The organism is Myroides sp. LJL115 (genome assembly GCF_054871665.1).
The window spans coordinates 1-57,671 of record NZ_JBTXLS010000003.1; the positions used below are offsets into that span (position 1 = coordinate 1).

A 57,671-nucleotide genomic window follows, 5' to 3' on the forward strand; every position below is an offset into this window, starting at 1 on the left:
TTAAAGAATGTACATGGTTATAACCGTGCGGATTCTTATGGCCTTTCTTGTATGGAAATGCAAGGAGCTATCACGATTTTTACCGTAAATATTAAAAGAATACTCAAAATAGTGGATAATGAGTAGCTAATGGAGCTACTTCGTATAAAAGATAGTATAAGGCCTTTTTTTAGGCTGTTTAAGCCACCCAATAGTACAGCTAGAAAACAAATAACGCTTACAAAGAGACTTAAAAAAGTCCTTTATAAGCGTTATTTTTTGTCTTTAAAAAAGCCGTTTCCTAAAAAGAGGCTACTTTATCAGTGCCCTCCCGATTTGGAAAGCCTTTTTTTACTTTGCACGGGTGGAGGGATTCGAACCCCCATCAACGGTTTTGGAGACCGCTATTCTACCCTTGAACTACACCCGTATTCCGTTGTAATGCGGTGCAAATATAAAGAACTTTTTTTTAATAAACCTAACTGAATCTATTCTTTTTTATAAAAAATATTTAACCATATTGTTCTTGAAATTCTATAGTTAAAAGTCCATAAAATAAACAAAACAGCTACGATTGCTATAAAGGCTTGAAGCATAGATATGTTAAGGTCAAGAAAATAATTTAATAGGAACCTTAAAACCATAATTGCCACCATTTCTGCCACCGTAATGGCATAGCTCACATACATAGCTCCAAAGTAAAAACCAGTTTCTCTATGGAAATTGTATCCACAATTCTTACAGTTTTTAGTCATCTTTGGCATGCGGAAGGTGATAGGATTTCCTTTGTCGTAAAATAATTTCTCCTTTTGGCAATTAGGACAAGAGCCAGATAAAACTTGTTTTAAGAAAGACATAATGTTATAATTTGATGCAAATGTCGCTAAAATATTACTGTAATAATAGGGGTAATCTACTTGTTTTCTTGTATTATTCGGACATTTTGCTCTTAAGTGTGTTTCTAGTGCTATAAGGACATAAAAAAAGGAGATTAAAAATCTCCCTCTTCATTATATTGTTGGTTTCCTGGAATTTCATCCGGATAAACATCTAGATATTCTTCATTAGCTGGGTACTCTTCTTTTATTTCTAAAAAGTCTAATGGATTACTTTGTTTTTCTTGAGAGTAGTAATCATCATATGCTTTATAGATATTTGAGATTTCTTCTAAAGTCATTACGTAGTTGTCTTGTTCATCCCCTTGGTCTTTACCTAAGTTTTGGAAGAACTCTATAGTAGTTACTCTATTGAACTCGTATCTTTTTTTGGCAAGGTTTCTTTGTGCATAATACACAGACTTGTTGCCTTTGTACTTTCGTTTGATTTCCTTTACTTCTTCTTTGTAGTCTTTGTCAATTTCATGTAATGCTACACGAAGACTGCTTTTATCGTATTCAGGAGTAATAGCGTTTTCTGCTTGTAAGATTTTTAGCTCTTTTTGTTGCTCTGGTTTTAAAATCTTTTGAATGAATAGATCATAAGAGATAGATAAGTCTCTTAATATTATTTCTTTCTCACTTAAAGGCATTAAAGCATTAGCATTAAGTTTTTGCAAATCCCTTTTGATGTACTCATTTTTTATGTTTAAAGCAGAAACTTGGTAAGTTGTAAGTTTTAAGTTATTAGCATTGTCTAATATTTCCTGAATACTTAAATACTCAAGCTTTGGTGCAACGTTTTGTTTTTCTTGCTTAACTTTCTTATTTTTCTTTTTGCCACCTTTCTCAACTTCCTGTAAATCGCTGTTCTGATCTACGCTATTTTGGTCTTGTGCTTTAGCAGTAACTACAGATGCTAACATCAAACACAACATTATAATTTTTTTCATTTCGATTTCTTTTAAATTCTTGTTTTATAGCTGCAAGTTCTAAGGAAGATTACACCTTTTGATTTCACGATAAATGGAAAATTATTTTAAGTGTAATAATCACTAGCAAAAATAGGTATATTTATCGTATTTATATCTACTTGTATAACGTTTTCTATATTTATTTAGTATGCGATTATTGAATTAAAATCAATCCAATTACAATAGAGTTTTTTATTCAATAGACCTGCCGATTGTTTTTGAAACTTTGTTTGTTGCAATATATATGCCAAAGCTTGGAAAACAAAGGTATTTTTAAACTATTTCTTGTTATAACTACACTTCAAAGCTTTTAAGTGAAAACAAAGGTAGTTTAAAAACTTTAGAGCAAAATAAAAGTAAATCCTATTTTTTAAAGTTAGGGTAGAAAAATGAAAAAGGGTAAGTCAATATCGAAGAATAAAAGGAATAATTTTCTTTATTAATACGTATTCTGATATCGATATTGCCTATTGTACTTGATAGAAAATGTTTGCTGCTTTTTATCTTGAATTATAGCAAAAAAAATCCCTCTAACACATTGTGTTGAGGGACTTACTAGTGGTCCAACCTGAACTAGTTTTGTTTTTTAATCCCTTTTTACATAGTTTTATTGATTGATAGTCAGTGTATTATAATTTATTTAAATCTATTTTAACTGGCTTTAATTTGTTTTAATAAAAAATTTAACCCCTAATTTGCCCCTGGGTGTTTTTCATCCTGTTTTAAGCCTTTTTTCTCGTTTTTTGTTGAAAAGAAAAATAAACTGGATTTGGTATGTCTTTTTGTGAAAAAAGTCTGCCCCCTTGGCAAGCCCCCTTTAAATAATTGTAATAAATGAAGTATTATTTCGAGCTGCGAAAAGACAAAATAGACAAAGAAGGTCTGATTCCCATAAGACTGATTATTAGTGCTCCTAGAGTTAGAATTCGAAAGAATTTAAGCGTAAAAACAAAACTGGAGCATTGGGATCCAGAGATAAACCAAATTCGAAATATCAAAAGCAATGGTAATGCCCTTTATAATGACTATAAAGAGTATAATGCTGTTTTAGCAAATACGATTAATAAGGTGGAGCATATTTTCGATTTCTTTAAATTCAATTCGATTGCTTTTAGTGAAATACTCTTTGAAGAGAAATTCAAATTAGACTCTGTAAGTGTTGCTATTCGCTTTTTCGATGCATTTAATGAGTACATCAAGATTTCTGGTGTTTCTAAGGCTAAGAGTACAATTATCAAGTATAATTCTGTGAAGACATTCTTTATGGATTTTGCAAAATCGACTAAGTATGTTTTAAGATTTGACACTATTGATTATAGGTTTGAAGATGCTTTTATGGAGTATTGTTTTGTAGAGCGTAGTACATTAAATAATTACTATGGGAAGTTAATTTCAACCTTAAAGGCATTTATGCAATGGGCTTTCAATAGGGGATATCATAATAGCCTGGAATTTAAAAAGATTAAAAGAATAGATAACGAAATTGAAGTAGTCTTCTTAACTATGGAGGAGTTGATGAAGTTATATCACTATAATTTTACAAGTAAGTCTATGGAAAGAGCTAGAGATATGTTTTGCTTTTTGTGTTTTACCGGACAAAGGCATTCCGATATTTATTCCTTACGCGATTGTAATGTGGTAGGAGACTATTTAAACTATACGGTTGTCAAAACTAAAACGGTGCATCATCAAGTATATTTAATCTCTTATGCCAAGGAGATTTTAGATAAGTACAAAGATTCTATTTACAGTCCAATTCCTCGAATTACTTCCCAAAAATTAAACGAACGCTTAAAGGAATGTTGTGAGGAAGTTGGAATCACTGATAAAATTAGATTAACCAGGTATATCGGATCCAGGAGGATTGATACAGAGGTTAGAAAATGTGATGTTATTACCTCACATGTAGGTAGAAAAACATTTATAACAAATAGTATTATTTTGGGTATTTCAGAGCGTGTTATTAAAAGCACTACCAATCATAAAGATGAAAGAAGTTTTAGGAGGTATGTCCACGTTGGAGAGTCTTTTAAACAAAAGGAGTTAAATAAATGGGAAAGTTTATAATTTTATGAATCAGCGTTTTAAGATATTGACTCCTATGGAGCAATTGTTATTCTACTTAGAGAATACCCCTAAGGAAAAAATCAGATTATTAGACTTGAAAAATGAAATTTCTTCTCATTTAGATCTCTTTAATTTACTAGATTTTCTAGGTAGCTCTAGTGGCGGATTTTTATGGAAATATGGATATGAGTCTTTTGTGAAAGAGATCTTGGAGAATCAAGTAGATAAATTTATAGCTTATTTAGATAAGCTTAGTATGGAGCTATCTTCTACTCATTTTCTTTGTAAGATTCTATATTATAAGAATCAATTAATTAACCGTTTAGATTTCATTGCTCATAGAAGTGGAAGTAATGTTTACAAAATAGTCAATGGTACTTTTTTAATGGACTCTTTAAACGATATGCTTTTTAAAGAGCTCTTTTCATTGAAACAAGTCGTAACTAAGAATGAAATAAGTGTCGGAAATTATTTTGCTCTTCTACTTGAGGAAAACCCCAAAGAAGGCATTAATCGCTTTAGAAACTATATTTATAAGGAAATCTACAACAAACAAAGTTTAAACCATATTGAGCAGCTTATTCTTTCCAAGGATCTGTTTTTTAAGTACCTACAATTAGATTTTATTCCTAGTATTTCTTTTAGTAATTACAAAGAAAATCACTCTTTGTTTCTAAGTGAAAATGCTTTATTAACCAAGAAAGAGGTGGAGCAAATCCTAGGTCAGAATGAATACTTTAAGAAGCATTACCCACTTTTTGAACTATCTCAACAAGATTTGTTCTCTAAGTGTTCTGACTTTAATGCAGAGAAAATAAAGTACACTGAAAATACCTTATATGACTTTTTTCAATTTATAAGCAAGGAGAAGTTTTTTTATAAGAACACGAATATTTACGAATTGTTTCTATCATCTTGCACGGAGAGTTATCCAAGCTTTAGCAAAGATGAATTGTATTATGCTCATCAAACTTTAAATGATCTGGTTAGTTTAGATAAAAGTGTTTTTAACTATATCATAGCCATATTTATTTTTTTAAAAAATAGCGACTCTTTGAAAAACGTAAGTAGCAAGTTACCCTTGATTTTAAATACTTATTTTAAAGGGAACTCTTTGTCTTTAACAACAATTAAGCAGTATATAACTAGGGAAGATAAGAGTTCTAAAACATTTTTAAAGGAATGTAATTATATAAATGACTTAGCAATCTCTTTTGAAAAGAAAAGACAAGATACTGAAAGTTAATGTATTGTTTTGGAAGTGTACTAAGGTGTACTATCTTTTTCTTTTCAATAGGGAATATTTGCACTGTTTAAATACCTTAAAATATGTTCAAATGGATACAAAAAGATTAAATCATAGCATTGAGAATTTTCAAGAAAGCCCTTCTGATGTACTTACAACTAATTTCTTTCCGGAGGGGAGTGATAGGATGACTCAAGTAGAAGTGGCAAGTATGTTTGATAGAACTGTTCAAACTATTATAAACTGGAAGAATAAGGGGAAAATACCTTACTATGAAATTGACGGGAGACCTATTTTTTCTCGTACCCAATTAATTCGAGTAGCATTAAAAAATCAACATTTATTAAACCCATAAAAAAAGCGTTTGCTTTTCCTACAAAGCAAACGCTTAAGATTTTAAAAAGTGTATAATCAAATCTTTATAGTGCAAATATAAGGATTATAATTAATCAATTACAATGAACTTAGATTCTGCTGAATTTATTCGAGTGGGCACAGCATATTATGCCATAATCGAAAAACCAACTATTAATAACGCAACGGAAAAAGTTATGTTATCCTGGAATAAAGAAACAATAGTTAATGACCAGGGAAAAGAGTATATCTCAAGTATAAAAAAATACTATGGCTTCTGTTGTATCCCTGGTCATATAGATTATATAAGGGAAGTGAGTGACTTTTATAACATCTACCACCCAATAGACTATATAGTAACTAAAGAACCAATAGAAAATATCAAATATTTAGAAAGTAAGATAACAAATACGCTCCGTTTTATTCGACACATCTTTGGTGAGCAATATAACTTAGGGCTTGATTATTTAAAGATATTACTACAGGAACCTACCCAAGTACTCCCCGTGCTAGTTCTTGTCTCTAAAGCAAGAGAAACGGGTAAATCGACTATGTTGAAATACCTTCGTAAGATCTTTTCTTTTAATGCAACTTATATCAATGCCGAGTCTTTTGTGAATAATTTTAATTCCGATTTAGATGGAAAGCTACTAGTTCTAGTTGATGAAGTTGTGACCGACAATCAACAAATAACAGAACGTATTAAGTTTTTAAGTACTGCAGATAGAAATAAGATTGAGAGAAAGGGACGCGACAAAGAAGAAGTAGAATCTTTTTATAAATTTATTTTGACAAGTAATTTTGAAGATTCTTTTATGAAAATAGATAAAGAAGAGATTCGTTTTTGGGTAAGACAAATTCCAGAAATTGAAAAAGACCCTAATTTTTTAGACCTACTATTTAGTGAGATTCCCGATTTTTTAAATTACTTATATAGCATTGAGTACTCCACTGAAAAGAAAACACGAATGTGGTTTACCCCAGAACAAATTAGGACAGATGCTTTAGTGAGATTAATGAATTCTGGTGATAATAAAACTAGAGACGAAGTCTTAAATTTATTCCAAGAAATATTTGAGTCATTGGATTTGGAGCAAATTTTTATTGCACCAAAAGATATATGTGCAATCATAAAAACTATGAATCGCAGAAGTAATATAACCCCTAATGAAGTGAGAAAAGTTTTAAAACATCTTGGTTTTTCTCCTTCTGAGAATTCTTTCAAATACGATGGTCTTGATTACACTATTCATGGAGAATTCTACAATATTGAACGCAAAGGAAGATTTTATACCATTGAAAAGGAGAAAATAACCTCTTTTTTTGATGCAAATGATGCTAGCTGATATAATGTATTGATTTATATTTAGTTATGTGGCATCAAACTATGGCATCAAACTCGCATCAAACTAAATTTGATGCGAGTTTTTGTTTTAGTTTGATGTTTGATGCCAGTTTGATGCAGCTGTAACTTTCTTATTATTAGTAAGATATATAGATTTGGCATCAAACATCAAAAGCATCAAACTTTTTGGCAACGTAATTTGATCAAACTGCTTTGTAAAAATGGTGAATGTTTTTTTTTCTTTTCATTAGAATTTTTTTGAAAAACAGAAAAAAAGGGCTGAAAAGGACAAAGCAAGACGTTATCGGACATAATCACGATAATTTTTCGCCCATTCGGGAGGTAATTGATTAAGGGTCAATTAATTGTGAAGTTCTTTTGAAAACAAAAAACGGAAAAAAAGTAGACAAATTAAACTAATCTCCTGATTTGTAATTTATTGCTAGTAGACAATTGAGGTTTTTGGAAAAAAAACCTATTAAAAATGAATTAGGATTTTTTCGTTTTCTCTTTAGGGAATACTAAATTTATTTAGTGGTTGGAATATAATTCCACTAAATAATTTGTGTGTGATTTTACTTTTATTTGGAAGAATTAATCTAATGGAGCTGGTAAATATTCGCACAGATGAGAGCTTTTAATGAGTTGTTTTATTTCCATGTAAGATCGTCTACTGATTGTTGAATCTGGGGTTAAAGTTACATTTGAAAAGCAATACATAAATAGCTCATAAGTAAGACAGATAATAAAAGGATGCACTTTGTTTTCATGAATAAATTCAAATGCATCTGTATTAAAATCAAATTCCCTTTTATTTTTATCACCAGGGAAAAAACCAAACATAAGTTTTATAGTTATGATTTGACAGAGCTCAGAATTTGAAAAAAGGACCTGAAATAAATCAGATCTCTCATCTAAATCAAATTCAGAAATGATTTGTATTAACTTTTGATAAAGAATTAAGTTGACTTTGTTTTTAGAATTATCTTCTAAACATAAGCTAAGGTTTATGGAAGTTTTTTTATTTAAACTGTTTCGGAAGTTAAAGGAATCTTGATTAAATAAAAGGCGATTTAATATTGTAAATATACTCGTGTAGTTCATAGGCCTTATAAAAAAAGGCGCAAGCTCCATAACTATTGTTAACTGAGGTTTGCGACAACCCAACAACCCAATAGACTTCGCCTACGCCAATATAAGGCACAGGCGCAAGTCTATCGTTTTATAGGTTGTTTAATGAAGGTCGCAATTTCAGTTAACCCAAACGATAGCTTACGCGTGTTCGTAATGTTTTCAAGTACAAATGTAGTTATAATACGCTAAATACTCCCAAGAAATATCAAGACTTTTACCGAGTTATGAGATTTAATGGATTTAATGGATTTAATAAATTTTTCAGTTAAGGTCTATTCTATACTAAAATAAACTTTATGGGAAATGGATTATATAGTGTACTTTAGCTTAGTTAAATGAAATTATTTTAAAAGTAGTCATATGAAATTACGTAAATTATATTTAAAAAATATAGGACCCTTTCTTGATGATAGTATTGAGTTTGCAACATTCGATAACTCAAAAAGTCAAGTAACTATTTTGACAGGTGAAAATGGAGCAGGTAAAACTATTGTTTTAGATGCAATAAGAAAACTATTTATTGGATTTAGTCAAAGATATCAGATTAGGCCAATTTTAAGGGATAAGAATTTTCGTTTGGAAATGGATATGAATTTTGAAAATAAAGAAATAGTATTGAAAGCAGAACAAAGAGAGGACGAACCACGAGAGCTTTTTACTCCTACTGTTAATAATCGGTATTTTGATGAAATTTTAAAAAATTTCGTAGACTCAAATAAATCAAAGAAAAATACTCGCTGGATTGTAAATTACTGGACATCTCAGCATGACCATAGTCCTTTTGATATTTCAAATTTGGACTTTATAACTCCAGAAGATTATTTACTAGATGCGTTGGATGGTATTCAGAAGAATATAGAAACTACAAAAGCAATAACTTTTTTCGATTATTATAAATCTTCTGATGATTTAAGTGAAAAAAAGGAAGGTGAGTTTATTTATGATAAATTGAAAGAAATTTTTAGGATCAGTTTATATGACGGAGAGCTACTTCATGTTCAGCGAACAAAATTAATGCCAATTATTAGCCAAAATGGATTTCCTATTACTTTGGAAAAGTTGAGTAGTGGTAATTTATATTTAGCCCAACGTTTAATTTCTGTGTTAGGTCAGATGTATTCTGTTTATAAGTTAAACGATTTTGCTCTTGAAGAATTATGTAATACTCCAGGAGTATTGCTTATTGATGAGGCAGAAAATCATCTTCATCCGAAGTGGCAAAAGACATTTTTAAATTCAATTTTAAAAATATTCCCTAATCTGCAAATAATTGTTGCCACACATTCTCCGTTTATTGTAGGATCTGTAGAGGGGGCAAAAGTTTACGTATGCAAGCCACAAGACGGATATTCAATTATTTCTGACGAAACTGATGTTTACTCTAATAAGCCGATTGAAGAAATTTTATCTACAGATGTATTCGGAGGAATTTCATCATTTGGAAATAGTGAAATTGACAAGCTATTAAAAGAGAGAGAAGATGCAATAAGAAGCAAAAATAAAGAGGAGGAAAATAGAATTGAGGAAAAGCTCCTGAAAATTAATCCACAGTATTTTTCATACTTGGAAATCGATAAAATTATTGCTAAAATTAAAAATGATAAAAGATAATGAGGAGTTTAAATAGATTGGATAAACCTCAAAGGTTGGTATTGAATGAAGTACGATGGACTAGTGTCTTTATTAGCTCGGGTAAACCAAGACCTAGTTCAAAACAATATGGACACTTAGAAATCAAAGAACAATTAGCTAAGATTAGTTTTTATAAATGTTTTTATAGTGAAGTGAAATTCTCACAACTATCAGAAGCTCAGATAGATCATTATGTTGAAGTAGCGGAGGATCCAAATTCCGCATTTAAATGGGAAAATTTATATTTATCACATATTAGTTGTAATAATGGGAAAACTTCTAATATCGTTTTACCTAATGCAAGTTGTTTAGATCCTTTTACACACTCTGATGGAGAAATAGAGAATCATTTAGATTTTGAAGATGAGATGATACAGGGACTAACTCAAAGAGGTTTAAATACAATTCAAAAATACAATTTAGATAAGCCAATATTCAATACTTTAAGAGCAAATGAATTACGAAAGATTCATAATCTTATTTTAGCTGCTTATAAAAATAAGTTGCCAGAAGATGATTTAAAAGTAATTCTTAAAAGATTTGCTAGTATAGACAAACCTTTTTCGTTAATGATTAAGAAAAAGTTGATAAAAAGTGACCTCTGGTAGATTTTAAACAGAGTAAAAGATAGATTTGTCAAACTTATTGTTTGCGAAATTACTTAAAAATAGTTTAATAGTCTTTGAAACACGAGCCCCCTAACGAAGCCCCTAAAAAAAACAAACCCCTTAAACACAGTGTGTTAAGGGGTTTTTTGGTGGTCCAACCTGGGCTCGAACCAGGGACTTGCTGATTATGAGTCAGCTACTCTAACCAGCTGAGTTATTGGACCGGTCTTTATGGCATTATGTGTTTTGGTGGTCTAACCTGGGCTCGAACCAGGGACTTGCTGATTATGAGTCAGCTACTCTAACCAGCTGAGTTATTAGACCCGCTATAAAGACGTTTTAACGACTGCAATATTAGTGCCTTTAATCGGTTTATGCAAATGTTTTTATTAAAATTATTTAATTTCTTGACACAATTCTATTAAAACTCCATTGGTGGTTTTAGGGTGTAAGAAAGCAACTAATTTATTATCAGCACCTTTTTGAGGGATTTCGTTTAAAATGGTAAAACCTTCAAGGGATAATCTTTTTATTTCTTTTTCAATATCCTCTACATCAAAAGCTATATGGTGGATTCCTTCTCCCTTTTTCTCAATAAATTTAGCAATTGGGCTATCCGGATTTGTTGCTTGAAGTAATTCAATTTTATTAGGACCACTAAGGAAAAATGAAGTTTCAACTCCTTGGGATTCTACTAATTCTTGTTTGTACGGTACGCAGTTTAATAATTTTTCAAATAATAAATTGGATTCTTGCAGGCTTTTGACCGCAATTCCAATATGTTCAATCTTTTTCATCATAATTTTTTAGTTAATCTCACAAATATAAAAAAGTTTAGTTGGTAAAAAATTGTATTTTTGCAATATGGAAACAAACAGACAAAAAAAAATGGGTGCACTTTTGCAAAATGATATCGTAGATATTTTGCAAGGTCAAGTGCGTGCAAACGGAATAACTAATCTAGTTATTTCAGTTTCTAAAGTTAGTGTGACTACGGATTTATCAATCTCTAAAGTGTATTTAAGTATTTTCCCTGCAGAGAAAGGGCCTGAGCTATTAAAAGCTATTCAATCTAATGCTCCTTTGATTAAACATGAATTAGCACAAAGAGTGAAACATCAATTAAGAAAAGTACCAAACTTACAATTCTATATCGATGATAGCTTAGATTATATTGAAAAGATTGACAACGCCCTTAAAGGTCAGGAGAATCCAATCGAAAATCGTGATTTATTAGAAACTAGAAAGAATCAATAATTGAATTTTCCATTTTATATAGCCAAACGCTATGCTTTTAGTAAAAGTAAAAGTAAAGCAATTAATGTTATTGCCAGTATTGCAGCTGTAGGTATAGTTGTTAGTGCAATGGCCATGTTCATTGTGTTGTCTGTATTTAGTGGATTGAGAACTTTTAGTCTTTCTTTTGTAAATGATTTAGATCCCGATTTAAAAGTATATAGTGAAAAGGGAAAAAGTTTTGAGGTACTACCAAGTGATCTTGTAGCCTTAGAGCAAACTAATTTATTTGCTGCTATAGCGCCAGTGGTGGAAGATAGGTTACTTTTTTCTTATAAGGAAAAACAAACAGTTGCTTTATTAAAGGGAGTTGATTCAAACTTCCATGCTGTAAGTGGATTTGATCAAAAAGTGGAATATGGTTATTGGTTTGAACCAGGTAGCCATGATGCAGTGGTAGGATTTGGAATTCCTGTGCTGTTCTCTATGAGCCTTTTTGATACGGAGAATCCTTTTGAAGCAATCTCTATTAAGCCTGGAGTTGGGGTGATAGAAAACCCTGAAAAAGCCTTTGTAAGAAAAACTATTTTGCCAATTGGTGTTTACGTTACACAACATGAGGATATTGATAATAAGTATGTTTTTGTAGATATTGATCTTGCAAGAGAATTATTGTCAATTCCTGAAAATCATGTGACTAATCTTGAATTTAGGACCAATCCAGGGGTTTCTAAAACTCAAGTAAATCAAGCTCTTAAAAGAATTTTTACTCAAGGGTTAGTTCTTAAAGATAAAGCTCAATTAAATGATGGTTTATACCGTATGTTGAATACAGAAAATTTGGTTGTATACCTGATTTTTGTTTTAGTAGTTATTATGGCTTTATTTACCCTTGTAGGAGCCTTAATTATGATTATCCTAGAGAAGCAACCAAATATAAAAACCCTATATAACATTGGAGTTCCCGCGAAAGATTTAAAGAAAGTATTTTTATTTCAAGGGATGATAATAAGTAGTGTTGGTGGTTTAATGGGAGTTGTTTTAGGAGTTGTTTTTGTGATTTTACAACAATATTTTTCCTTTATTATGATAAGACCCGATATGGCCTATCCGATAGAATTCGATTGGTTTAATCTTTTTATGGTTTTATTTTCCATATTTATCTTAGGATTTCTAGCTTCCTTTTTGGCTAGTTCTCGTGTGAATAAAGCTTATTTAACACGAAAATAATTCCGTTTTATCTTCTTAATTTGCTTTATTTAGAAAGGTTCAAGTAGTTGTTTTGTTGCGCATTGCTTACATTTGTATTCGTTAGTATTTATTAATATAGATGTAAGTATATGGAGACTTTTGCTAGTATGTATGAGCAAATACAAAAACAAATGGATTCAAGTCCATCAACTTTAAACGATTTAGCAACACAGCTTGTTAAACAAGATGATTTTTCTTTAAGTTCCAACTTATATCAGGCTTTAGCCATTTGTCAAAAGGCTACGTATATACAAGATAATTCATCTATTTATTTAGACCTTTTTTCAAAATTATTCCAAAATTCTAATTTAGCGAAAATTTCTATTTTACTGCCCCAAGATCAATATGTGATTTGGTACGAGATAATGGAAAGTTTAGGGAAGTTTTTCTGTGAAAGAGGATTTACAAAGGCTAATTTTCTTTTATTTTTATTTTATCAAAGCGCTCGAGTAGATCAACAAGGGCAAAGTAAGTCTTTTGTATATTTAGAGAAAGCCTTTTTAGATGGACAAAATAACGCTATGGCTTTTTACGCAAGGGCTCTGTATTATGGTTATTATTCTTTAGAGATAGATAAAGAAAAAGCCATTGAATTGCTAAATCAATGTGTACAAGAGAACAACAAATATGGTATTGCCTTTTTATGTGATATTCAAATTTCAGCATGTACTTCTACAGAGCAAGTTTGGGAGGTTTTTCAAACATTTGGACTAGAAACACTTGAGAATAACTCTTCTCTTTATTATGTTGGTGAGTACTATCTTCAGATAAATGACTATCAAAAAGCAAAAGATATTTTACAAGGTGGGCATCTAAAAGGAATTAGTAGCTGTAGTTATTTATTAGGAGTATTGTCTTGTAATGGGCAATTGCAAGAATTTGGTCTTACCCCACAAGATGGGATGGTTTATTTAGAAACTGCTTTTAGTCAAGGAGAGATTGAAGCAGGATATTTCTTAGGAATGTACCTTTTAGACTCTAGTGCACAGGATAAAGAGCAGTACAAAAGAGGAATTTACTTCTTAAAGCAAAGTAGTTTATATAATTTTCCAAAATCTTTAATCGCCTTAGCCATTGAACATATGGACCAAGAAGAGCATAGTTCTTTAGTCTTAGATTGGTTAGACCAAGCTATTGCATTAGATTCTAGTGATGCTAAAGTACACAAGGCAATTTACCTTGTAAAGCAGCAATCTGGGGATCAAAACATTGCCTTAGCTCAAGATCTTTTGTTAAGTGCGATAGATCAAGGTAATATTCAGGCAATTTACGAATTAGCTTTACTACATCATAATGGGGTTTTAAAAGAGCAATCTAATGCAATTAAAGCTTTAGAACTTTTTGAACAGGCTGCTTCTTCTAACCATCTTTATGCTATGGAATATGTAGGTCAATATTATTTAGAAGGTTTTGCTAGTGGAGTAGATCTTGAAAAAGCTAAATATTGGTTTGAATTGGCAATAGAGAAGTTTAATTCTGTTTTTGCTAAAGTAGAAATGGCTCATCTTTATTTAGATGGAATAGGGGTAGAAAAAGATCAAGAAAAAGCGCTAGAATTATTGAAACAGGCAGTTGATCAGGATTATCCGTATGCTGCATTTCGTCTAGGAGTTTTATATCAAAACCAAAGTTTAGGCTATGTGGATTATGAAAAAGCGAGGTACTATTTAGAAATCGCCGCTCAGTATAATTCTTCTGAAGCAGTTTACCTTTTGGCTTGTTTGAATTTTTACGAAGATCAAGATAACCTAAATCCACAATTGGCCGTACAGCAATTTGAACAAGCTTTAGAAATGGGGCTATTCAAAGCCAGCGTTGATATTGCTTTAGCTTATGAACAAGGATACGATTCGGTAGAGCCTAATATGGATATGGCCTTTAAGTATATGCTAATAGGGGCTGAAAATGGCTTTGATTTCGCTCAATATAAAATAGGATATTATTTACTATACGGCTATAATGAACAAGAGCCAGATATAGAGCAAGCAATTTTCTGGTTAGAAAAGGCTATTGAGCAAGGAAATGGATATGCTATGTTGACTCTAGGGGATTATTACCTATATGGAGGACAAGATCAAGATTATACTAAGTCCTTTAATTATTACCATATGGCCGAACAAATAGACTATATCTCAGAGGGAATAGGAGTTTGTTATCAATTTGGTATAGGTTGTGAGAAGGATGAAAAACTTGCATTTAAATACTATGAAGTAGCAAGTGAAACACAAAATTTATCTGCTATTCAACGATTAGGACAAGCCTATTATTTTGGTATTGGTTGTGAGGTAGATAAACAACAAGCTTTCCATTATTTAAAGCTAGCAAGTGATATGGGAAGTCACGAAGCAATGGACTATATTGGTTTAATGCTAGTTAAAGGGGATGGATGTCAAAGTGATCCTGAGTTAGGGGTTAGTTATTTGCTGCAAGCGGCAGAGGTAGGTTATCATACAGCTCAATATGAATTAGCAAATTGTTATTTGCAAGGTCTAGGTGTAGAGCAAAGTGATGAAGTTGCATTACATTGGTATGGACAGGCTGCCGAGAATGGAAATGAAGATGCACAGAAAATAGTTGGAGGACCACGTAAAAGAAGAAGATAAAAGAATGGAAGATAATCAATTTCAATTTCAAGTAAATATAAAAGGTATGATAGAACTGTTGAGTGAACATATTTATAGTTCACCAACTGTTTTTATAAGAGAGCTTTTACAAAACTCTATGGATGCTGTTACCGTTAGAAAATCTTTAGATCCTAATTTTCAAGGATGTATTGATATTCATTTCGAAGAAGATACCTTAGTTTTCCAAGATAATGGAATAGGGCTTAGTGCTCAAGATGTGCATGAGTTTTTATCGGTCATAGGTCAAAGCTCCAAGCGAGGAGAGTTAGCTGAAAAAGATTTAATAGGTAAGTTTGGTATCGGATTACTTTCTTGTTTAGTAGTAAGTGAGTCTATTGTTGTGGAAACTAAATCTTTATTTACTAATGAATCAGTTCGTTGGACTGGTAAAGCAGATGGAACTTATACAGTTGAACCTACTCAAGATATTGGTCAAGTAGGTACAAAAGTGATTTTAAAAGCAAAAAAACGTTGGGAATCCTTATTTACTTTACAATCTGTTAAGCAAAATGTGCTTTTTTACGGAAGCGCTTTACCTATTAGAGTAAATCTAGTACAAAATGGGCAAAATGAGGTATGTCTAGATGGTAATCCAGTTTGGTTAGATGACAATAGCAGTAAAGAGCAGTTATTGCAATATGGTCAGGAAGTTTTTAAAACCAAATTCTTAGATGTATTTCGCCTGTACTCTGATATAGGAGAGTTACAAGGAGTAGCTTATATCTTACCTAATAAAGTAAATATTACATCTACCAAAGAGCATAAAATCTTCGTCAAGAGAATGTACCTTTGTGACCAAGCTACTAATCTACTACCAGAATGGACTAGTTTTGTTCGTTGTATAATCAATACAAATGCTTTAGCACCTACAGCTTCAAGAGAGTCTTTGGTGAATAATACTTTATTGCAGCAAACTAAGAAGCAATTAACGGATTGTTTTAAAGAGTATTTAAAAACTTTGGCTCTTATTGATCATATTACTTTAGAACAAATTATTGGTATTCATCATATGTATATCAAAAGTTTAGCTGCAAGTGATTGGGAGATTTTAGAGTTATTTGAAGATTTTCTTCCTTTTGAGACAAATCATGGTATGTTGAGTTTCGCAGAAATTAAGTCACAATATAATTCTATTTATTATACTTGGTCTTTAGATGAGTTTAGACAAATTCGTCGCATTGCTGGAAGTCAAAATAAGTTAGTCATAAATGCAGCTTATAGTTATGAGGTGGATTTAATTGATAAGATTAAAATTAACAACCCAGACTTAGGTATCTCTTTAATCGACCCTAATGATTTATTACAAGAGTTTGCTCCAGCAATATCTAATAAGATAGATACCCAGGATTTTATAAATAGAGCTAATAGGATATTAAAGGATCATTTTTGTGAAGCAAAAGTAAACCGTTTTGAGCCTAAAGACACAACCGCAATTTATATAGTAAGTGAGCAAGCTTTATCAAGTAAGAATATTGCTAATCTTTCTAAAAGTAATAACCCTTTTGCTAGTACTTTGAATCATTTTTCTAAGCAAAAAGAAGTAATGCCAGTATTGTGTTTTAATCAGAGCAATGATTTGGTACAAAAGTTAATGGGTATAAGCGATCCAGAACTTTTTCAAGCTTTGGTAAATGTCCTATATGTGCAATCTTTAATGTTAGGCGGTTATACTATTAATAAAAGGGAAATGGATACTTTCAATGATGCATTATATCAGTTTATGATTTTAGGTATGTCTAATTTTTTACCAAAATTTTAAATAGGGATGTATCGATTAGAAATACAAAAGATTCTTTTAAAAATAGATCAAAATCATTCCGATGATGAGTTCGTTATTGATCATCTAAAGGCTGCTATAAGTTTAGCAGATCGAAATCAAGACTTGCATTGGGCAATGGAATTGCGTTATGAATTAATTGAAGTAGAAAGGTCAACTTCAAGATGTGTGGAGAGTTTTTCTGCATTTGCTTGGATTTTACAGGTATGTGAAGAATTCCCATCCGAGTTTAATCAAGCAGATTATTTACTAGCATATCATTGGATGCTTTGCTCAGCTTACAGTAGTTCGGTTATGCCTTTGCAGAAGGTATTTGAAATAGCGAATGACCTTGAGAATAGGTTAAACCAATGTGGACTTAGTAAGAAAGGATTCTATTTTACAATGTGCCAGCTCTATCATACAATTAGAAATACTCCCAAAAGTATAGAGTTCTTAGAATTGGCTTTAGAGGAAGAATTCGATCAAGAGTACAAATTAGTAGATCAGTATGATTTTCGAGTAGAAAGCTTAGCAATTATTGCTGATTTTGATGGTGCGATTACTTTGTGTCAAGAGATGGAAGATTTAAAATTAAATGCATTTTGCCTTCCATTCGCTACCCATTGTGCTTTAGCGTATTATTTAGCTAGAGCAAAGGATAAAAGAAGTGTAATCTATCTAGAGAAAGCAAAACAAGGACTATTAAATCACACAGGATTAAATAGCTCTATGTTATATTCTTTAATGCGATTAATTTATACTATGTATTTATTAGAGGATAATTTACTTTGGCCAACCTATCAAAAGATTGCCTCCTGGCAAATTAATGCAGAGGATGATTTACAGTTATTACTTTATACGCATATGGCTAGTATTTGCCAAAAAAACGAAAATGTAAAATTAGAACTCTCTAGTAAATTGCCTTTTTATAATCCATCAGGAGTTTATGCTACTAAGGACTTATCTGCATATTTTTTAAAGCAGGCTTCAGATTTAGTAGTGGCTTTTGATAAGCGAAATAACAATGATCATTGTTCAAAGGAGTTTATGTCTTTGTTAAAAGACAAAAATTAATTTTTTTTAACTATGAATTATAATTTAGAAATTCAAAAAAATCTTCTCCGACTAGAGTCGGTGGAAAATTACCACGATAAAATTCAAATTTTAAAACAAGCTATTTTAATAGCAGATACTCATCAAGATATTGATTGGGGATTTGATTTAAGGCTAAATCTAATACATCAAGAGAGGAATACTTCTTGTTGTAATGAAAGTTTTGTTGCTTTCGCATGGATTTTGAATGCAAGTGATAGCAATGAAGGCTATTTTGACGAATCTGATTTTTTATGGGAATATAAATGGATGTTCAATTCTTCTTATCGCAATGCATCTATATCTATGCAGCAGATAAGAGAAATAGCAAAGGATTTAAAACATAGGTTAGTTAAAAATGGTTATAGTTTAAGAGGCTTTTATAACGTGATGACTGGTTTATCCAACCATTTAAGAGATTTTGATGAAGCTCAAAAGTATATAGATTTAGCAAAGCAAAGTGTAAGTGACGATATGACTAATTGTCAAGCATGTGAGTTAGATACAGAAGTGGACAATTTACTGAGACTTGGAAAAATGGAACAAGCTATAGTAGCAGCAAAGAATATTTTTGATAGAAAGATAACCTGCTATTCTATGCCTTTTCAAACCTATTGTAATTTTGCTTATCGTTTACAACAATTAAATGATCCTTTAGCTGGGCAATACTTTGAGAAAGCTCTAGAGGAATATTATAATTTTGACCATTATGATAGTTCTATAGGTTTTTCAATGAATCAATTGGTTAGTTATATGCATAAAAGCAATCACAAAGATAAATGGTTGTTTTTTGAGAAGATTAGCGATTGGGAGTTAGATGCTGAAGATTTACATGTATTTAACTATGCTAAATCGATGATGGCTATTATGCAACAAAGCGGGCAAGTAGAACTTTCTTTGTCTTGTAAGCTTCCTTATTTTAAACAAGATGGAATATATGCTATTGAGGATTTATATCTTTATTTTGAACAAAAGGCATTGCATTATGCAAATCTTTTTGACCAAAGGAATTCTAATACGAATTTTATAGAAGAAGTAAAAAAACTACAAAAATAGCCTAGAAATGCCTTGATTTTTATAAGGCAATACAATTACAAACATATGTTATATACCCTCGAAGTTCAGCGTCTTTTATTACAGCTTGAAGAAGTTTTAAAACCACAGGATAAAGTAAAGCTACTTTTAGAATGTATCTCTATTGTAGATAAAAATAAAGATATTGATTGGGGATTTGATTTAAGAATTCGCTTGATTAATGAAGAGATTTTTACTGCAAGCTCTAAGCATAGTGTAATTGCTTTTAGTTGGATATTAGATGCTGTAGAACTTGGAGGTGGTAGTTTTTTAGTAGAAGACTATTTATATGAGTATAAATGGATGTTTGCCAGTTGTTTTGGTTCTACTCAAATTAGTAAGGAACAATTTCATGCTATAGGAGATGATTTTCATGATCGCTTACTAAGCAATGGCTATAGTAGTAGAGGTTATTACCATATTTTAGCTATTTGGTTTCAGCACTTGAGAGATTTTGAAAAGGCGCAGCAGATTATAGCCTTAATGTTAGAGTGTTCTATTGACGACTTCTCAGATAATAAAGCATATGAGTTAACTCTTCAAACTTATAACGCATTGAAAATGGGGCAGATTGACAAGGCTTTATCTTTTGCTGCTCCATTATTTAGAAATGAATTCGAGGGAATAGAAACCTGTTTTGATACCTATAGTGTCTTTAGCTATGAGTTCTTTTTAATGGGAGATAAACGCGGCTTAGAGTTTTTTCGCTTAGCAGAAAAGAACCGGAAACAATATGCACCTTTAGATTATATAACGGATATTAGAAGTAGGGTTTTATTTCTGTTTTTACAGGATCAATATACTTCAGATCCAGATTGGGTGTTTTTTGAAGGTATGTGTAACTGGGAAAAGGATGCGGAAGACTTTTATAGTTATTATTTTATAAAATACTCCTTACTTATGCTGCAAAGGCATCAGGGGTATAAAGAGTTTACTTTTCTAGCTAGTTTAGATTACTATAACCCTTCTGGTGTTTATTATATGCCAGATCTTTTTGCTACTTTTAAACAAAGAGCATACGATTATGCACAAAAATTCGACAACAGGAATGGGAGTAATTATTTTACTTTAGAATTAAATGATCTTTTAAAATAAGCTTATTTGTCCAGGATTCTTGTCTTTGGCTTGTTTTTTCTTATTCTCTTTAGGTTTGTTTTTCTCTTTAGAATTACCTGTAGTTTCATTTTTAGTAGCAATAACTTGCTCAAAAGACTGAGGTAGTCCTTGTTTTTGCACGGCAAAGAACTCAGAGAAATCTTCTACTGCTGTTTCTTCTACTGCTGTTTCTTCTACTGCTGTTTCTTCTACTGCTGTTTCTTCTACTGCTGTTTCTTCTACTGCTGTTTCTTCTACTGCTGTTTCTTCTACTGCTGTTTCTTCTACTGCTGTTTCTTCTACTGCTGTTTCTTCTACTGCTGTTTCTTCTACTGCTGTTTCTTCTACTGCTGTTTCCTCTTGTGTAAATAAGTCCTGTTCAAGTTGTTGTTCAAAGAGATCAAAACTCAAAGGTTTTACGTTGTCCTCTAGCTTATCAAAATGATCAGCTGTCAACGATGTAAATGAAGCGGATATTTCAGGTTGAGACAATTCACCTTCTACAAGAAATTCGTCCATTTTAGCTGGTTCATTAGCTTGAGATTCTGGTTGTAAAGGTAGGTATGCTTGGTTCTCGGTTTTATTGTATTCTACCTTTTCTAATATATTTAATTTTACTTTATTACCTAAATCTGTTATAATACGATTGATTTTTTTATCCTTTTTCTCTGTCTCTTGGATAGAAGACTCTAATAATTTCAATAAACTGTAACCTAGGTGGTATTTTAAAGTAATAGAATGTTTCTTATTATGGTCTAAGATTGAAACTTGTTTCTGAACGCTCTTTGCTTTATTGTGCAATAAAACAATTAGTTCCTCTTGACAACTAAGTACTAATGCATCTGTAATGTTATTTACCAAAAAAGTTTGGTTTTGTTCTAATAGGTCAATTACAGTAAGAAGAACATCATTATTTAGTTTAAGGGAAATTTTCGGGATCATTGGAAGAAGAGTAATGAAACTATTTTAGGTGAATAACAAGAATACAAAATAAGTGAAAAATATTGGTATTATCGTCATTTTATATAAAAATATTATATATACCCTTTTCTAAATAATCATTTAATTATTAATGAGTTGTTATTAGAAAGCTCTAGTGTATAATTCTGGTTTTAGACAGAAAATATATACACCCAATAATAGGATTTAGATGTATGTTTTTTCTGCATAATAAGTTTTGTTATTTTTTAAAGATGTCTGACATACTTAGTATTTTTAATTTGGTCTAGCAGTATTCTTATTCCAGTAAAGCAATAACCTTTTTTTATCCATTGTTAATAACTTATCAACAATACTTAAAAATCTGTTCATAAATCGAATGCCTAGTCTATAGTATTAAATTTAGAAAAGAATAATGTATTGTATATTAATTTATTACGGGACTTTTTTTTGTTTTTAATTGTTGATAAGTTATTCTATTTTTGTGCTTAATAAATAGCGTTTAGGTTGAGTTATGAACATAGTTATCAACATTTTAACAGTGAATTACCTAAGAATCTGTTTTAATGGAAATTTGAGTGCTATTTCACTTGTTTTACCAAGGTTGTTGATAAAGTTATCAACATATTATATAAATTTGTGCATAAGAGTTTAAAAGTAAAATTTTTGCATCTATTTATATGTTTTTTTTATTACAAATGGTTGATTATTAAGCGTATTGTTTGTTTTAGATTTGTTGATAAGTTTAAGTTTATACGCGGTGTAATATCCATTTTATTAGGTTGTGTGTAAACTTATACACATAGTTATTAACAAAATATATGTCTCTGCATTCTAGGCTTAAATTTTGCTTGGAAATGTGTTAGTGCTTTTTCTCCTACAGTAAAATTTTTGAGATAGCAACTGACTTTTGTTAGGTTTTTAGCTTTTTTTTCGCAGTAAGTTTGTGATGTCAAGCAAGAGTAATTTGGCGTAAAATTAATATAGTTATTGAACCAAAAGTTACTGCTTGGTTAAAAGCACTGGGCAAATAGTGCTTTGTAAAAGATAAAGATTATGGAAGCACAAAAAATTAAAAGACGTAGAAAAGAATTAGGTTTGACACAAGAGAATATCGCTAAAGGCCTCGGGATTTCCCAAAAAGCTTACTGCGATATCGAAAATGGTAAAACTAAATTAAAAACGGATACTTTGGATCAAGTTTGTAAGTTATTGAGAATAACTCCCTATTCAGTTTGTCCCATAGCATGTGAGTGTGCTTTAGATATTGAGAGTAAACACAATAAATTACTCTCTTTTTTAGAAACAAACAACATTGAGATTCCTGAAGACTTGTTATAAAACAATGTTAATCAGAAGACAATATTATAGCCCAGGAAGTATTTACTGTTTTTTTTGTAATAATAATTACCTGTAGTTTATATTAAAAAAGAAATAAGCCCAACTTGCGTTGGGTTTATTAAGTTATAAAAAGTATTGAAACTATATTTTGTTATAACTACCGCTATAGAATTATATATTCCATTTTAGTAAACTAGCTCCCCATGAGAAACCAGCACCGAAAGCTGTTAGTAACAATAGATCTCCTTTTTTCAATTTTTCTTTGTTCTCCCAAATACACAATGGTATGGTAGCTGCAATAGTATTACCTAGATAGGCAATATTGTTTAGAGCTTTATCAGAATCAATACCTAATGCGTTTCCAACAGCATCAATAATTCTTTTATTTGCTTGATGAGGTACTAGGTAATTAACATCATTTACAGTTAGATGATTTCTACTAAGTATATCTTCACAAGCTTGTGACATTGAAGTTACAGCTTGTTTAAATACTACTTTTCCATCTTGTTGTATATAAGGGTTTTGTTGATGTTGATCTTGAGTGGTGTGTGGGTACAAAGATCCACCAGCTTGAATATTCAATGATTCTTGTCCTAGACCATTACTTTGAAGTAATGCATCTACAATGCCTTGATCTTTAGATTCTTCGAGCCAAACCGCACCAGCTCCATCTCCAAATAGAATATTAGTTGAGCGATCCTTAATATCAACGTAAGCACTGATTTTATCGGCACCAACTACTACTACATTTTTATATCTTTTAGATTCTATTAATGAAGCTGCTAAGTCTAATGCATATAAAAAACCTGAACAAGCTGCATTAACATCGAAAGCCCATGGACCAGCTAATCCTAGTTTTCTACAAATAATATTTGCTGTACTTGGCATTGGCATATCCGGAGTGGAAGTAGCAACAATTAAAGCCTGAATATCCTTAATATCTTTATTATAAGACTCTGCTAAATTTTTGATAGCAGCAACAGCCATATCTGATGTTGCTAAGTTTTGATCTAGTATTCTACGCTCTTTAATTCCTGTTCGCTTTAAAATCCATTCATCTGTTGTATTTGAGATCTTTTCTAGATCACCATTGGTACGTTTGTTGGAAGGAACATAACCCCCAATAGCGCTTATAGCGGCAAATGTATTTTTGGTATTCATTTATTTTAACAATTATTTAGGAGTCATAAAGGCAATAAATTAGATAAGGAAAAATTTGCATTTCTCCCTATATCTAATCGTAGGACAAATTTGCGGCTATTTGTTCTAATTATGGTAGTTAAATAAACGGCAATAGTTGTAAAAAAGACGTATTAATTAACAAATCAATTTTCTGATTTGTACTCTCTAGGCGAAATACCTGTATTAGTTTTGAAGAACTTGCTAAAAACGGAATTATCTGTGAAATTTAAGATGCTAACTACATCATTTATAGAGTTCTTAGGATTTTTTAGAAGTACTTTTGCTTCAAGTAAAATTGTTTCTGTTACGATTTGTTTAGGTGTCTTTTTGAATACTTCTGAAATAATTTTCGTGAGGTGTTTTCGACTAATAAAAAGTTGTTGCGCGTAAAAGTCAACTCTTCGTTCCTTTTTGAAATGAAGTCCTACTAAATGAAGGAAATCGTTGGCAATAGATTCTTTTCTAAGCTGTTTTCTAGTAGTAGGAGATTGCAAAGTTTTGTTATAAAAGTCTGCAATCTCGTAAATTAATGTGGAAAAGTAGGTTAATATGAGTTCTTTTCCAAATGTGTTTTTATTGAAATACGATAATTGTGCTATTCTTTTTAAGTTGTATTTAAGTACTAAAGCAATAGATCTATCTAATGAAATTACCTTGGCATGTGTAGAGGAGAAAAAACGAATTAGATTCGATGATTTAATATGGAATCCTGCCTCCAAGAAAAGTGCCGAATCTACAAACATAGTCTTTACAGTAAAGTCATGTGTGAAGTCCTTTATTTCAAAAAATTGATTGGATAGGACTACAAGTAAATCGTCCTTTTTTACAACTAATGGTTCTAAATTAATGGTGATTTCACATTTACCTGAGGTAATTAAGATCAAACCAAAGGTTGCAAATTGATAAGGACGATCCTTTACAAAATATTTTTGATGTGCTTTGTCTATATTCAAAACTGCAATACGGGGATCGGTCATCGTATTAATAAAACGATGAGTAATTTGTTGTAGGGTATAGTTTTGTATGTAAGAATTTTTAGGCACTTGTTTTAAAAATATTAAGATTATTACTGTCTTCAGATAAAAATAGCCAACAAAGGTATCGTTATTTTGAATGAGTTTTATTCAAGTAATATATTTTTATAGTGAAAATATTGCTCTAGTCCTTTTTCATTGCAAACGCTTCTCATATAGTATTCAATATGTTTGTCTCTTAAGTATTCATGAGAGAATTCAGACGGAGGGAAATAATCCTGGTCATCTCTAGTAAGATAAGATGCAAGGTGAAAACGGGCGATGTATTCTATATCAATATCAGGGCGATATACCTGTTCTTTTATTCCTCTATTTAGATTGTCGATAATCATTTTTAGGAACTTTCTCTTATAAACGTTTTTTTGCTTGAGAGCAATTTTAGGATAATACTTTTGTAGTTGATAACTAGAAACAGAAGAGACCACTTCGAAGGTATCCTTTATATTGCTAACTGCATAAAGAATCTCTGAGATAGCTCCTGATTTTTTTGAATTTGCAATAACAACCTGTTCTAAATATTGTGTATTGGTAAATTGTAGACTTTTTTCAATTAATTGGGGTTTAGATGAAAAATAGACATAAATTGTTTTTTTGGAAATATTTAGCTCTGTGGCTATATCGTCCATTGTTACTGTTTTGTAACCATGTTCTAAGAATAGTCTAGTGGCTTTAGATATAATTTCATTTTCCATTTTTTAATTCTGTGGGTTAGTTTTGTTAATATATTATGCTTGTTGGGAAAGGCAAATTTTGGTAAGTTGTTTTTTGGGGAAATTTAGCTAATATTTTTAAAAGGTTTGACCATAAAAGTAAGATTTCGGCTTAAAGTTAAAAGCTAACGAGCTTAAATGAAGAAAAAACACGTATTTTTACCTCAAAATATTTTTAAATGCAATCGATAGTTAAATATAAAGATCAAATTTCCGAATATATTAATTCTATTTCATTCAGTAATGAACCAAAAGAGTTATATGCACCAATTAGTTATATTCTCTCTTTAGGAGGTAAACAAATTAGACCAGTTTTAACCCTTATGGCGGCTGATATTTTTGGTACAGATCCCAAAGAAGCTATTCACGCTGCAACTGCTATAGAGTTGTTTCATAATTTTTCCTTGATGCATGATGATATAATGGATCAGGCATCTTTAAGACGTGGACAACAAACAGTTCATAAGAAATGGGATACGAATACAGCAATTTTATCAGGTGATGCTATGCTAATCTTAGCATATCAATACTTCGAAAACTACGAACCTCTTGTTTTTAGAGCTTTGGCTAAATTGTTTAGTAAAACAGCTATTGAAGTATGTGAGGGACAACAATGGGATATTGAATTTGAAAATCAAAATCAAGTGCAAATTCCTCAATATATTCAAATGATTAAGTTTAAAACTGCTGTTTTAGTTGCTGCAGCTTTAAAAATGGGAGCAATTGTAGCTAATGCAAGTGAGAAAAATGCTTTAGATATCTATGATTTTGGATTAAATCTAGGTCTAGCGTTTCAATTGCAAGATGACTTTTTAGATGCTTTTGGTAATCAAGCAACTTTTGGAAAAACAATTGGGGGGGATATTCTTGAGAATAAAAAAACCTATTTGTATTTAAAGGCATTAGAGAACGCAGATGGCCAACAAAAAGAAGAATTAGTAGCTTTGTTTAATAATAAAACACTACAAGGTCAAGCAAAAATTGACAGAGTAAAAGAATTATTTGAGCAAACTAAATCCAAAGAGGATTCTTTGCTTTTGATAAAGCAATACACAGAAAAAGCCTTAAGTATTTTAGATAAAATGGATCTTGCACAAGATAAAAAGCAACAATTGTTGGTTTTTAGTGAGGAGTTAATGGACCGTCAAGTATAATTCTTATTATGGAAGTGATTGAATTTTTACAGACTAATGTAACATCGGATAAGTTATTTATGGAGTTGGTAACTCAGGTTCAAAAAGATTTACAAATAACTGTAGATAGCGATATACATTTGCAATGCTCTACGGCCGATGAGCTTGTAGTAGAGTTGACTCAATATTTACATCAAGTATTAAACTCTACAAATATTGCTCGTTTTTCGAGCTTTTTATACAGAGTAGATGTAAGGGAGAAGGATGTGAAAAGTATTCAAGCCACCGATATAGAAATGTATGTAGACAGAGTAGTTTATTTAGTTTTGAGAAGGGAGTTTCAAAAGGTTTATTTGAAAAACACTTTAAGTAAATAACATTTAAGTCTTTCTATAGAATTAATTTAATTGATATAGCTCCTTGCAAAAGGAAAAAAGTACAAAACAAAGGTCTTTTATCTAGAGATAAAAGACCTTTGTTTTTAAAAATATAATCGGATAAACGGCATATAAGCGCTTGGATAGATCATGTCTTTTTCTTTGTAAAGTACATTGTATCTCACCCCAATTGTTACTGGTCCACTAGTATATCCTATACCAGCAAATAATCCTGTGTTCCAGAAATTATCTTTTACTTTTTCCAAGTCTTTATAGGTATAAGTATTGTTTGCTCTAAGCTGTTCTAGTTCTAAGGATAACTGCAAATATGGAAGTGGATTGGATAAAACAATCAAACTACCTCCATATAACCAAGAGTTATATTCTTTCACATAATCATAGTAATGAGAGCGATTTTTACTATGGATATAATTAGCTTGTAAAGAAACTCCAGCACTAAAATAGGGACTAAACTCTCTTATTGCACTTGGAGCCAACATAATATCAGTATATCCACTACCGAAGCCTAAACCTAGTCCACCTCCAAATTTCCACTTTTTATTATATTCATAATTTTGAAGGTGATTTTGGACTTGTTGTGCATTAATTAAAAAACAAGACAATAAAAAAAAGGATAATAGCAAAAAAATCCTTGTTTTATTCATATTAAGGTGTTTCATTTTGTCAAAGTTAATTTTATAGGGTGATAAAAATAACTAAAAGTATATAGTAATGTCATAAAGAGTTGTATTTTTGTGAAAATATATTTAAACAAAAGGTCTTTAGACGAAATTATGGATAGATATTCCTTTTTAAATGCGGCACACACTGCATTTTTTGCAGAATTATATGATCAGTATCTAGAAAGCCCAGACAGCGTAGAGCCAAGTTGGAGAGCTTTCTTTCAGGGATTTGATTTTGCGAACGAATTCAGTGATGGGCCTGTAGAGCAATTATCACAAGCATATTCTCAAGGTAATAGTGCTAGTGGAAATAATGCAAGTCAAGTAGAGAAAGTTCAAAAAGAATTTTCGGTTTTACGCTTAATTGACGCATACAGAACTTATGGGCATTTACTTACTAAAACCAACCCATTAAGAGATCGAAAAGTTGAACATCCGGATTTGAGTTTAGAGAAGTTTGGTCTTTCTCAAGCTGATTTGAATGTTAGCTTCGAAGCTGCAAAAACAATACAACTACCAACATCAACTTTATCACAAATTCTTGCACAGTTAGAAAAAGTTTACTGTTCTACATTGGGTATTGAATATAAGTATATCGCCGACGAAAAGGCAGTAGCTTGGATTCAAGAACACTATGAAGCGCCAGAAGCTAAATTTGACAATGAAGAGAAAAAAGAGATCTTACACAAGTTGATTGAAGCTGTGTCTTTTGAAAACTTCTTAAACACAAAGTATGTTGGACAAAAGCGTTTCTCTTTAGAGGGATTAGAAGCTGCTATTCCAGCAATGGATTTCTTAATCGATTCAGCTGCCAGTAAAGGGGTAGAGGATATCGTTGTAGGTATGGCGCACAGAGGACGTTTAAATGTATTGGCTAACGTTTTCAAAAAGCCAACGCAGGAAATATTCTCTGAATTTGATGGGAAAGATTATGATGAAGTGGAAGGATTTGACGGAGACGTTAAATACCACTTAGGATTAACATGTGATCGTCAAACACGAAGTGGTAAACAAGTTCATATGAACCTTACTCCCAACCCTTCTCACTTAGAGACAGTTGGAGCGGTAATTGAAGGTATTGCTAGAGCAAAACAAGACACTAAGTTTGCTAATGATCCAGCAAAAGTATTACCAATTGCTTTGCATGGTGATGCGGCTATTTCTGGGCAAGGTATCATGTATGAAATCATACAAATGGCTCAATTAAGAGGATACAAAACCCAAGGTACAATTCACATTGTATTAAATAACCAAGTTGGTTTTACTACAAACTATAGTGACGGACGTTCTTCGACTTATTCTACTGATATTGCTAAAGTAACAGCTTGTCCTGTTTTGCATGTTAATGCTGATGATACAGAGGCTGCAGTAAGAGCTTTCTTATTTGCTTTAGATTATCGTATGGAATTTGGACGTGATGTTTTCATTGACTTAGTAGGTTATAGAAAATATGGACATAACGAAGGAGATGAGCCGAAATTCACTCAACCAATTTTATATAAATTAATTTCAAAGCACGCAAACTCTCGTAATATCTATACAGATAGATTATTAGCTGATAATGTTATTTCAGAAGATTTTGTAAGCTCATTGGAAAAACAATATAAAGATGTTTTAGAGGTTGATTTGGAAACTTCTCGTAAAAACGAATACGCAAAAATCAGAACTTTCATGGAAGAAAACTGGAAAGATTTTGAGCGCGTAGAACGTGATTCGATGCTTGCAAATTACGACACTAAAGTATCTCTAGACACTTTAACTTCTATCGCAAATGTGATTACTGAATTACCTGGAGATAAGAAATATATCAGCAAGGTAAAGAGATTAATCGGGGATAGAAAGAAAATGTTCTTCGAAACAGATCGTTTGGATTGGGCAATGGGTGAGCTTTTAGCTTACGGATCATTACTAACACAAGGATATGATGTTCGTATGAGCGGGCAAGACGTAGAGCGTGGGACTTTCTCGCACCGTCACGCTGTAGTCAAAACGGAAGACACAGAAGAACCGGTTATCTTATTAAATCAGTTAGAAAATCAAAAAGGAGAGTTCCGTATTTTCAACTCATTATTATCTGAATACGCTGTATTAGGATTTGAGTATGGATATGCATTAACTAACCCTAACACTTTGACAATTTGGGAGGCGCAATTTGGAGATTTCTCTAATGGTGCTCAGATTGTTTTAGACCAGTATATTTCTGCTGCTGAAGATAAATGGACAACTCAAAACGGAATTGTAATGTTATTACCTCACGGATACGAAAACCAAGGTGCTGAGCACTCTTCGGCTAGACTTGAGCGTTATTTACAATTATGTGCTGAGGATAATATGTACGTTGCAAACTGTACAACTCCGGCTAACTTCTTCCACATGATGCGTCGACAAATGATAACTAACTTTAGAAAACCTCTAATTGTTATGTCACCAAAGAGTTTACTTAGAAATCCTGCTGCAGTTTCAACAGTTAGCGATTTAACAGATGGACAATTCCAATATGTAATCGATGATATGAATGTAGAGGCTTCAAAAGTAAAATCATTGGTTTTCGTTAGTGGTAAATTCTACTATGATTTGGTTGCTAAAAGAGAAGAACTAGGCAGAGATGATATTGCTTTTGTTCGTATCGAGCAATTATTCCCATTACCAGTGGAACAAATGAAAGAAGTTATTGCTAAGTACCCTAATGTAGAAGATTATGTTTGGGCACAAGAAGAACCGCGTAATATGGGTGCTTACACTTATATTGCTACAAACTTTGAAGAAAAACCTCTTCGCTACGCTGGAACAAAAGCTTATAGTGCACCTGCTTCAGGAAGTGCTGTACGTTCTAAAAAGCGTTTTGCGTATGCAGTTGAGAAAGTTTTCAACAAGGATTTATAATAAAAAAATCGTATTTTTACATAACAATATCTAATTAAAGAATATAAAAGATGAGCATCTTAGAAATGAAAGTTCCTTCGCCAGGTGAGTCAATTACTGAAGTTGAAATCGCTACATGGTTAGTTAAAGATGGAGATTACGTTGAAAAAGACCAAGCGATTGCTGAAGTAGATTCAGACAAAGCTACTTTAGAATTACCTGCAGAGGTAAGTGGAATCATCACTTTAAAAGCTGAAGAAGGTGATGCAGTTGCCGTTGGTCAGGTAGTGTGTTTAATTGACACTAGTGCTGAAAAGCCAGCTGGTGGATCAAGTTCAGCTAAGGCTGAGCCTGCAAAAGAAGCTCCAAAAGCGGAAGCTGTTCAAGCTGCTCCGGTTGCTGCTGCTGCTACTACTTATGCTACTGGAAGTGCATCTCCAGCTGCAAAGAAAATTTTAGATGAGAAAAACATCGACGCTGGAAGTATAGTGGGTACAGGTAAAGATGGAAGAATAACAAAAGAAGACGCTATCAACGCAAAAGCTTCTATGGGAACTCCAACAGGTGCTCCAAGAAACGAAGAGCGTAAGAAAATGTCTATGTTACGTCGTAAAGTTGCAGAACGTTTAGTTGAGGCTAAAAATACTACAGCTATGTTAACTACATTCAATGAAGTTAACTTAACAAACGTAAATAAATTAAGAAGTGAATATAAGGATGCTTTCAAAAACAAACATAATGTTGGTTTAGGATTTATGTCTTTCTTCACTAAAGCAGTAACTCGTGCATTAGAATTATATCCAGATGTAAACTCAATGATTGATGGTCAAGAGCAAATCAAATTTGATTTTGCTGATATCTCAATCGCAGTTTCAGGTCCTAAAGGATTAATGGTTCCTGTAGTTAGAAATGCTGAATTATTGTCTTTCCGTGGAATTGAAACAGAAATCAAACGTTTAGCAATTAGAGCTCGTGATGGGCAAATTACAGTTGACGAGATGACAGGTGGTACTTTCACTATTACAAATGGTGGTGTATTCGGATCTATGTTATCTACGCCAATTATCAACCCTCCACAGTCTGCTATCTTAGGAATGCACAATATTATTGAGCGACCTATCGCTGTTGATGGAAATGTTGTTATTGCACCAATGATGTATTTAGCTTTATCTTATGATCACCGTATTATTGATGGTCGTGAGTCAGTTGGATTCTTAGTAGCTATTAAAGAAGCTTTAGAAAACCCAATGGAGCTATTATGTGATAATAATCCTAAAAAAGCTTTCGAACTTTAGTAGAAGCTTTTACTAGTATAAAGCGGTAATGTGTAAAACATTGCCGCTTTTTTTTTGATATTTTTCCACTTTTTTTGCAAATTAACGGATTATTCATTGCTTGTAGATATAGTGTATGGTTAAGCGACTTAAAGGATAGAGAGAATTTATTTTAGAGGATTTATATAGAAAGTAGGGTGTTTTTTAGGGGTAGCCTTTCTATAAAATAGCATATTATCTCAAGTTCTATAGTATTAATAGTCTAGTTTTTGATTATTTTAGTAGAAATTATACTAGAGTGAAGCAGCACTTCTGTAAGTTAGTAATGCATTAAGGTTAGATGTAGCTTACTTGGTTGATTTAAGCTTTTATTAGAGGGGTTTAAAGCCATATAATCAGCAAGGTATGCCAATGTATAGCTTTTGAATTAAGAAGATGTAAAGCTAGCTTAAATCGGACTTTATCGTATTTTGATACTCTGGGTTATTAAGATTTGGTTTTATCGCCTGAATATGACTAATAATTGGCCAAGGAATAAAGGAAATAAGTGTTTAAACGGTATATTTGCTATATCTCAGAAAAATTAATATCAAATTATGAGTTCTTTATATTATATAGATAGAAGTGATGTGACTTTGAATCAAGTGATGTTTAATGAAGCAGTTGAAAAGCAGATTCAGGAGTTTTTGAAAGAATATAAGTACAGGGAAATATTGGCTAAATATTCCTTACCAGTTAGTAATAAGCTTCTTTTACATGGTAAAAGTGGTTGTGGTAAAACAATGACAGCAAAAGCTATAGCTAAATATCTTAATAAGAAACTAATCATTGTTAATTTATCTTCTATTGTGTCTTCTAGACTGGGAGAAACAGCTAAGAATATTGAGAGTTTATTTAAAGAAATTCAATACGAAAGTGCTATTTTATTTTTTGATGAATTCGATACTTTGGGACAGATTAGAGATTATGATAATAAGGATAATAGTGAGATGAAAAGAGTAGTGAATGCTATATTGCAGTTAATAGACAACTTTCCAGGTAAATCTATTTTGATGGCTGCTACCAATCAAATACATATGATAGATACTGCTTTGATAAGGAGGTTTGAAATTTTGTTGGAATATAGTAATCCAAGTAAAGAAGCTTTAGATCAGTACTACGATGCTATGCTAGATGCTTATCCAGAGGAATTTCGAAAATTGGATAGAATTTATGATATTTCCTATGCCGAGGCTAAGAATCACATTTTTAAAACGGTCAAAAATAACATTATACAAAATGCAATAGCCTTGGAGAGTCCAGCTAAGTAAATTAATATACTACACTATGATGAAATGGGAAAAGCTTTTGTCTTTAAAAAAGCACGGAGATACATTTTTTAGAAATCGCTTAGACGAGCAAGAAACAAGAATTGGTTTCGAAGTAGATTACGATAGAATTATTTTCTCTTCTGCCTTTCGTAGTTTACAAGATAAGACCCAAGTAATTCCATTGTCGAAAACGGATTTTGTACACACTCGATTAACTCATTCTCTAGAAGTTTCTGTAGTTGGACGTTCATTGGGGCGTAATGTAGGAGAAAAGATTCTGAAAAAGTATCCTAATTTGTCCGAACAATATGGATATACTATCAATGACTTCGGTGCTATTGTAGCGGCGGCGGCTTTGGCTCATGATATTGGAAATCCACCATTTGGTCATTCAGGTGAAAAAGCTATATCTGATTTTTTTAGCAAGGGTAAAGGACAGAAGTACCAAGAACTGGTGAGTGAAAAACAATGGGCTGACTTTACTAACTTTGAAGGTAATGCCAATGGTTTTAGTATACTTACAAAGTCAAGACCTGGAGTTGAGGGAGGATTGCGTATTTCTTATGCTACTTTAGGTGCTTTTATGAAATACCCTAAAGAGTGTTTACCTATTCAGCCAAGTAAAGGTATATCAGATAAGAAATATGGTTTCTTTCAATCAGATAAGGAAGCTTTTATAGATGTAGCTACAGAACTTGGTTTGACAATGAAACAAGATCGAAATGAGATTGGATTTTATCGTCATCCTTTAGCTTATTTAGTAGAGGCTGCAGATGATATTTGCTATACTATTATAGATTTTGAAGATGGGATTAATTTAGGATGGATTCCTGAGGAACATGCTTTAGAATTTTTGATTAAGATTGTTCAAAATAGTATTAATCCACAGACTTATTCTAAGTTGCGCAATACCCAAGATAGGGTAAGTTATCTTCGTGCCTTAGCTATTGGAAGTTTAATCCAAGATGTAACTAGGGTTTTTGTAGAAAATGAAGAAAAGATATTACTTGGAGAGTTTGATTTCTCTTTAACTGATAAATGTGCTTATATCGCACAAATGAAAGATATTTTATCTGTGAGCATTGCAAATGTTTACCAAAGTAAAGAGGTAGTTCAAAAGGAGATTGTTGGTTATAGAGTAATACATACTCTTTTAGAAAGCTTTTTAGGTTCAGTACATAATAAGTATTATCACCAAGATACTCATTATGATGGATTAGTTCTACAATTGCTTCCTGAGCGTTACCAGGGCATTATAGACTGCCCATATGAGAGAATGATGGATATATGTCATTTTGTATCCATGTTGACCGATGGTAAGGCTTTAGAGCTATATCGTACTTTAAAGAAACAAGATTAAGTTATAAATAAGCATAAAAAAACGCCCTTTACGAAAAAAGGGCGTTTTTTGTTTATAGCTATTATATTATTGTTTGTCGTATTTTGTGAAGTTACTTTCTAAAGATTCTTGACCAGCAAATTCTGTTTCAGCTAGTTGTTGTGCGTTTTCATTTGCAAAAGTTTTTCTTGCTATCTCAACACTATTTTGATCTATGCTTTTTAGTTGAATAACATAATAAGAGTTTTGTACATTTGGTTCAATTCCCTTTAAAAGAATTTTATTAGTCTTGTTGTTAAATGCTAAGATCTCCATGGAATAACTACCATTGAAGTTTACTTTTTGGTTATCAAATTCATAGTAGTAAGTAAAACCTTGGGCAGAGAATAGGTATTTTCCTTCCACAGGTAACTCTATCTTATTATTAGATTGCTCTGCTTTTACAAGTGGTAACCATCCAAAAATTTCTTTCCCGTGATTTACTTCAATATTTACAGTAGGGTCTGGGTATTTACTTTTAATTGCTCTATCTACTTGATCAAAATGATAAGTAGCATCCATATTAAATAGGAAGCCATTTTCTGTTTTGTTTGCAATAAAAAAGGCTTTAAATGTTTTGTCTTCTGGGTTTTGAGTAATTACCTTCTGCACCTTTGTTATTGTGTTTTCATAAATGGAAACAATAGTGTATAGCTGATCCTTTTGACCACTTCCTGTCATATCTCCCATATCAATACTAATTGTATTTGGTGTGAAAGTAAAAGGAATAGGATTTCCAGCGTGGATAAAGTTGAACTCTCCTTCAAAGTCTAAGCGGGGGGATAATTCTTTTTGATCTTTAGTATCCGTATAGATATTACCATTATCGTCGCTATTGCAACTTGTTGTGATTGCTGCTAAAAGGAATAGGCAAAAAAATAGTTTAATTGATTTCATTTTGTATTTAGTTTTAATTTAGACCAAAACTAAATAAAGAAAATAAAATACACAACATTAATTTAAAATAATTCTAAATAATTCACATCCTAATTTTAATCAAGGTAGTAAATAAAAAAAGGCACCTATATAAATATAGGTACCTTCTCTTATTTTGTCATTTGTCTTAGAGGACAAATAGTGAATTCTTAAGCTTCAAATGGTAAAATAGAAACGTAAGACTTGTTGTCTTTTTTCTTTTGGAATTTAACAACTCCGTCAACTTTTGCATGTAAAGTATGATCTTTTCCCATGTAAACGTTTTCACCAGGATTGTGCTTAGAACCTCTTTGTCTTACGATGATGTTACCTGCAATAGCAGCTTGTCCACCGTAAATCTTAACGCCTAAACGTTTCGATTCTGATTCTCTACCGTTCTTAGAACTACCTACACCTTTTTTATGTGCCATGACGTTTTAAATTTAGATTGTTAATACTCAGCTTTCGCTGTTTTTGTTATTTAACTATTTTGCATTGATTCCCTCAATAACAATTTGAGTTAAAGATTGTCTGTGACCATTTTTCTTTTTGTAACCTTTTCTTCTTTTTTTCTTGAAAACGATTACTTTGTCACCTTTAAGGTGTTGTAAAACTTTAGCTTCTACAGAAGCACCTTCTATAGCTGGGGCGCCTAAAGTGATGTTATCGTTTTCTTCAATTAAAAGAACTTTGTCAAAAGTAACAGTTGTTCCTTCTTCTGAAGCTAAACGGTGAACATAAACCTTTTGGTCTTTGCTAACTTTGAATTGTTGCCCTGCTATCTCTACGATTGCGTACATAACAATATAATTAAATGTTTAATAAGGGTGCAAATATAAACTTATTTTTTTATATACAAAAGAATATTCGTGAGTAAAAAATTGTTTTTTACAGGTATAAAATGTTACTACTGAGACTATTGGTCTTTAAGTGGACTTGAAAAGGGATTGGCTTCTTTGTAGTTTTAGCAAAGTTTTATTAATTGAGGTAACTGTTTTAAAAATATTAATAATTTATTTTGTTGGAAATAACTGCGTTTAAAGGACTTTAGAGTAATTACACTTAATTTTTATACTTATTTTAACTCTTAAGTTTTAATTATCAATCTATTAACTGTAACAAAGTAGTATTATTTGCGACTTATATTACCATTAACTAACTTAATTTAATCTATCGCTTAATGAAAAGAATATTTTTTGTCGTGGGTACCCTCCTGTGTACTTTAGGAGGTTACGCACAAAAGGTCGACTTTCAGGAGTATACCCTGGACAATGGATTACATGTAATTTTACACGAAGATAAAACTGCTCCTGTAGTAGTGACTTCTGTGATGTATCATGTAGGAGCCAAAGATGAACAACCAGATAGAACTGGTTTCGCGCATTTTTTTGAACATTTACTTTTTGAAGGGACTCAAAATATCCCAAGGGGAGACTGGTTTAAGATTGTAACTAGTAATGGGGGGAAAAATAATGCTAATACTTCCGATGATAGAACTTATTATTATGAGATATTCCCTTCTAATAACTTAGAGCTTGCTCTTTGGATGGAGAGTGAACGTTTAATGCATCCTGTTATTAATCAAATTGGAGTAGATACTCAAAATGAAGTTGTAAAGGAAGAAAAGAGGCTTCGCGTAGATAATCAGCCTTATGGACAGATTTTTACCGAGGTTAAAAAGAATCTTTTTACTAATCACCCATATCGTTGGGCTCCAATTGGATCTATGGAGCATTTAGATGCAGCCACACTTGAAGAGTTTTTAGCTTTTAATAAAAAATTCTATATCCCTAATAATGCCGTTTTAGTTGTTGCAGGTGATTTTGATGAAAAACAAGCTAAAAAATGGATACAGCAGTATTTCGGAAGTATTCAAAAAGCAGAGCCAATTCAAAGAACCTCTTTTGTAGAGACGCCAATTACTCAGCAGATAAATGCTGTTTTTGAAGATCCAAATGTTCAGCTTCCAATGGTATTACAAGCTTATCGTACACCATCTATGAAGGATAGGGATGCGAGAGTGTTAGATATGATATCTGTTTTATTATCTCAGGGAAAAAGTTCGAGATTATATAAAAAGGTAATTGATCAAAAGAAAATGGCTTTAGAAATAGCCTCTTTCGATATAAGTCAAGAAGATTATGGTATGTATTTTATTTATGCCATCCCAATGCAAGGATATACTTCTGAACAGATAGTGAACGAAATAGATCAAGAGATTGACTTTTTACAAACTAATTTAATATCCGATAAAGATTTTCAAAAATTGCAAAACGTGATTGAAAACCGCTATGTAAATGAGAATGCTTCTCTAGAAGGTTTAGCGGAAAACTTAGCTTCTTACTATTTATTATATGGAGATGTGAATTTAATTAATTCTAATATTGATATATATAGAAGTATCACCAAGGAAGAAATTCGTGAAGTTGCAAAAAGATACTTGAACAAAAATCAACGTTTAATTTTGGACTATGTTCCTGTGAAAGAAGCTAATAATTAAAATTTTGTAAAGAATAATCAGATGAAAAAAATATATTTATTTATTGCAGCTGCTTTTTTAGTTATAATCCCAAGTAGTATGCAAGGACAAGATCGTAAGCAACCCAATCCAGGGCCAGCTCCAACGGTACACATTACCAAACCAAAAACTTTTGTGATGGCTAATGGTTTAACGGTAATGTTAGTGCAAAATGATAAATTACCTCGAGTGTCTTATAGTTTAACTATTGATAATCCATTAGTTTACCAAGGGGATAAGACAGGGGTTTCGAATCTATTATCTGCTATGTTAGGAGGTAATACTAAAACAATGGACAAAGAGAAGTACAATGAAGAAATTGACTTTTTAGGCGTGTCTATGCGATTTAGCTCAATGGGTGGTTCTGCTTCTGGATTATCTAAATACAATGAGCAGATCATATCTTTATTAAGTCAAGGAACTTTAGAGCCAGTTTTTACTCAATTAGAGTTTGATAAGGTGAAAGCTCAACAAATAGAGGGAGTAAAGAGTATGGATAAAAGTGTTTCTGCTATTTCTAATAGAGTGAATCACGCCCTTTTATATGGTAAGGATACTCCAGTGGGAGAGTTTGAGACAGAAAATACCTTATCTAATATTCAATTAGCAGATGTACAGGATTATTACAAAAAGTACTTTATTCCAAATAAAGCTTATTTAGTAGTAGTAGGGGATATTGATGTAAAACAAACCGAAGCTTTAATTCGCAAACACTTTGGTAAATGGAAAAAAGAAAATACTACTTTCCCAAACTATAATTTAGCTAAAAATGTAAAGGCTCCACAAATTGATTTCGTAGACATGTCTAATGCGGTTCAAAGTGAAATAGCTTTAGTTAACCAAGTAGAATTAAAGATGAATGATAAAGATTACTTTGCTGCTTTGCTAGCCAACCAAGTACTTGGAGGTGGTGGAGAGGGTAGATTGTTTCTGAATCTAAGAGAAGCTCATGGATGGACCTATGGAGCTTATTCTTCTTTAAGTCCTACTCGTAATTATCCAGGAATGTTCTTAGCAACTGCCTCTGTTCGTAATGTAGTAACAGATAGTGCTGTTACAGAATTTATGAAGGAAATTGACCTAATGAGAAATACTCTTGTTAGTGAAGAAGAATTAGCCATGGCTAAAAGCAAATACATAGGTAACTTTGTAATGGAAATTCAAAAGCCAGCCACTATAGCTAGATATGCTTTGTTTAGTGCCTTGTATAATTTACCAAATGATTTTTATGAAAACTATATAAAAAATATCCAAAGTGTCACTGCCCAAGATATTCAAAAGGCAGCACAGAAATATTTTTTAAGTGAGAATATGCGAATTATTATTGTTGGTAAAGCAAGTGAGGTATTACAAGGGTTAGAATCTTTACAGATTCCGATTAACTATTATAATACACAAGCAGATCCAACTGAAAAACCTTCTGTGGATGTATCAGCGCCAGTTGGAACAACTGTAAATAGTGTGGTTAATAAATACCTTAATGCCATTGGAGGTGTAAATAAATTAAAAGAAGTAAAGAGTGTATTTACACAAGCCACTGCTAGTGTACAAGGAATGGAAATTGAATTTGATTCTAAAATAATGACTCCAGGGTATAGTTTAGTTACACAAAGTATGGGAGGTACTCTACTTTCTAAAGTGGTAATTACCCCACAAAGTGGATATACATTTAATCAAGGCGTGAAAACTGAATTAACTCCAGAGCAACTTTTAAAGGCTCAAAAAGAAGCATATCCTTTCGTTGAGTTAAATTGGATAGATAATCCTGATGTTACTTTAGGTCAACTTAAAACGGTGGATTCAAAAAAATGTGTAGGTCTAAAAGTTGGAAATAGTGTACATTATTATGATTTGGAATCAGGTTTAAAATATGGTATCGACTCTAACAGTGAACAGGATCCTAATGTAGTAAGTTCGGTAGAATTAAGTGATTACAAGCAAACACAAGGAATTTGGTTTCCAATGACACAAACCATTAATATGGGTATTGAAATTCAAATTAAAACAAAAGATATTAAAGTTAATCAAAATGTTTCTTTAGAAGACTTTAACTAGTTGATATACATTTATTTGGTTTTTAAAAAAGCAGCTAACTTTTTGTTAGTTGCTTTTTTTAATTCGTATCTTTATTGCCCCAATTAAGAATTAATATATTGAGATATGAAAGTAATCAAATTTTTTGCTCTAGTTGCTTTTGCTAGTTTTATAACAACTAGTTGTCAGCAAGGTTCTACTGCTTCTGACCAAAATAAACAAGTGGAACAAATACAAGAAGATGCTCCTAAATCTAATGAAGACCAAGTGGCTGAGTTACAACAAGCTACTTTTCATGTAGAAGGAATGACATGTGAAGTTGGTTGTGCTAGTTTTATACAGAAAAAACTATCTGATTTACCAGGAGTTACACAAGCTACTGTTGATTTTGATACTAAAACAGCTACTGTAGTATATCAACAGAATCAACAAACTCCAGAGGTTTTAACTCAAACAGTTGAGAAAATTGCCAATGGATTATACCAAGTAAGCGATATGCAGACGGTAAGTTACACGAATTAGTAATAAAAAGGTATGAAATAAGAAAGGTCAAAATATATTATATTTTGACCTTTCTTATTTTAGTTATTCCATTGTAAAGATTCTAGGATATTTACCATGTCATTATGTAAGTATTCCTTTGCAGGATAAATGGAGTCGAAGTTTGGTTTGGCATAAAAGTACAAAGAGGCAACTAAAAAGTTTTTCTGGCTATCTGTTGCATAGAACTGTACATTAGTTGCGGCATTTCCTTCAATTTGATATAATATTCCAGAGAGGTTGTTTTCTGGAATTTCAAAGGGATGCTCTATGATTTGATCTGCCTTAATAAAATGTTCGTAGGTTAGTTTTTGAGCATCTTTTAAAAGAAAATCTAAATTATTGTTTATAGGCTTATAATTTAGAAATATTGTAGCCTTCATTTGTGGATAATGAACCTCTAATGAATTAGGATATGGTTTTTTAATTAGAGCTAAATCATTTTTTTGAAAACTAAATCCATTAATACTATCTTTAAAACCATGATAGGTTGCCTTGGGGTAATCTAAGGCTAAATAAGCCTGAGGCTTTGGTAGTACTTCTTTTTTACATGAGCTTAGGCTAAGTGTTAAAATACTAAGTAATGGTAATAGGATGGTTTTATACATTATAAAAGTGTCTTTTTTTAAAAGGGTAGGGTATCATTGTTTTCAATAGGAGGAACCTTAAAATTGTCAATATTTTGCTGGTTTATTTGTTGAAAGGTAGGTGTAGATTCTGTATTGTCTTGTTGTTTTACACGTAAGAATTTAATCTCTTTGACAATCACTTCATAAATCATTTGTTGTACCCCTTGTTCATTAGTCCATTGAGTAGTTTTAACCTTTCCTTCTACATAGATTCTATCTCCCGTAGTTAAATACTTCTCGCACAGTTCGGCCTGTTTGTTTTTTACAACTATATTATGCCATTGGGTAGTGGTAACTCTTTGTTGAGTAGATTTAGAAATATAAGATTCATTTGTTGCAAGGGGAAAGCGAGCTATACAGTTACCATCTTCGAAGTAATGTATTTTAACTTGGTCCCCTAGTTGACCAATCAACATGATTTTGTTTAAATTACTATGCATAATATTGGGAATTTATTCTTCACTAAGAGTGCCAATAAAGTTATGAATTACTATAGGAAAACCAAAATTATTTAATTCTTTCCATGGGGTTGATTCTTTAAGAGGTTCCTTTGTTTGAACAATCCAAAAATTCACTTGTAATTTTTGATGAGATAAAATATGGGTTATAGGAGTTGTATTCATTAAGGTGATTTGACAGGTTTCTACAGTTGGAAAATCACTCTTTAAGACCTGTTTAATGTCGATGGGTGTATCTTCAAAACGATCTATACACGGAAATTGATACAGTTTTTGCCAAATATCTTTTTTTGTTCTTTGCTCTATTAGTGTGTTTTTTTGCTCATCTTGAAAAATAATATAGTCAATATACCTATTTCTAACTTTAGTTTTCTTAAGTTTGACTGGTAATATACTTACCATATTAGTTTGTAAAGCTACACAGGTAGTATTAAAAACGCAACTTTGACATAACGGAAGTTTAGGAGTACATTGCATCGCACCAAAATCCATTATTGCTTGGTTGAAGATTGCAGGTTGTTCTTTAGGTAATAAGCTTTGTGCTAGATTTTGAAATTCCTTTTTTGCAGCACCACTAGAGATATCTGTAGTGATACCAAAAATTCGAGATAGAACTCTATAAACATTGCCGTCCAAAACAGCCACATTTTCATTAAATGCAATCGAAGCAATAGCGGCTGCGGTATAAGGGCCTACTCCTTTTAAAGATAAAAGGTCTTTGTAATTATTGGGAAATATTCCATTTAAATCATAGGCTATAATTTTTGCAGAAGCATGTAAGTTACGTGCTCTACTATAATATCCAAGTCCTTGCCACAATCTTAGAACTTGGTCCTCTTCGGCATTAGCTAGATCAAAAACGGTTGGAAAAGTTTCTAAAAAAGACAAATAATACGGTAATCCTTGGGCAACTTTTGTCTGTTGAAGGATTATTTCTGATAGCCAAATGGCATAAGGATTGTTTGTTTCACGCCATGGTAAACTACGTTTGTTTTGTAAATACCAAGTAGTGAGTTTGTTAGAAAATATCATAGTAAAAAGTATAGATTGCAAACTTAAAACTTTATATATTTAAATTTTAATCGATTAAGGTTGAATTATTGGATTATAAATTAATATATTTGCACACTCTAAAAATTTCGACAACAACAAAATAATTTATATCTAAAAATGACGAAAGCAGACATTGTAGCAAAAATTTCGGAGAAATTAGGGCTTGAGAAAGGTGACGTACAGGCGACAGTTGAATCTTTTATGGATGAAGTAAAAGCCTCATTAGAATCTGGAGAAAATGTTTATTTAAGAGGTTTTGGAAGTTTTATCATCAAAACTAGAGCTGAAAAAACTGGAAGAAACATTTCTAAAAATACGACTATTAGAATTCCAGCTCATAATATCCCAGCTTTCAAACCTGCTAAGGTGTTTGTAGAAGGCGTTAAGTCAAACACAGAAGTAAAAGTAAAATAATTTATTAATCTCTAAATTACACACATTATGCCAAGTGGTAAAAAAAGAAAAAGACATAAGGTAGCTACGCACAAACGTAAAAAAAGAGCTAGAGCTAACCGTCACAAGAAGAAGAAGTAGTTTTAAACTACTTTTTTCTTTTAAGAGGAAAACTAAAAGACTTATCTTTAGGGATAAGTCTTTCAGGTTATATACCTGTTTTAATTAATGTTTAATCCATCTATACAATCTTGTTTTTCAGAGAGTTAAGTGCTTTGATAATGAATGAGTATGGATAAAAATGTACAGTGTGAATAAAGAGCTAATTATTAGATCGAGTTCTGAAACAGTAGATTTTGCCTTATTAAAAGATGGAAAACTAATTGAACTTCATAAAGAAAGAGAGGATAATCAAGAAGCGGGATTTCAAGTTGGAGATATTTTTATCGCTAAAATTAGAAAACCTGTCGCTGGTCTAAATGCAGCATTCGTGCACGTAGGATTCGAGAAGGATGCGTTTTTGCATTATCACGATTTAGGTCCAAACTTAAAGACTTTATTGAAATTCAGTAAACTTGTAAGCGGAGGAAAATTAAAGGACTATTCTTTAAAAAATTTCGCTTTTGAAGAAGAAATAGATAAAGATGGTGTAGTAACAGATGTTCTAAGTGCCAATCAATCTTTATTAGTTCAAATTGTAAAAGAACCTATTTCAACTAAAGGGCCTAGAATAAGTTCAGAATTATCTATTGCTGGACGTTATGTTGTTTTGGTTCCTTTCTCAAATAGAGTATCTATCTCTCAGAAAATTGAGTCAAAAGAGGAAAAGGATCGTTTAAAAAAATTAGTACAGTCTATCAAACCTAAAGGTTTTGGTGTAATTGTACGTACCGTTGCAGAGGGCATGAAAGTTAGTGATATCGAAAAAGATCTGGATAACTTAATGTCTAAATGGAATGCAATGTGTAAAAAATTAGCAACTGCTCATCATCCTTCCAAAGTATTAGGAGAAGTTAATAAAGCCTCTTCTATACTAAGAGATGTTTTTAATGATACGTTCACTGGTATTATTACTGATGATGAAGATATGTTCTATCAAACGAAGGACTATTTGCAAGAAATTGCTCCTTCAAAAGTTTCTATTGTAAAGCATTACCAATCCAAAGAAGTACCAATTTTCGAAAAGTACAATATTGAACGTCAAATTAAGACGTCTTTTGGAAAAACGGTTTCAATGAGTAAAGGAGCTTACTTAATCATTGAGCATACCGAGGCACTTCATGTTATTGATGTGAATAGTGGAAACAGGTCTAACAAGGCTCAAAGTCAAGAAGACACCGCTTTAGAAGTTAACTTAATTGCAGCTGGTGAAATAGCAAGGCAATTACGCTTAAGGGATATGGGGGGAATTATTGTTGTAGACTTTATTGATATGGGTAATCCAGAGAATAGAAAAACACTTTATGACTTTTTGAAAGAAGAGATGAGTGATGACAAAGCAAAACACAAAATCTTGCCACCTAGTAAGTTTGGATTAATTCAAATTACAAGGCAAAGGGTTCGTCCTGAGGTTAATATTGAAACAAGAGAAGAAGATCCAAACGAACATGGTGAAATTGAAGCTCCTATTCTTGTAATTGACAAAATAAAGGCCGACCTTGAAAGTATTATTACAAAAGATAAATCTGCAAAGATTATCTTAAATGCGCATCCGTTCGTAGCTGCGTATTTAAAACAAGGATTTCCATCTACCCAACATAAGTGGTTTTTGGAGTTTAAAAAGTGGATAAAAATTGTTCCTCGTGACGCTTACACGTACCTAGAGTACCATTTCTTTAATGATAAAGGAAATGAATTTTCAGAATAATAGAAAACCGTTTACTATAGTAGTAAGCGGTTTTTTTTTATGGATTCCCTATTTGGATATTAATCGCCTTACTATCTCCGTTTTGGTTGACAATCTTAAGGGTGTACTTACCTGGATCAGCTAAAATATTTTTGTTGTGTTTTAAAACACTATTTCCTAAATATTTCTGATCAAGATACCAATAGAGGGTATCTGTTGTTTTACTTGTTGCTGCTGAGGCAGTAAAAGGTTGTATTTGGGTGTTAAAACCTCTTGTTAAGTGTAATATGTCATTATGTTTTGGGTAGATAAAGTCTACGGTGTTTTTTTGTTTATCTCCTATACAATCTTCTCTCCAAGGAGGGAGTTCTTTATAGTGATTATTTTGTTGTCTATAGTAGTAGGCCATTGTAGGGGGGAGCACAAACCAAGGTGTACTAACAATATGTTGTATATCCTGGCAAGTAGTATTGACTTGATAACGCATAGATTTTTCTAAATGAACTAATTGATGATAAGGGCAAAGACCAGTTTTTTTAGCTCTAGCTGGGATTAGTTGGTTGGTTGAATCACAAAGTTCAGATGCAATATATCCGCTAAGTGTACAAACTTGTACTTGCTCTAAGTCGTCAAATGGTGTCTCAAACCATTGATTTTTTGGCATGAGGTTAAATAAATCAAATAATATTGGCCCAGCTAGACGTACCCCACTTAGAGATGGTCTACCCTCTCCAGTGGAATTTCCTACCCATACACTAATAACATAGTTTTTATCTATACCTACTGCCCATGCATCTCTTGCACCAAAGCTTGTTCCTGTCTTCCAAGCTATTTTCTTTGCGGAGTTAAAATACTGCCAACCTAACTGATCTTCAGGTCTGTTTACTTTCGTTAAAGCTGTAAAAGTCTGGTAAATTGGTCCTGCTCCAAAGACGGCTGGTTCTTGTGAGGGTACACTGTTTTTTATTGCTTTATCTTTTTGCCAAACTAAATCATCTAGGGAGTTGATTGGATAACTTCCTTTAGACTCATTATAATAATTTAAAGTGTAGGCTAAGTTAGTATACGCCCTTGTAATTTGCCATAGGCTAGATTCTGCACCACCTAAAATAAGGGATAACCCATAATGATTTGGATGCTTATTTATACTGGATAAGCCAAGATTTTGTAAATAATGGTAAAAACGAGCTACACCGAAATCTTGTAGCATTAGTACAAAGGGAATATTAAGAGATCGGGACAAAGCCTGGGAATGTGATACCCCACCATTATAAGAGCTTGAAAAGTTAAGTGGCTTATAACCTGAAATAACTATGGGAATATCTTTTACTAAGGTATTGGGTAATATTTCACCTTGATCAAGTTGGGCCATACTCAAAAAAGGTTTTAAGGTACTTGCAGTTGATCGAAGTGATAAAATATTATCTACATCTTTTTGGTGCTCTTTATCTGTAGGAGAATTTCCAACATAGGCTAGGATAGCGTTTGTTTTTATATCCGTTATTAAAACGGAAATATTGTGTATTTGGGATTCTTTATACTCTTTGTAATATTTGGCTACGATTTCATTAGCCCTTATTTGTAAGGGGTAATCTATCGTAGTAGTAATGGTTTGTTGAGGTTGTTTTTTATGTATTAGTTCTAAAAGATGAGGTGATGTATTAGGTAAGTTATGAGGCTTTTCAACTAAATTTTCCTCAATAGCTAATAGATAAGTTGTGGAGTCAATTATTTTATTCTTGAGTAACTTTTCAAGTAATATATTTCTCTTCTTCAAAAGAAGTTGGCGGTTTTTTCCCAGATTTATTAAAGATGGAGCGTTTGGCAGGACAGCAAGTGTTGCTGCTTGCGACCAAGACAGCTGGTCAGGGGTAATACCATAATATCGCCATGCAGCCATATCTAGACCAACCACATTACCTCCAAAAGGGGCATGAGAAGTATATAAATTAAGTATCTCTTTTTTGGAATAGGTAAACTCTAGCCTTGTTGCTTGTATGGTTTCTTTTATTTTTTGCCAATAGGTTCGTTTTTGATTGCCATGGTGTAGACGTATGGTTTGTTGAGTAAGAGTGCTAGCTCCAAAGCGGTTTTGTTTAGCTTGTAAATTTTTTATAAAGGCTTTACTAATTGCCAATGGATTAATACCCCAATGCAAATAAAAATATTGGTCTTCATATAGTCTTAGCGCTGTCTCAAATTTATAAGGAGTGTTTTGAGTTGGCGCGAAACGCCACTGACCATCATTAGCAATTTTTGCTCCTAATAAATGGCCGTCCTTACTAAGGATAACACTAGAGTAGGGTTGGTTAAATAATTGGTTCGGTAAACAAAAGGCATAAAGTAACCCAAGGATAATTCCAATAATTATAAAGGCTTTTTTCTTTGGGCTACTCCATATTATTTTAAAAAAATACTTCATTACATATAGTTGTACAGGACTGCTTTTTTCAAATAAAACTCCTGTTTTTTAAGGTATTACATTAATCCAGTTTCCTTTTGTTCTTGCGTAATAATTTGGATCATACATCGCATTGACATATATGCCAGGTAGGTAGTAATGACCTAAATAGGAGGCTATTAGTTCAATTGTAAAGCTCTGGCTACTTTGAGCATTTAAATTAAAATAGAAATTAACTCTATCATCTTGTATGTCAACATGAGTAGAGTTTGATATAGAATTACTTTGCTCTGGTAAAGCATACCTAAAGTTGACAATCTCCCAACCTGAGGGTATGATATTAGTAAGGGCAAGATTGTTAACTTTTGAAAAGCTACTGTTTTTAATAGTTAATTCCGCTGTAAATTGAGTGGATTGTGTTAGGTTTTGTACGGGAATTATTTGATTGTTTTGGTCTTTATATACAACATTTATCGATAAGTTCTTTTGCTCTTCCAACTCTTTTCCTAATGCTAAAATTCCTTGCTTAGATATATTTATGTATAAATCACCTTGTGATTTATTTTGTATTTCTAAAGTATTATTATCCGATAAGGGATCTAAAATAGTATTGTAAATATTATCATTGGATTCTATTTGGCTTACTTTGTTGTTAAAGGCGTACTCTGCTTTAATAGTTGTGCTTTTTGGATGAGTTGTAAAATAATTAGCCATTGCATTTAATGCAAAAGCAGTGGTTTGTGTACTCATCCAGGTATTACTTCCTAGTTCTTTGGCAATTTGTATTGCAAGCTGACTTGTTTTATTACTCTTTGGCTCAAGGGCAATGTAGGTTTGTAATGCCATTGCTTTATTTCTTGTATCTGAACCATAGGAATAAGCATCTTGTTTATCACTTGCGATAGGTAAATCAACTAGAAGTTCCATTGCAACTTTATCTTGGGATAAAAGGGCATATGCCGCCGCAAGTCTTAAGCGACTTTGGGCAGTTATTTTAGTGTTTTCTCTTAAGCGATTCATAGCTGCTAAGTCAGGTTGTTTTGCCAAGGCAAGAGCATAGAGTCTATAAGCTTGTTCAAAATCATTTTGTGTACTAGGTTCATAAATCCAATTTCTACTTTGGTTCTTTTCAAATGCAATCCAGTTTGCCTTAGTATTTAAACCTAATGCATAACCTTTTTTCTCAGCCTCTAGTAAGAAATGTCCAACATAGGTTGTAGTCCATAATTGTGCACTCGTTGAGCTATCCCAATACTTAAATCCACCACTAACCATTTGTCTTTGGCTAAGTCGGGAAATTGCATTGGTTACATTATTTTGAATTTGTGTTTTTTGTTTTTGCTGTAATGGGGTTAAATCATCCAAATATAATTGTGCAAATGCACCAGAGGTAATTTGCTCGCTACATCCATGGGGATAACTAATAAGATAATCTAATCGTGAGTTTAGATTAATAGAAGGGAAATTAGATAGTTCTAGCCATGCTTTATTGGAGTTTAGAATACCAAAGGTTTCCCAAGTAGTTTGTACTTTCTCTCCTGGAGATAATACAATATCTTGATTTATTGTAGTAAGAGGATTGGGATTTAAGACATCAAGCTCAATATCATAAGAAGCTTTGTGTTTATTGGTTTTAGCTAAAATGGAAATAGAAGCTACCCCAAGAATATCTTTTACTTTTAAATCAAAGTAAACTACCTTCTCTGTTGAATCTCCCATTTCTACTGTTTTGGTACTTGGACCAATTAATTCAAATCGCTTATCCGTTTTTACTTCTACTTGTACTTTTTCATTGGGATTTTGAGTGAAAATAGTAACAGGTAAAGTGATTTGCTCTGTTGTTAGGGCGCGTCTAGGTAAAGTCCCTAAAATCATTAAAGGACTTCTCACTAAGGTAGTTTGCTCACCAGAACCATATGCATCTTGTTTTGCATTAGAAGCTACAATCATGGTCTTAACTGATCCAATATACTTAGGTAGTTTAAAAGTATGGGAAGCAGTTTTACCTGCCTCTAAGGTAAAGGGACCTTCCCAAATAACCACAGGGGCAAATCGGTTGGCTTTTTTTACCGAACCAATAGCTAAATCTTCATCACCACCTATGCTGAAAATTTGATTAATATTTCCTCCATAAGCTCCAATTACCTGGTCGAAAATATCCCAAGTACGAACTCCTAATGAAGTTTTACTATAAAAAGTATTCCAAGGATTTGGAGTTTTAAATGAAGTTAGGTCTAATAGACCTTCCTCTACTATAGCTATGGTATAGGTCATAGCTTGTTTGTTTTTTTCACTGACTTTGACCGTAAAGCTTTGTTCACTCTCAATTTCTTTAGGCATCTGAATAACCGGCTCTAATTTTGTCTTAGGGTCGTAAACCTCAATTGGTACAATTCCATAAAGACGAATAGGGGAGTTATTTAAAGTAAAGGCATGAGGCTGTATTAATGTGACATGGACATATACATTAGGAGCCATCTTTGGTGTGATTTCAAAATCAATGCTGGTTTCATTGTCCTTGGTATCTACCCAAAAGCTCTGAAGAACTTGGGTTCCATTTTCTATAGATATTAAGGCTTTAGATCCTTGAGTAGAAGTAAAGCTCACTGTAGCTTTTTCTTTTGTTACATAGGTTTTTTTATTGGTTACTACTTTAAGAGCAGTGGCTTCTTTTTGCTGGTTTTGTTCATCAAAGTTCCACCAAGATGGATATTGTACATAAAGACTTCTTGAAGCTATATGACCGCTAATATTGTCTATTGCCACTATTTCATAAGAACCCCAGTCTTGTGAATCTACTTGCCAAGTAAAGGAAGCCATACCTTTTGAATCGGTAGTTAGGTATTGCTCGCTTACTAAGATAAAGTCACTTGAATTACTGAAGCTCGAAATTCCTTGTGTATTTTGACTCCACCACCAGTTATTTGTTTTTTTATAAAGATATACAGTTAACGCACCTTGTTTTGGTTTTTGGTCTTGATCTAAAATAATAAAGGAAAAATCCAATGGCTTTTGTGTTTGGTAACTACCATATTTATCTGCTTTAGGAAGTTTTATACCTACGTAACTACTAAAAGGTGAAACCTCTATAGAAGAGACATCGATAGACATATCACCAGCGTTTTCAAATACTTTAGTAGTTAATATTGCTTTTAGTTTTCCTGCATTTTTTGGCGCTAGATTACTATCTAATACAAATTGGAATCTTCCATTTTGATCTGTTGTGCCTTGAAAAACATTTTGAGGTGTAGTTGAAGGCTTCCCTAGGGTATTGGTGAATATATAATCGGCATAGTTTTTAAAAGTTGTATCCCCATAGTAGTATTTAAGATCTACCACTGCCTTTAGGTTTGAACCAATACTACCTTGTAACCAGTTTACTTGAAAGTCTATTACCTGTTTTGAATCTGCATTAAAAGTGGTGTTTTCCTGATTGTTAATTATTTTTAATCGATTAGGTTTTATAGTTTCTACACTTATGGACTTATAGAATTTTACACCACCTACATTAATTACTACTTGGTAGTTTCCAGTAATTGACTGCTGCTCTGTTTTTAGCAGGAAGGAATATTGGTTGTTTTGGTTTTTCTTTATAGTTTGTTGTTCGATTACTCTACCTAGTGGGTCACTTAGGGTTATACTAATTGGATGATTATTTGGCAGTGGATTAGCCTGGTCGTTTAATATAAAGCCAATAGGAATAGTGTCTCCAGGTCTGAATACTCCCCTTTGACTATAAATATACCCTTGAATTCCATGTTGTAAGACACTACCGTCTACATCATAATTACTTACAGATAAGGCGTTGGCATTATCCACTTTTACATAGGTACTAGAATTATTATCTTTTACGACAATGAAATAGGGAACCTTATCTTCTATCTTTACTTCTAACATACCGTTAAGGTCTGTTTTAGCACTAGTAATTAGCTGTTGTTGGTAATCATAAAATTCTACAAGTGCAGCCTTTAGTGGTTCTGCTGTAAGTAAAGAAGTTGCTACCACTAAGAAAGTATCGTTGTTTCCTCTCTTAACAATTGCTCCTATATCGGATGCAAGGACATTTGTAGTAGGGCTGTTGGCATAGTAATAATAAGCGGGATCACAAGGATTCTCGCTTTGAGACCAATCATAGTATCTGTAGCTATAATAGTCATAGGAATCAAAGTCAGGTGAAAAAACGCCTTGGGAGTTTTTAGTATAATAATCATTATTGGCATCTTGACTTTGTTGCTCTGATTTTGGTTGATCACAAGGATATAAAGAATACTGCTCCTGCATGGAAAATTTCACATGGTAAATGGCTCCGGGTTCAGGGCTTATCAATGCAGATAAATCCACTGCGTAAGCATTCCATTGCAAAAGTGCTTTAGGCGAAGGATTTGTTAGTTCTAATTTTTGTTTTGCAATAGGCTGAGCAACTTGCATCAAGTTATAACTTCCATCCAAAGAGTTGTCTTGTAAAAACTGCAATATATTATTTTGATAAATTCTGTAGACCTCTATATCCACAGCACTTAATGTAGTAGCTTGAAAGTTTATTTTTAAATTAGAAGAAGAAGGTAAAATAGTTCCACTTTGCAGTAGTTTTATTTCAGGAGAAGCAACTTTATAGTTTACCATTAGTTTGGTTTTTTCTAAAAGTTTATCTCCATATGTATTGGTAATACCTGGGTAAAGTTGTATTGCGAGATCTTGGTTAAAGGAAGTAGAACTGGATATTTTTACCACATTTGCAGAGATAGTATAACGTAAATCTCCTTGGTTAGGTTCGATAGAAATTAGACCTTGAAGATCTTGGTTACTTACAATAGGATCTGAAAAGTTTAAAAATATACTTTGATTATCATCATCCAATCTTGGATTATCTAAGACTCTAAAATCTCCTAAAGCAGGTATATCCACATTTCGGATTATGTCTTGGGAAGAGCCTATAGCTTTATTAAAGAGCTTGATTTCTAATGTAGATGACTGGTTTTGTCTTAGAACATCTTGTATGATAATATTATACTCTTTAGCTAATTCTTTGGAGTTATCTAAGATTAGAATTTGCTTTTTGTCCTTGCCTTGCATAGCTGAGATCAGTTCGTTTACTTGATCCTTTGCAATAACATCAGAAAAAAATAATTTAGCATTTATTGCATAATTACTTGGAGTAATGGATTGAAAATCTAGTACTTCAAGATGCATATTTTGAGATTTTGTAGTAGCTATGAAATTAAAAATCAACGGTGTAGATTCTTTTGTGTCTATAATTTGACTTAAATCTACACTAATATAGTAGGTTTGATCTTGCTTTAAAAGCTCTTTTGGACGAAATTGTATTACTCCATTGTCCTGATAAATCAGATCTCCTTGTACTTGCGGGGTTATTTTCCACATTTTCAAAGGAAGAGTTTCCGATTTATTTTTGTCTTCTAAGGGCTGGCTTAACACTATTTGAATTGGGTCAGCTACAGAAATAATTCCTGTAGTAAAAGAACGAATGTACTCCTGGAAGTTAGTAGGGTTAGAAACCTTAAAATCACTAGGGACATCTTTAGAGCATGCACTAAAAACTAGTGCAATACACAAAGTAAAGAATAAAAGAGGATTTGCTTTCATAATAGCTATTTTTTCATTTTTCACAAAATCAAAGTATAGCTAAGTTACTATTAAAAAGCTATTTATTTCTCTTTCGTTTGAAGAATTCCTGGATAATTTGTGTAGATTCTTGCTCTAAAATTCCGAACGATATTTCGGTTTTTGGGTGAAGCTGTGCACCCATTGCTCTATATCCTCTTTGTGGATCCTCACTAGAGCATATTATTTTTGAAATTTGGCTCCAGTATAAAGCTCCCGCACACATTTGGCACGGCTCTAAGGTTATATAAAGTGTACAGTTTTTTAAATATTTAGCCCCAAGGTAATTTGCTGCAGAACTTATAGCTTGCATTTCTGCATGAGCAGTGACATCATGTAGTAATTCCGTTAAATTATGGGTCTTAGCTATGATCTGATTATTTGCTACAATTACTGCTCCAACTGGAATTTCTCCTTGCTCTGCGGCAATTTTTGCTTGATTTATAGCAATTTGCATATAGTATTGGTCGTTTAAGATATCCATAATGGTTGGTTTATATTATTATAGGTTCAAAAGTAAAAACAAAATTGTAATTTTGTTTTAATATATAGCAAACAATGTCCCAAATTATGTTAGAACAAATAAATGACCCAAGTGATTTGAAACAGCTTTCTTTTGAGCAGTTACAAGAGGTAGCTCAGCAAATAAGAAGATTCATCATTGATATAGTTGCAACTAAAGAAGGTCATTTAGGCGCAAGTTTAGGAGTTGTTGAGCTGACAATTGCTTTACATTATGTTTTCAATACTCCAAAAGATATATTGATTTGGGATGTAGGTCACCAAGCTTACGGACATAAATTGCTAACTGGTAGAAGAAATGTTTTTCATACCAATAGACAAAAAGATGGTATAAGCGGTTTTCCTAAACCTAGTGAAAGTATCTATGATGGATTTGGCGTTGGCCATTCTTCCACTTCTATATCTGCTGCCCTTGGGATGGCAATTGCCTCGAATTTAAAAGGAGAAATAAACAAAGAACATATCGCTGTTATAGGTGATGCTTCTATTGCATCTGGCATGGCTTTTGAAGGCCTGAATCACGCTGGAGTAAGTAATGCTAATATATTGGTTATCCTCAATGACAATGCCATTGGTATAGACCCAAGTGTTGGAGCTCTAAAGGATTATTTAACTAAAGTCAAATTAGGGGAGAATCCAAAGGTGAATAATATGATTAAGAGTTTAAATTTTGATTATAGCGGACCAATAGATGGACACGATTTACCTAAAGTAATTAGTGAATTAGAGAGGTTAAAGAAAAAGAAGGGGCCTAGGTTCTTACACTTAGTAACCACTAAAGGAAAAGGTTTAAAACAAGCCGAACTAGATCAAGTAAAATACCATGCTCCAGGTAAGTTTGATAGCCAAACAGGAGAGTTGATTGTAAAAAAAGAAAAGGAGTTTCCTGCAAAATACCAAGATGTTTTTGGCCATACATTAGTTGAGTTAGCTAAGATAAATCCAAACATTGTAGGTATTACAGCAGCAATGCCGACTGGGAGTTCTATGAAATTCCTTATGGATGCTATACCAGAGAGGGGAATTGATGTAGGTATTGCAGAACAGCATGCCGTTACCTTAGCAGCTGGAATGGCTACCCAGGGAATGATTCCTTTTGTAGCTATTTATTCTACTTTTTTACAAAGGGCTTATGATCAGGTTATACACGATGTTGCTATACAAAACTTACCAGTTGTGTTTTGTTTAGATCGCGCTGGTTTGGTAGGAGAAGATGGCCCGACACATCATGGAGTGTTTGATATTGCTTATTTAAATTGTATACCCAATATGAGTATAGCTGCTCCATTAAATGAATTAGAATTGAGAAATTTAATTTTTTATGCACAAAGTGGGATTAGTGGTCCTTTAGCAATTCGTTATCCAAGAGGCAAGGGAGTAATGGATCTAGATTGGCAGAGAGAATTTCGGTCAATAACCCCAGGGCAAGTAGCACAGTTAGAGAAAGGTAGTGACTTTGCTATATTAAGTACAGGTAGTATCGGTAACAATGTAATTGAGGCATTTAAGCAAAAAAACAACAATATGTGGTCTCACTATCATTTTATGTTTATAAAGCCTTTAAATGTTGAAAAATTACATTTAATTTGCCAAACTTATTCAGAGCTTGTTACTTTTGAAGATGGCTGTGAGATTGGTGGGTTCGGAAGCAGTATTGCAAGTTTTGTAGCCCAGCATTATCCACACATAAGCGTGCGAATTATTGGAATAAAGGATGAATTCATTGAACATGCAACCGTTTTAGAACAACAAGAGCATTGTAAAATAGATATACAAAGTATTGTGTCATTAATTAATTTAGAAGAGAATTGAAAAGGTTTATTATTTTTACATTAAATATTTCCACCTGTTTATTCGGAGTTTGTGCTTTTGCTCAAAATTCTGTTTCTAACAAAACGCCCTTGCAGCAACTTAGCCAAGATTCTTTGGCTCAACGTCCAATCACTGATCAACAAGGTACTCAGGTAAATCCGTTTAACTCTTTAATGCGTTTTACTCCCCCTAAGGATTATAGCCCTGGTTTAGGTGCTAATAATTCTAGTGATGTGGATGCGCCTTATTTTAAGCCTGAGATTTTTGTAAAACAAAGTAAACCTAAGTTTTCTAAGATTGAAATAAAGTACGATCCAACTAAAAATTTACATGTTTTACCTCTAAATAATGAAATAGTTGGTTATTGGGAAGGTAAGAATTTGATTGGTTTAGATTTCAACCAGATTGCTTTTGTGAATTGGAGTTCAGGAGGGGACAACTCTATTTCTGGTCTTTTAAAGGCAGATTTAAGTCGTAAATACATCAAAGGTAGATTGATATGGGATAATCGCTTAAATGTAAGATATGGAGTAAATAAGCAAAGTGATAGAGAGCTTCGCAAGAGTGAGGATGTATTTGAATTCAACTCTACTTTTGGATATAAAAGTACTGTGGTTTCTGATTGGTACTATGTTGCTAAGCTAAATTTCAAAACTCAATTAACAGACGGGTTCAATTATCCAAATACCGATGAGCCAGTTTCTAGATGGTTTGCACCAGCATATTTATTTGTCGGGATTGGAGCCGAGTACATAGCACCAAAGAGTGGTATGAAATTTTATTTATCACCAATAACCTACAAGGCTACTTTTGTTAGTGATCAACGACTTGCTGATCAAGGATCTTTTGGTGTGGATAAAGCTGTCTTAGATGAATTTGGAAATATTATCAAGCACGGTCAAAGATATAGGGCAGAATTAGGTTTTTTATTAAGTACAGAATGGAGAAAAGAGATTCTTAAGAATATTGTTTTCGAAAATAAATTAAGTCTATATAGCGATTATGTGAACCGTTTTGGAAATGTAGATGTTGCTTGGGAGATGAAACTTGATTTAAAAGTTAATAATTATGTTCGTGCAAACATTGGTACCAACTTAGTATATGACGATAGTATAAAAACCAATGTTGATGTGGATGGTGAACAGGTAATGAAAGGACCAAGAGTTCAGTTTAAACAAGTTTTAGGTGTAGGTTTAGTATATACTTTTTAATGATCAAATAAATGGTATTTAAAATTAAAATGGCGGTTTTGTTGTGTTGTTTAAGCTTTGTATCCATGCAGGCTAAACAATATGATTTGTTGCCTGTGGATCCCAGTAAAGCAGATAGTCTTACTATAGATACTAAATATAGGGAAGATCAATTTTACTTTGGTCTTACTCATACCCTAATGCAAGGTAAACCGGATGGATTTTCTCCATATTCTTTTTCTTTAGGAATGAATGTTGGTTTTTTAAGGGATATGCCCATTAATAAGAATAGAACATTTTCTATAGCTCCTGGTTTTGGTTTTTCCTATAATAACTTAAGGAGCAACCTAGGATTGAGTCCCCAGAAAGAGCATATTATATTAGATAAGTATAAAAAGAACTCCCTTTCTCTTCATTATTTAGATTTTCCTATTGAATTTCGATGGAGAAATTCCACAGCTGAAAGTCATAAGTTCTGGCGTGTATATCTAGGTTTTAAAGCTAGTTACTTACTTAGTAACAGAAGTAAAACCAGTACAGATGATTACTCTATTATTCTAAGAAATGACCCAAATATTAGAAAATGGCAATTTGGATTATATGGTTCAATGGGCTTTAATACATGGAATTTTTATGTGTATTATGGCCTTAATGAAATTTATAAAAAGGATGTTTTAGTAGACGATCCTCAAAGATTGCGCGTATTGAATCTAGGTTTGATGTTTTATATTTTATAATATAAGGCTTACTATTCCTATAAAATAAGCCAATAAAATACTATAAGCATTGTCGGTTTTTTCTAGTAGACTTTTACAGGCCAAGAGGCTTGTCAAGAGGATAAAGAAGATAAACAACATGAGTAAGGGTTGGTAAAATTGTAAACTAGTATAGAATATATATCCTATAAGATTACTGCCCAAACAAATGGATAAATGTACTTTTTGCCCACTTATAAAAAAGGCCATTACTAAGATGTAAGTATATAATAATGTTTTAAAATAGACTAAAAGGGCATGAGGATAAGTTGGATTGAAAATCCAAAAGTACGCCCAAAGTAAAGCCAAAGTCGATAAGAAATAGTACAGAAATGTTCTTGAGCTTTGTTTAAGCTTTCTGTTTTTATAGCGAATATTAGTAATAAGTAATCGCATTAAAAAGGGTAATACTAGG

The 57,671-nt window shown here is 32.4% G+C and carries 46 protein-coding genes and 3 tRNA genes; 28 read left to right on the forward strand and 21 right to left on the reverse strand.

Translation table 11 applies throughout. From position 1 onward, the window contains the following. Positions 1 to 338: 338 nt before the first annotated feature. The 3 genes from ACYSNX_RS01270 to ACYSNX_RS01280 all read right to left on the reverse strand — a co-directional run bounded on the left by ACYSNX_RS01270 (position 339) and on the right by ACYSNX_RS01280 (position 1,807). Positions 339 to 409 (reverse strand) — tRNA-Trp (locus ACYSNX_RS01270). Positions 410 to 467: 58 nt separating this feature from the next. Continuing rightward, positions 468 to 836: a DUF983 domain-containing protein gene (locus tag ACYSNX_RS01275; RefSeq protein ID WP_461752881.1), complete on the reverse strand. Its 369-nt coding sequence runs from the start codon at positions 834 to 836 to the stop codon at positions 468 to 470. Between the two features lie 134 nt (positions 837 to 970). Further along, positions 971 to 1,807 (reverse strand): hypothetical protein, encoded by an 837-nt coding sequence (locus tag ACYSNX_RS01280; RefSeq protein ID WP_461752882.1) that lies wholly within the window; start codon positions 1,805 to 1,807, stop codon positions 971 to 973. Positions 1,808 to 2,662: 855 nt separating this feature from the next. Between ACYSNX_RS01280 and ACYSNX_RS01285 the strand changes: the two genes are divergently transcribed. The 4 genes from ACYSNX_RS01285 to ACYSNX_RS01300 all read left to right on the forward strand — a co-directional run bounded on the left by ACYSNX_RS01285 (position 2,663) and on the right by ACYSNX_RS01300 (position 6,841). Then, the gene (locus ACYSNX_RS01285) at positions 2,663 to 3,895 is read left to right on the forward strand and encodes a tyrosine-type recombinase/integrase (RefSeq protein ID WP_461752883.1); all 1,233 of its coding nucleotides are present in this window, start codon (positions 2,663 to 2,665) and stop codon (positions 3,893 to 3,895) included. Positions 3,896 to 3,899: 4 nt separating this feature from the next. Continuing rightward, complete coding sequence (locus ACYSNX_RS01290) at positions 3,900 to 5,141, forward strand: hypothetical protein (RefSeq protein ID WP_461752884.1); 1,242 nt, start codon at positions 3,900 to 3,902, stop codon at positions 5,139 to 5,141. A gap of 91 nt (positions 5,142 to 5,232) precedes the next feature. Beyond that, positions 5,233 to 5,496 carry a hypothetical protein gene (locus ACYSNX_RS01295; RefSeq protein ID WP_461752885.1) on the forward strand — a complete coding sequence of 88 codons (264 nt, stop codon included), beginning with the start codon at positions 5,233 to 5,235 and terminating at the stop codon, positions 5,494 to 5,496. Positions 5,497 to 5,599: 103 nt separating this feature from the next. Then, the gene (locus ACYSNX_RS01300) at positions 5,600 to 6,841 is read left to right on the forward strand and encodes a primase-helicase family protein (protein WP_461752886.1); all 1,242 of its coding nucleotides are present in this window, start codon (positions 5,600 to 5,602) and stop codon (positions 6,839 to 6,841) included. Positions 6,842 to 7,434: 593 nt separating this feature from the next. Here ACYSNX_RS01300 and ACYSNX_RS01305 read toward each other — a convergent pair. Further along, positions 7,435 to 7,944 carry a hypothetical protein gene (locus ACYSNX_RS01305; RefSeq protein ID WP_461752887.1) on the reverse strand — a complete coding sequence of 170 codons (510 nt, stop codon included), beginning with the start codon at positions 7,942 to 7,944 and terminating at the stop codon, positions 7,435 to 7,437. 390 nt (positions 7,945 to 8,334) lie between these two features. On the opposite strand from ACYSNX_RS01305, the gene ACYSNX_RS01310 reads away from it, so the two are divergent. Both ACYSNX_RS01310 and ACYSNX_RS01315 read left to right on the forward strand, forming a co-directional pair. Beyond that, entirely contained in the window at positions 8,335 to 9,585 is a 1,251-nt protein-coding gene (locus tag ACYSNX_RS01310; protein ID WP_461752888.1) for an AAA family ATPase, read from the forward strand. Further along, complete coding sequence (locus ACYSNX_RS01315) at positions 9,585 to 10,214, forward strand: HNH endonuclease family protein (RefSeq protein WP_461752889.1); 630 nt, start codon at positions 9,585 to 9,587, stop codon at positions 10,212 to 10,214. Before ACYSNX_RS01310 ends, ACYSNX_RS01315 begins: the two co-directional genes overlap by 1 nt. Positions 10,215 to 10,361: 147 nt before the next feature. Here ACYSNX_RS01315 and ACYSNX_RS01320 read toward each other — a convergent pair. The 3 genes from ACYSNX_RS01320 to mce form a co-directional block, all read right to left on the reverse strand. Further along, positions 10,362 to 10,438: transfer RNA gene (locus ACYSNX_RS01320), tRNA-Ile, on the reverse strand. A gap of 23 nt (positions 10,439 to 10,461) precedes the next feature. Beyond that, a tRNA-Ile gene (locus ACYSNX_RS01325) sits at positions 10,462 to 10,538 on the reverse strand. A gap of 71 nt (positions 10,539 to 10,609) precedes the next feature. After that, the gene (gene mce / locus ACYSNX_RS01330; protein ID WP_461752964.1) at positions 10,610 to 11,011 is read right to left on the reverse strand and encodes a methylmalonyl-CoA epimerase; all 402 of its coding nucleotides are present in this window, start codon (positions 11,009 to 11,011) and stop codon (positions 10,610 to 10,612) included. Positions 11,012 to 11,078: 67 nt separating this feature from the next. Here mce and rbfA point away from each other — a divergent pair, with 67 nt between their 5' ends. The 7 genes from rbfA to ACYSNX_RS01365 all read left to right on the forward strand — a co-directional run bounded on the left by rbfA (position 11,079) and on the right by ACYSNX_RS01365 (position 20,345). Next, entirely contained in the window at positions 11,079 to 11,471 is a 393-nt protein-coding gene (rbfA, locus tag ACYSNX_RS01335; protein WP_461752890.1) for a 30S ribosome-binding factor RbfA, read from the forward strand. Next, on the forward strand, positions 11,472 to 12,680 hold the full coding sequence (locus ACYSNX_RS01340; RefSeq protein WP_461752891.1) for an ABC transporter permease: 1,209 nt from the start codon (positions 11,472 to 11,474) through the stop codon (positions 12,678 to 12,680). Between the two features lie 110 nt (positions 12,681 to 12,790). After that, on the forward strand, positions 12,791 to 15,304 hold the full coding sequence (locus ACYSNX_RS01345; protein ID WP_461752892.1) for a tetratricopeptide repeat protein: 2,514 nt from the start codon (positions 12,791 to 12,793) through the stop codon (positions 15,302 to 15,304). 4 nt (positions 15,305 to 15,308) lie between these two features. Next, entirely contained in the window at positions 15,309 to 17,084 is a 1,776-nt protein-coding gene (locus ACYSNX_RS01350; RefSeq protein ID WP_461752893.1) for an HSP90 family protein, read from the forward strand. Between the two features lie 6 nt (positions 17,085 to 17,090). Beyond that, a complete protein-coding gene (locus ACYSNX_RS01355; protein ID WP_461752894.1) occupies positions 17,091 to 18,158 on the forward strand; it encodes a hypothetical protein in 1,068 nt (355 codons plus the stop codon). A 12-nt stretch (positions 18,159 to 18,170) separates the two neighbouring features. After that, positions 18,171 to 19,232, forward strand: a complete 1,062-nt coding sequence (locus ACYSNX_RS01360; RefSeq protein ID WP_461752895.1) for a hypothetical protein — start codon at positions 18,171 to 18,173, stop codon at positions 19,230 to 19,232. Between the two features lie 45 nt (positions 19,233 to 19,277). After that, entirely contained in the window at positions 19,278 to 20,345 is a 1,068-nt protein-coding gene (locus ACYSNX_RS01365) for a hypothetical protein (RefSeq protein WP_461752896.1), read from the forward strand. Here ACYSNX_RS01365 and ACYSNX_RS01370 read toward each other — a convergent pair. Next, on the reverse strand, positions 20,337 to 21,287 hold the full coding sequence (locus ACYSNX_RS01370) for a hypothetical protein (RefSeq protein WP_461752897.1): 951 nt from the start codon (positions 21,285 to 21,287) through the stop codon (positions 20,337 to 20,339). The two genes, ACYSNX_RS01365 and ACYSNX_RS01370, sit on opposite strands and share 9 nt — an antisense overlap. Positions 21,288 to 22,340: 1,053 nt before the next feature. Here ACYSNX_RS01370 and ACYSNX_RS01375 point away from each other — a divergent pair. Then, the gene (locus tag ACYSNX_RS01375; protein WP_461752898.1) at positions 22,341 to 22,625 is read left to right on the forward strand and encodes a helix-turn-helix domain-containing protein; all 285 of its coding nucleotides are present in this window, start codon (positions 22,341 to 22,343) and stop codon (positions 22,623 to 22,625) included. A 171-nt stretch (positions 22,626 to 22,796) separates the two neighbouring features. On the opposite strand, the gene ACYSNX_RS01380 is transcribed toward ACYSNX_RS01375, so the two are convergent. From ACYSNX_RS01380 to ACYSNX_RS01390, 3 genes are all read right to left on the reverse strand, one after another. Further along, positions 22,797 to 23,786 carry a beta-ketoacyl-ACP synthase III gene (locus ACYSNX_RS01380; RefSeq protein WP_461752899.1) on the reverse strand — a complete coding sequence of 330 codons (990 nt, stop codon included), beginning with the start codon at positions 23,784 to 23,786 and terminating at the stop codon, positions 22,797 to 22,799. Positions 23,787 to 23,950: 164 nt separating this feature from the next. Next, complete coding sequence (locus tag ACYSNX_RS01385; RefSeq protein ID WP_461752900.1) at positions 23,951 to 24,850, reverse strand: helix-turn-helix domain-containing protein; 900 nt, start codon at positions 24,848 to 24,850, stop codon at positions 23,951 to 23,953. 77 nt (positions 24,851 to 24,927) lie between these two features. Next, positions 24,928 to 25,533 carry a TetR/AcrR family transcriptional regulator gene (locus ACYSNX_RS01390; RefSeq protein ID WP_461752901.1) on the reverse strand — a complete coding sequence of 202 codons (606 nt, stop codon included), beginning with the start codon at positions 25,531 to 25,533 and terminating at the stop codon, positions 24,928 to 24,930. A gap of 197 nt (positions 25,534 to 25,730) precedes the next feature. Between ACYSNX_RS01390 and ACYSNX_RS01395 the strand changes: the two genes are divergently transcribed. Further along, entirely contained in the window at positions 25,731 to 26,705 is a 975-nt protein-coding gene (locus ACYSNX_RS01395) for a polyprenyl synthetase family protein (RefSeq protein ID WP_461752902.1), read from the forward strand. An 8-nt stretch (positions 26,706 to 26,713) separates the two neighbouring features. Beyond that, positions 26,714 to 27,061: a hypothetical protein gene (locus ACYSNX_RS01400; protein WP_461752903.1), complete on the forward strand. Its 348-nt coding sequence runs from the start codon at positions 26,714 to 26,716 to the stop codon at positions 27,059 to 27,061. A 104-nt stretch (positions 27,062 to 27,165) separates the two neighbouring features. Here the strand turns inward: ACYSNX_RS01400 and ACYSNX_RS01405 are convergent, their stop codons facing one another. After that, positions 27,166 to 27,741 (reverse strand): hypothetical protein, encoded by a 576-nt coding sequence (locus tag ACYSNX_RS01405; protein ID WP_461752904.1) that lies wholly within the window; start codon positions 27,739 to 27,741, stop codon positions 27,166 to 27,168. 114 nt (positions 27,742 to 27,855) lie between these two features. Here ACYSNX_RS01405 and ACYSNX_RS01410 point away from each other — a divergent pair, with 114 nt between their 5' ends. From ACYSNX_RS01410 to dgt, 4 genes are all read left to right on the forward strand, one after another. After that, entirely contained in the window at positions 27,856 to 30,627 is a 2,772-nt protein-coding gene (locus tag ACYSNX_RS01410) for a 2-oxoglutarate dehydrogenase E1 component (protein WP_461752965.1), read from the forward strand. Between the two features lie 50 nt (positions 30,628 to 30,677). After that, positions 30,678 to 31,901: a 2-oxoglutarate dehydrogenase complex dihydrolipoyllysine-residue succinyltransferase gene (odhB, locus tag ACYSNX_RS01415; RefSeq protein ID WP_461752905.1), complete on the forward strand. Its 1,224-nt coding sequence runs from the start codon at positions 30,678 to 30,680 to the stop codon at positions 31,899 to 31,901. A gap of 575 nt (positions 31,902 to 32,476) precedes the next feature. Next, the gene (locus tag ACYSNX_RS01420; RefSeq protein WP_461752906.1) at positions 32,477 to 33,190 is read left to right on the forward strand and encodes an AAA family ATPase; all 714 of its coding nucleotides are present in this window, start codon (positions 32,477 to 32,479) and stop codon (positions 33,188 to 33,190) included. A gap of 16 nt (positions 33,191 to 33,206) precedes the next feature. Beyond that, positions 33,207 to 34,550 (forward strand): dGTP triphosphohydrolase, encoded by a 1,344-nt coding sequence (dgt, locus tag ACYSNX_RS01425; protein WP_461752907.1) that lies wholly within the window; start codon positions 33,207 to 33,209, stop codon positions 34,548 to 34,550. A 66-nt stretch (positions 34,551 to 34,616) separates the two neighbouring features. On the opposite strand, the gene ACYSNX_RS01430 is transcribed toward dgt, so the two are convergent. The 3 genes from ACYSNX_RS01430 to rplU all read right to left on the reverse strand — a co-directional run bounded on the left by ACYSNX_RS01430 (position 34,617) and on the right by rplU (position 36,283). Then, positions 34,617 to 35,465: a hypothetical protein gene (locus tag ACYSNX_RS01430; protein ID WP_461752908.1), complete on the reverse strand. Its 849-nt coding sequence runs from the start codon at positions 35,463 to 35,465 to the stop codon at positions 34,617 to 34,619. Positions 35,466 to 35,653: 188 nt separating this feature from the next. After that, positions 35,654 to 35,914: a 50S ribosomal protein L27 gene (gene rpmA, locus ACYSNX_RS01435; RefSeq protein ID WP_317631911.1), complete on the reverse strand. Its 261-nt coding sequence runs from the start codon at positions 35,912 to 35,914 to the stop codon at positions 35,654 to 35,656. 54 nt (positions 35,915 to 35,968) lie between these two features. Beyond that, positions 35,969 to 36,283 (reverse strand): 50S ribosomal protein L21, encoded by a 315-nt coding sequence (rplU, locus tag ACYSNX_RS01440; protein WP_461752909.1) that lies wholly within the window; start codon positions 36,281 to 36,283, stop codon positions 35,969 to 35,971. Between the two features lie 380 nt (positions 36,284 to 36,663). Here rplU and ACYSNX_RS01445 point away from each other — a divergent pair, with 380 nt between their 5' ends. From ACYSNX_RS01445 to ACYSNX_RS01455, 3 genes are all read left to right on the forward strand, one after another. After that, positions 36,664 to 37,983, forward strand: coding sequence for a M16 family metallopeptidase (locus ACYSNX_RS01445; protein ID WP_461752910.1), 1,320 nt, complete (start codon positions 36,664 to 36,666; stop codon positions 37,981 to 37,983). 21 nt (positions 37,984 to 38,004) lie between these two features. Beyond that, positions 38,005 to 40,056: a M16 family metallopeptidase gene (locus ACYSNX_RS01450; protein ID WP_461752911.1), complete on the forward strand. Its 2,052-nt coding sequence runs from the start codon at positions 38,005 to 38,007 to the stop codon at positions 40,054 to 40,056. A 105-nt stretch (positions 40,057 to 40,161) separates the two neighbouring features. Further along, positions 40,162 to 40,557 (forward strand): heavy-metal-associated domain-containing protein, encoded by a 396-nt coding sequence (locus tag ACYSNX_RS01455; RefSeq protein ID WP_461752912.1) that lies wholly within the window; start codon positions 40,162 to 40,164, stop codon positions 40,555 to 40,557. Between the two features lie 59 nt (positions 40,558 to 40,616). Here ACYSNX_RS01455 and gldD read toward each other — a convergent pair whose 3' ends face one another. The 3 genes from gldD to mutY are packed head-to-tail and all read right to left on the reverse strand — an operon-like array spanning position 40,617 to position 42,694. Then, a complete protein-coding gene (gldD, locus tag ACYSNX_RS01460; RefSeq protein ID WP_461752913.1) occupies positions 40,617 to 41,183 on the reverse strand; it encodes a gliding motility lipoprotein GldD in 567 nt (188 codons plus the stop codon). Between the two features lie 17 nt (positions 41,184 to 41,200). Beyond that, positions 41,201 to 41,644, reverse strand: a complete 444-nt coding sequence (locus ACYSNX_RS01465) for a single-stranded DNA-binding protein (RefSeq protein WP_461752914.1) — start codon at positions 41,642 to 41,644, stop codon at positions 41,201 to 41,203. A 12-nt stretch (positions 41,645 to 41,656) separates the two neighbouring features. Beyond that, positions 41,657 to 42,694, reverse strand: coding sequence for an A/G-specific adenine glycosylase (gene mutY, locus ACYSNX_RS01470; RefSeq protein WP_461752915.1), 1,038 nt, complete (start codon positions 42,692 to 42,694; stop codon positions 41,657 to 41,659). Positions 42,695 to 42,832: 138 nt separating this feature from the next. On the opposite strand from mutY, the gene ACYSNX_RS01475 reads away from it, so the two are divergent. Continuing rightward, positions 42,833 to 43,129: an HU family DNA-binding protein gene (locus tag ACYSNX_RS01475; protein WP_155034606.1), complete on the forward strand. Its 297-nt coding sequence runs from the start codon at positions 42,833 to 42,835 to the stop codon at positions 43,127 to 43,129. A gap of 289 nt (positions 43,130 to 43,418) precedes the next feature. Continuing rightward, entirely contained in the window at positions 43,419 to 44,975 is a 1,557-nt protein-coding gene (locus ACYSNX_RS01480) for an Rne/Rng family ribonuclease (RefSeq protein WP_461752916.1), read from the forward strand. A 37-nt stretch (positions 44,976 to 45,012) separates the two neighbouring features. Here the strand turns inward: ACYSNX_RS01480 and pbpC are convergent, their stop codons facing one another. From pbpC to ACYSNX_RS01495, 3 genes are read right to left on the reverse strand one after another with little or no spacing between them, the layout of a single operon-like run. After that, entirely contained in the window at positions 45,013 to 47,376 is a 2,364-nt protein-coding gene (gene pbpC, locus ACYSNX_RS01485) for a penicillin-binding protein 1C (RefSeq protein WP_461752917.1), read from the reverse strand. A gap of 48 nt (positions 47,377 to 47,424) precedes the next feature. Continuing rightward, positions 47,425 to 52,959, reverse strand: coding sequence for an alpha-2-macroglobulin family protein (locus tag ACYSNX_RS01490; protein ID WP_461752918.1), 5,535 nt, complete (start codon positions 52,957 to 52,959; stop codon positions 47,425 to 47,427). A 58-nt stretch (positions 52,960 to 53,017) separates the two neighbouring features. Continuing rightward, positions 53,018 to 53,461 (reverse strand): nucleoside deaminase, encoded by a 444-nt coding sequence (locus ACYSNX_RS01495; protein ID WP_461752919.1) that lies wholly within the window; start codon positions 53,459 to 53,461, stop codon positions 53,018 to 53,020. A 74-nt stretch (positions 53,462 to 53,535) separates the two neighbouring features. Here ACYSNX_RS01495 and ACYSNX_RS01500 point away from each other — a divergent pair, with 74 nt between their 5' ends. From ACYSNX_RS01500 to ACYSNX_RS01510, 3 genes are all read left to right on the forward strand, one after another. Continuing rightward, entirely contained in the window at positions 53,536 to 55,311 is a 1,776-nt protein-coding gene (locus tag ACYSNX_RS01500) for a 1-deoxy-D-xylulose-5-phosphate synthase (RefSeq protein WP_461752920.1), read from the forward strand. Then, positions 55,308 to 56,522, forward strand: a complete 1,215-nt coding sequence (locus ACYSNX_RS01505; protein ID WP_461752921.1) for a DUF3078 domain-containing protein — start codon at positions 55,308 to 55,310, stop codon at positions 56,520 to 56,522. The genes ACYSNX_RS01500 and ACYSNX_RS01505 overlap by 4 nt, the downstream gene beginning before the upstream one ends. A 65-nt stretch (positions 56,523 to 56,587) precedes the next feature. Then, positions 56,588 to 57,238, forward strand: coding sequence for a porin family protein (locus tag ACYSNX_RS01510; protein WP_461752922.1), 651 nt, complete (start codon positions 56,588 to 56,590; stop codon positions 57,236 to 57,238). Positions 57,239 to 57,671 lie beyond the last annotated feature (433 nt).

Bases quoted from the DNA above. Each gene is read 5' to 3' on its own strand.
- ACYSNX_RS01450 (WP_461752911.1), top strand. From the start codon at position 38,005: ATGAAAAAAATATATTTATTTATTGCAGCTGCTTTTTTAGTTATAATC.
- ACYSNX_RS01395 (WP_461752902.1), top strand. From the start codon at position 25,731: ATGCAATCGATAGTTAAATATAAAGATCAAATTTCCGAATATATTAAT.
- rbfA (WP_461752890.1), top strand. From the start codon at position 11,079: ATGGAAACAAACAGACAAAAAAAAATGGGTGCACTTTTGCAAAATGAT.
- ACYSNX_RS01300 (WP_461752886.1), top strand. From the start codon at position 5,600: ATGAACTTAGATTCTGCTGAATTTATTCGAGTGGGCACAGCATATTAT.
- ACYSNX_RS01420 (WP_461752906.1), top strand. From the start codon at position 32,477: ATGAGTTCTTTATATTATATAGATAGAAGTGATGTGACTTTGAATCAA.
- ACYSNX_RS01455 (WP_461752912.1), top strand. From the start codon at position 40,162: ATGAAAGTAATCAAATTTTTTGCTCTAGTTGCTTTTGCTAGTTTTATA.
- dgt (WP_461752907.1), top strand. From the start codon at position 33,207: ATGATGAAATGGGAAAAGCTTTTGTCTTTAAAAAAGCACGGAGATACA.
- ACYSNX_RS01285 (WP_461752883.1), top strand. From the start codon at position 2,663: ATGAAGTATTATTTCGAGCTGCGAAAAGACAAAATAGACAAAGAAGGT.
- ACYSNX_RS01490 (WP_461752918.1), bottom strand. From the start codon at position 52,959: ATGAAAGCAAATCCTCTTTTATTCTTTACTTTGTGTATTGCACTAGTT.
- ACYSNX_RS01345 (WP_461752892.1), top strand. From the start codon at position 12,791: ATGGAGACTTTTGCTAGTATGTATGAGCAAATACAAAAACAAATGGAT.
- pbpC (WP_461752917.1), bottom strand. From the start codon at position 47,376: ATGAAGTATTTTTTTAAAATAATATGGAGTAGCCCAAAGAAAAAAGCC.
- gldD (WP_461752913.1), bottom strand. From the start codon at position 41,183: ATGTATAAAACCATCCTATTACCATTACTTAGTATTTTAACACTTAGC.
- ACYSNX_RS01275 (WP_461752881.1), bottom strand. From the start codon at position 836: ATGTCTTTCTTAAAACAAGTTTTATCTGGCTCTTGTCCTAATTGCCAA.
- ACYSNX_RS01500 (WP_461752920.1), top strand. From the start codon at position 53,536: ATGTCCCAAATTATGTTAGAACAAATAAATGACCCAAGTGATTTGAAA.
- ACYSNX_RS01295 (WP_461752885.1), top strand. From the start codon at position 5,233: ATGGATACAAAAAGATTAAATCATAGCATTGAGAATTTTCAAGAAAGC.
- ACYSNX_RS01510 (WP_461752922.1), top strand. From the start codon at position 56,588: ATGCAGGCTAAACAATATGATTTGTTGCCTGTGGATCCCAGTAAAGCA.
- ACYSNX_RS01365 (WP_461752896.1), top strand. From the start codon at position 19,278: ATGTTATATACCCTCGAAGTTCAGCGTCTTTTATTACAGCTTGAAGAA.
- ACYSNX_RS01475 (WP_155034606.1), top strand. From the start codon at position 42,833: ATGACGAAAGCAGACATTGTAGCAAAAATTTCGGAGAAATTAGGGCTT.
- ACYSNX_RS01430 (WP_461752908.1), bottom strand. From the start codon at position 35,465: ATGAAATCAATTAAACTATTTTTTTGCCTATTCCTTTTAGCAGCAATC.
- ACYSNX_RS01465 (WP_461752914.1), bottom strand. From the start codon at position 41,644: ATGCATAGTAATTTAAACAAAATCATGTTGATTGGTCAACTAGGGGAC.
- ACYSNX_RS01445 (WP_461752910.1), top strand. From the start codon at position 36,664: ATGAAAAGAATATTTTTTGTCGTGGGTACCCTCCTGTGTACTTTAGGA.
- rpmA (WP_317631911.1), bottom strand. From the start codon at position 35,914: ATGGCACATAAAAAAGGTGTAGGTAGTTCTAAGAACGGTAGAGAATCA.
- ACYSNX_RS01355 (WP_461752894.1), top strand. From the start codon at position 17,091: ATGTATCGATTAGAAATACAAAAGATTCTTTTAAAAATAGATCAAAAT.
- mutY (WP_461752915.1), bottom strand. From the start codon at position 42,694: ATGATATTTTCTAACAAACTCACTACTTGGTATTTACAAAACAAACGT.
- ACYSNX_RS01305 (WP_461752887.1), bottom strand. From the start codon at position 7,944: ATGAACTACACGAGTATATTTACAATATTAAATCGCCTTTTATTTAAT.
- odhB (WP_461752905.1), top strand. From the start codon at position 30,678: ATGAGCATCTTAGAAATGAAAGTTCCTTCGCCAGGTGAGTCAATTACT.
- ACYSNX_RS01315 (WP_461752889.1), top strand. From the start codon at position 9,585: ATGAGGAGTTTAAATAGATTGGATAAACCTCAAAGGTTGGTATTGAAT.
- ACYSNX_RS01400 (WP_461752903.1), top strand. From the start codon at position 26,714: ATGGAAGTGATTGAATTTTTACAGACTAATGTAACATCGGATAAGTTA.
- ACYSNX_RS01310 (WP_461752888.1), top strand. From the start codon at position 8,335: ATGAAATTACGTAAATTATATTTAAAAAATATAGGACCCTTTCTTGAT.
- ACYSNX_RS01290 (WP_461752884.1), top strand. From the start codon at position 3,900: ATGAATCAGCGTTTTAAGATATTGACTCCTATGGAGCAATTGTTATTC.
- rplU (WP_461752909.1), bottom strand. From the start codon at position 36,283: ATGTACGCAATCGTAGAGATAGCAGGGCAACAATTCAAAGTTAGCAAA.
- ACYSNX_RS01280 (WP_461752882.1), bottom strand. From the start codon at position 1,807: ATGAAAAAAATTATAATGTTGTGTTTGATGTTAGCATCTGTAGTTACT.
- ACYSNX_RS01390 (WP_461752901.1), bottom strand. From the start codon at position 25,533: ATGGAAAATGAAATTATATCTAAAGCCACTAGACTATTCTTAGAACAT.
- ACYSNX_RS01380 (WP_461752899.1), bottom strand. From the start codon at position 23,786: ATGAATACCAAAAATACATTTGCCGCTATAAGCGCTATTGGGGGTTAT.
- ACYSNX_RS01405 (WP_461752904.1), bottom strand. From the start codon at position 27,741: ATGAAACACCTTAATATGAATAAAACAAGGATTTTTTTGCTATTATCC.
- ACYSNX_RS01350 (WP_461752893.1), top strand. From the start codon at position 15,309: ATGGAAGATAATCAATTTCAATTTCAAGTAAATATAAAAGGTATGATA.
- ACYSNX_RS01375 (WP_461752898.1), top strand. From the start codon at position 22,341: ATGGAAGCACAAAAAATTAAAAGACGTAGAAAAGAATTAGGTTTGACA.
- ACYSNX_RS01410 (WP_461752965.1), top strand. From the start codon at position 27,856: ATGGATAGATATTCCTTTTTAAATGCGGCACACACTGCATTTTTTGCA.
- ACYSNX_RS01370 (WP_461752897.1), bottom strand. From the start codon at position 21,287: ATGATCCCGAAAATTTCCCTTAAACTAAATAATGATGTTCTTCTTACT.
- ACYSNX_RS01360 (WP_461752895.1), top strand. From the start codon at position 18,171: ATGAATTATAATTTAGAAATTCAAAAAAATCTTCTCCGACTAGAGTCG.
- mce (WP_461752964.1), bottom strand. From the start codon at position 11,011: ATGAAAAAGATTGAACATATTGGAATTGCGGTCAAAAGCCTGCAAGAA.
- ACYSNX_RS01495 (WP_461752919.1), bottom strand. From the start codon at position 53,461: ATGGATATCTTAAACGACCAATACTATATGCAAATTGCTATAAATCAA.